The sequence below is a fragment of the Ruegeria sp. YKSE079 genome, from assembly GCF_059612845.1.
The window spans coordinates 114,799-172,469 of sequence record NZ_JBXWRJ010000006.1; the positions used below are offsets into that span (position 1 = coordinate 114,799).

A 57,671-nucleotide genomic window follows, 5' to 3' on the forward strand; every position below is an offset into this window, starting at 1 on the left:
CGCTTGACGGAAGCTGAATATGTATCGCTTCGTGCTGCCGCCGCCTCAATCCGCAAAAGGTTGGGCCATTGACCATTCGCAGCTGGAAATCCGGGGGGCGTTTCGAGGAGCTTGGATCGTATTCCCGTGTTAAGCGGATCGGGCCGTTTGTTTGGGTGGCCGGCACAACCGCAATTGAACCCACAGGGAAAATTCATGCGCCCGGAGAAGTTGGGGCGCAAACCCGGTACGTTCTTTTTCGAATTGAAGAAGCGTTGAAGCACGTCGGAGCCGAACTGCGGCATGTAGGACGGGTGCGCGCATATCTGACCGATATGGGAACAGCTGGCGAATTCGCGCGTGTGCACGGAGAGATATTCAGGGGAATCGATCCTGTCCTGACTGCCGTCGAAGCCGGACTGACACAGCCAGGTCTGACCGTTGAAATTGATGTGGATGCGGTCATTCACGACAAAAACGGAAATATCGTCGGATTCTGAAGATGACTTTCCAAGAAAGGATTTGATCGGAGTACAGTTCTGTGTACTGTATACAGAATACAAACTCGGCAAAAAGAGACACAGGGAGCTTTTCAGATGACAAAATCAGCGCTCATCGGCGGGACATGCATCGCGCTCATGGCCTCGGCAGCCATGGCCGAGATCAAGGTGGGGTATATCGGGTCGCTTTCTTCGGATACCGGCCTTTCTACGCTTCGCGGCGCAGAGATGGCGATTGAGGAACTGAATGCAAATGGCGGTCTCAACGGAGAGCAGATAACACTTGTCTCTGCGGATACGGGACAAGACCCGACCGAGGGGATCCGGGCCTATGAATATCTGGCTGAAACAGAAGAAGTTGATTTCATCATATCCGGGTCCATTGATGACGTATCGCTTGGATGGCTACCCAGGATGCAAGAATATCGCATCCCAACTCTGGATACCTGGACTTCGTATATTGGCATAATCGATATGGTGGTCGAAGACCCCGAAGGTATGGCGCCTTACTTCATGAACATCGCTTCGGACGAGGCGTTGGCGACGTTATACATCAACTTCGGCGCGGATGTTCTAAAAAAGAAGATGGGATGGAATTCGGTCGTTATTCTTGCTGAAGACACTGCATTTGGCGAAGCCATTACCGGCCTGGTGACCGAAGCACTTGCTCCTGTGGCCGGTATCGAAGTTGCTGACATCATCACATATGACGTTGCCACGGTCGATTTTGCACCGATTTTTAGCAGGGCGCAGGATACTGGCGCCGATTTCATCTATCAGGTCTCGTCCGTAAATGCTCAGGTGATTTCCTCGCAATATGTGAAACTACAGGTGCCAATGGCCATGACCGGCGTGAACGTCGCAGCACTTGGCATGGAGTATTGGGATGACACTGGTGGAGCAGGGGGCGGTATCTCGACCCTGTCACCTGTGCCGTCTGTCGGATTCAAACTGGACCCGGTTAGTCAGAAGTTCGTCGACGAATACCAGGCGAGATACGACAGCCGGCCGCTTTTACCGCACTTCAACGGATTCAATGCCTACCACGGGCTGAAACAGGCGATGGCCGCAGCCGAGGAAGCCGGTGGTTTCGGCGATGTCGACGCATGGGCCGCAGCAATGAAAAAACAGGACCTGGTGCTGGACATGGATGGCCAACTTTGGTTGCGCTACGGTTTTTGGGGTGACGACGAAGTTGAACCGGTCACGCAACGGACCTACCCGCACAATGCCCGCTTCGATCTTTCGGAACCGTTTGACGATGCATAGCCATCGATGGTGGTGGTGCAGTGGTACGAAGATGGAACAGCCGCTGTTGTCTATCCCGACAAATACGCAACTGGCGAGTTCACTCTTCCCAGCTGGGTGAAATAACTCCGAAGAACAAAATCGACGCGCTTTACTAGAGCGCGTCGGAAGCCAAAGGTTTCTCGATGCTGCAGATACTGATCCAGGGGCTTCTGCTCAGCGGCCTTTACGCGCTTATCGCAATGGGGTTCACACTGATTTTCAGCATCGGACGCGTTCTGAATCTCGCCTATGGCGCGTATCTGATGGTCGGTGGATACGTCTATTTCTGGATTTCTCAAACGTTGGGTATGCCAAAGACAGTCGGGGTTATACTGGCGGCTGTTCTAGGTATTCTAATGGGGGTGCTCAAGTTCAAGCTCATCGTCAAGACGCTCAAGGGCGATCACGTGGCCGTCGAAATCTCTACGCTCATTCTTGCCGTCGTTATTCAGGCTGGAATTGTTTTGGTCTTTGGCGACAGCAGCAAAATCCTGCTGCCTATAATCCCCGGCGTGACAATCATAGGTGGAGCGTCTGTCACTTACAATATTCTGACGGCAACGATTGTCAGTTGGGCAATTCTAAGCGGATTATACCTGTTTGTGCGCTTCAGTCATACTGGTCGCGCAATGCAGGCAGTGTCGATGGACGCCAAGGGTGCTGCCATATCCGGGATCGATCCAGACCGTATCAATTTGGTCACTTGGGGTATTTCGGGCGGGTTGGGAGCTGTCGGTGGAGTATTCTTCGCCAGCTATACACAGCTTTCGCCCTCGATGTGGGTAGCCCCGCTGATCATCTCGGTCGCCGTCGTCATTGTTGGCGGTATCGGTTCGATTTTCGGAACGCTGATAGTCGCCCACATAGTCGGGTTTCTGGAGGTTATAGTCGTGGCCACTCTCGCCCCTGAATTGAGGGGCGTTTTTACCATGCTTCTGATCATTGGAGTTCTGGTGATGCGGCCGCAAGGCCTCTTTGGGCGCGAGGAGATTTGAGATGGGATTGCGGTGGTACCATCTTGGACTTTGGGCGGCTCTGATAGCCGGGATGACTTTGCTGCCGCAAATTGTTGGCAACGGTACGCTCAGAACAATGATCTTTGCCAACTACCTGGCGATATTTGCTATTAGTTGGGATGTGCTGTCCGGGCGTACCGGCTATGTGAGTTTTGGCCACCCTTTCTTGATTGGAATAGGCGCATATACTACAGCAATCTTGACAAAACGGTTCGATGTGGCGGTCGAGATTTCGATTCCGATTGCCGTAGTGATGACTATGGCGGCAGGGTTGATCGTTCTTCTTCCGGCTTTGCGTATTAGGGGCAGCTACTTTGCGCTTGTCACGTTGGCCTTCATGGAGCTGTTGTATCAATTGGTACAAGTAATCCGCCCCGATCTTACAGGTGGTACACGAGGCATGTCGGGCATTCAAACCCTCACGCGAGGGGCCACCAACGGGTACTACCTGTCAACCACGCTCATGCTTTCCGTGGCTATCAGCATGTGGTTGTTGATGAAAACCCGGTTGGGTACGGCCTTGGCCGCAATCGGAATGAATGAGGAAAGCGTACGTGGCTCCGGCTTGAGCACAACACGCCTCAAGGCTCTCGCGTTTCTGACCAGTGCATTCGTAGCTGGGCTGGGAGGCGCCTTCTATGTGCACTATCTTGGCTCGCTGGCCCCGCGCGCGTTGTTCGATATCAATTTTCTTTTTACAATCATCGTCGCCGCCCTTCTGGGAGGAACGTCGACGATTGTCGGCCCCATGATCGGGGCTTTTTTCATGACTTTTCTGCTGGAGTATCTGCGACCAGTTCTGCCAGGGGCAGAGCGGTACTTTGTTTACGGTGCCATCGCGCTCTTACTCTATATGTATCAACCGAAAGGTCTCGTGGCGCTTTTTCAGCGCGCCGTTTCCGGGGTTCGGAAAAGGAGCATCTCGTGACAACAGCTCTGGAAGTCACTGACCTGGTCAAGACCTTCGGCGGCCTCAAGGCAACGAACAACCTGTCCTTTTCCGTACAGCAAGGGGAATCGTTGGGTCTCATCGGCCCGAACGGTGCAGGCAAAACCACGGTTTTCAGCCAAATTATGGGCGAGTTGCGCCAAAACAGCGGCACGATCAAGCTGTTCGGGCAGGAAATCTCCGCTCTTCCAACCTCGCGCCGGATCCGCGCGGGCGTCAGCCGCACATACCAGATCCCCCGGCCTTTTGGAGATATGAGCGTGTCCGAAAACATACGTGTTGGGCTGATGCCTGACAACATTTGGCACATGATATTCTCACCGCCGGACAAAGCTCGAGAACGCGAGATCGCCCTGAGCGTCGGCTTTAGCGAGGACGATTTGTCAAGAACGCCAGCAGAGCTGGCCATGGGAGATTTGCGCAAGCTGGAAATGGCTCGCACAACGGCAACGGCCCCGAAAGTCATGCTGTTGGACGAGGTGTTCGCTGGCCTTACTGTCGGTGAAATTGCACAAATATCAGATCTCATTCAGTCCATGCGCAAGGAGGGGATGACGTTTCTGATCGTAAGCCATGATTTGCCCGCGTTGGAGCCGTTGATTGACCGTGCCATTGCTATCGACCGAGGCAAAATGATCGCCGAAGGGCCATTTTCGGAAGTAATAAACGACAAGGCCGTACAAGCCTCATATCTCGGAGGAGCGTGATGTCGTTTCTGGAAATCTGCGCCCTGTCCGCGTTTTACGGCAAAGCACAGGCTCTGACGGATATCTCGATAACGGTCGAACCCGGGGAAATCGTCGCGGTGATCGGGCCGAATGGAGCAGGTAAATCTACACTGCTCGACAGTATTATGGGATTGGTTAGGACCGAAGGCGATATAAGGCTCAAAGGGGAACCATTGATCGGGCGGCCAACGTCGGACATTGTACGCCGGGGCGTCGGATATGCACCGGAGCGGTTCAATTTGTTCCCTTATATGTCCGTTCGTGACAACCTGATGGTAGGCGCATACACCGCCCGCGAAGATGTGGAGCGCAATCTCGAATTGGTGCACAAACTTTTTCCGCGCCTCGAAGAACGAGAGGGGCAGGAAACATCGACACAATCCGGGGGTGAACGTCAAATGGTTTCGTTTGGTCGCGCGTTGATGACCAGTCCCGAGCTTTTGCTGGTGGACGAGCCGACAATCGGCTTGGCGCCCAAAATCTGTCATGAGATTGCCGAGGTACTGCGCCGACTAAACCGTGAATTTGGGTTGACCGTGGTCATAACCGAGCAGAATGCTAATTTTGCCCTTTCCCTGGCCAGTCGCATCTACATCCTCGAATCTGGACGCATGCAGATTTCGGGCACGGCGGACGAGTTGCGAAACGACCCACGATTGCTCGAAGCTTATTTCGGTCATCATTGAAACCCGGAACCGGTTCAAATGATATCTGGCAATGGTATTCGGATCGCCATGCCTACGAAGAGGTGGATTGAGTTTTCCTGTATCATTCACCCGGCAACGGATGGGAACTGCTACCCAGGATCTGACCGCATTGACTTTCAAAGCCGAAACAAGACGGTTGCGGCGAGGGCGGTGGCGGACAGGAGCACCTAGAAACCAAAACGACTTTCAGTTAATCCGTGCTGCTTCGGAAAACTACTGAACGTGACGGTACGCAATCTCAGTTTTCTTTGAAAGCACGTGACATGCTATCGGTGATTGGTTTCACTATGTAAGAAGCGAATGTCCGTTGTTCGGTCTGGATCATGATTTCTGCAGGCATGCCTGGCGTCGGAACAAACCCACGAACGCGGCCCATCTCATCAGAAGTCAAAGAGATTCGAGCCAAATACACCTCTTGTGGTGCACCGCCTGTATCTTCGAACAGGGCATCTGCGGAAACATAATACACTTCTCCATTCAAAACCGGAGTGGTGCGCTGGTTCAAAGCCACCAGACGCACAGTAGCCCTTTGCCCGGTTACAACACTATCGATCTCGGTTCTCGGAATCTGAGCTTCGATAATCAATGGAGCATCCGCCGGCAGGATTTCAGCGATTGGTTCGCCAGTTTCGATAACGCCACCAGGCGTAAAATAGTGCAGGCGCACGACCGTTCCTGAAACTGGTGCCCGAACTACGGCTCGGGCAAGGACACTGCGCGCTTGCCGCGATTTTTCCCGAACGCTTTCCAAATCTGCTTCGATTGCGCCAAGCTCATCCAAAGCAGCTTGTCGATAAGCAGATCGCGTGCGCTGAATTTGCTCATCGTATTTCAACATCATCTGCCCGACTTCTGATGCTTCGGCCTGTAACCGTGCAAGCTGGCCATCGGCCTCGGCCTGAATTCGCCGGATAGCGTTCAGTTCGCCTTTCCGCACCAGCCCTTTTTCGAACAAGGCGTTTTTGGTTTCATATTCCTCCTCCAATATCTCGGATCGGTGGGACATGGAATCAAGCTGGGCTTGGTATCCCTTCTCTCGCACCCGGAGTGCTTCCATGTTCCGCTCAAGCAATGCGATATCATTCAGCAAAGTCTTGCGGGACACTTCAAATGTCAGTTCTTGGCTGTCCAAAATAGAAGCAACTTCGGCGTCGCTAGAGGCTGTCAATAAATCCGATGAGAATACGAGCTTTTCATGTTCCCGATATTCTGCAAGCAACCGGGTCGCCATTGCCTGAAGGCGGATCTGGCGGATGAACAATTCTCTTTCAGTGGATTCCGCCGACGTCTGGTCCAATGTCATTAGGACATCTCCGGCCTTGACCTCTTCTCCTTCAGCGACGCGAATTTGTTCGATGATACCGCCTTCGAGGTGCTGGACAATTTTGTTGCGGCCCGTCGCGACAAAACTGCCTTGGGCGATAACTGCAGCTGCCAAAGGAGCGCGGAAGGCCCAAACACCAAATCCGCCAAAGCACACCACCAACATTGCAAACCCGATCACAATGAAATGGGTGATCGAGCGGGGAACGTCGGAGTACCACAATGCGTTATTGGACGGAGTGCTGAGGTCAGACATATTTTGCCCTTTACTTGTCCGGAATTTCGCCAGTTCTGCCGGCCGAGCTCTGCAATTGCGCCAGTACGTGATCGCGCTGGCCGAATACGGCGACACGCCCATCGGTCAATAGCATGATTTTGTCCACCGCACCCAAAAGGGTCGGCTTTTGAGTGATGACGATCACTGTAATTCGGTTGATTTTGGCATGCTCTATTGCCTTGGCCAGCGCCTTGTCGCCCGCGACGTCAAGGTTTGAATTTGGCTCGTCCAATACCACCATGCGCGGCATGCCAAAGAAGGCCCTCGCTAATGCGATACGTTGCTTTTGCCCGCCGGACAAAGGTGATCCGTCTGCGGAAACGATGGTTTCATAACCCTGAGGGAGTGTTGCGATCATGTTGTGAACGTCCGCGAGAACAGCGGCATCATGGATTTGTTCGTCCGTCGCGTCGGTGCGCATACGACCGATGTTGTCTTTTATCGTTCCCGGGAACAGCTGAACGTCTTGCGGCAGATATCCGATGCTTTCGCCGAACTGGCGCGGGTCCCAGTTTCGGATGTCCATCAGGTCTAATCTAACACTGCCAGATGTTGGCAGAATCGACCCAACCAATGTTTTGCCCAATGTCGTTTTCCCAGCGCCTGAATTGCCAATTATCGCCAATGTCTCGCCTGGATTCAGCGAAAAGGTTATTCCGTTCAACACGACGTGTTTGGTCCCACCCGGGACATAGAGCAAACGTTCAACGTCCAGCTTACCCTCAGGGCGCGGCAGGCGCAGTTTCTCGTATTGCAGCGCCGAGTTTGCCAAGAGTGCGCGAACACGGTCGAAGGCGCCTCGAGTCAACAAGAATGAATTCCAACCTTCTATGGAGCCCTCGATCGGGGCGAAGGCGCGACCGGCGATAATTGATGCGGCTATCACCATGCCGCCGGTAATCTCGCCATTCAGGGCCAGAAAGGCGCCCCATCCCAGAATCGCGATCTGGGTCAGCAAGCGCACCGCTCGCGAGATTGCGGCGAAGATGACATTCCTGTCCTGCGCGCGAACTTGCCATGTAAGCGATGTCGCCGTATCCCGGCCCCAGATACGAACCGCCTCGGGGATCATGGCGAGCGCATTGATGATCTGGCTGTTTCGGGACATCGAATCGAGGTGCTGGTTGGCCATCGACTGCGCTCTGTTCGCCTCGGCAAAGGGCTTCGCGGTCAATTTCTGGTTGATGAATGCAATAGCCATCAACAGAAGAGCCGTGACGATGACAATCATCCCCAGATCGGGGTGAACAAGAAAGATCATAAGCAAGAAGAATGGCGCGAAAGGCACGTCAAGAAATGCTAAGAGCGTACCCGATACCAGAAAGCCGCGTACCTGCTGTAAATCGCCCAGGGTCTGATATTCACGGCCTGTACCGTGCAACGAAGCATGGGCCGCAGCACTTAGAGTTGGCGCGCCGAGTCGAGCTGCAACTTCTACTGCTGTCCGCATTAGCATGAAGCGGCGCACGGCATCAAAAGCTGCTTGAAAAATCACGGCACCGGCGACGATCACCGTCAACATGATCAACGTGTCAAGAGAGCGGCTGGTCAGAACCCGGTCACTGATTTGGAAAAGGTAGATTGGAATGGCCAGGATCAACAAGTTGGTCGCAAGGGTCAGAACCATGACAAATGCCAGGTTGCGCTGAATGGCGCGCAGCGATGTGCGAAGTATCTTTTGATAGTTATCTGGAGGGGTCCGCCGATGAAAAGGCCCCGGAGGAGAAGCCCCATTGCCACCATCCCCACCACGCGCGAGCAGCGGTTCGTTTGCCTTGGCCTCCAAAGTGGTGCCCAAGGAATCTGGTCGAGGTTTTGTCGGCTGGGTTGACCCCTGAGGATTACCTTTGCTCTCCTTTTCCTCTGGTGCGTTTGTTTCACGTGCCGAGGTACGCGCTCGGGGTCGCATTGTCTCGGCCAGCGGCACACGCATCTCGGGCGACAGCCTTAAAGTTTTTTCGCCGTTCCCACGCATTCGATCGGCGCCTCTGAGGGTGCCGTCGGGGTTGAAGAACAGATCATTGCGCCATGGTGGAAACTTTGTCGACATACTCAAACTGTCCCGAAAAACCAAAACTCATGAACTTGCTCACTAGGCGAGCATGCTGTGCATTCCGTCCGCGTTGCTTGCATCGTGATCCATGTCGCTCTGTTTGCCACGACCAAGGCCTCCAAGCTCCGGGGCCTTCACAAAGTCGTCGTCCATCAGGAACGCAACGGCTTCGTTCACCAGTTCCGAAATTTCTTCGGTGTTCGAAGTATCCGGTGCTTCGACAAAACTTGCCTGATGCAAAAGCAGATCGGAATAGGCGTCGTCACCCGACATCACGACGGAATCGACACCGTGCTTGGCGATATTTGCGGCATTAAGCATGGCGTTACTGCTGGCGACCAGTTCGATCGCGTCTGCAGATTTGCCTTTGACGACTAGATCGTCCTGGTCGGCAAGTTTGTTCACCTGCTTTACGATGTTGACCTGTTTCAGGCTGCCATCGATCTTCAACACACGCATCTGTTCCATACCTGCGAAATGCGGATCGCTGGTGAGCGCCTGTTCCAACGCAGCAGTGCTGCCAGCGTCATCCACGGGAAGCACTTCGGCAAGTGGTGTCGGTAATTCTTCGTATGTGTCCTTGCCGATTGTAGTGACCTTGGCCTGGTTCATCACGAGATTGTTGTCGGTATGTTCCTCACTAGCTGTGGTCGTGCCGTCAACCAGACCAACGCCAATTCCCAATGATATCAGATCGTCATCTATGAGAACTTGTGTTTGCGCAACAACATCGACAGATATGAGGTCCTCCCCAACCAAGATCAGGTCATAGTGCTGACCCAGTTGCAGAATATCATTGCTGTTGGTCAAAATGTTGTCGCCTAGAGCATAATAGGTCGAGAACCCTGCTATTTCGGTTTCAATACTGTCGATATCCGTTGTGACGATGTCTTGTTGAATGACATTGGTGATCGTCAGATCGCCCTTGATCTGGTCGATATGTACATTCTGCGGCGGTCCGCCCGACCCTTTTTCGTTGTCGAGCCATGCAGCCGTGTTGGGCTTGATTTCGATTTCTGCCGTATTGAAAATGGACGTGTTTGATTTAATGCCTTCAGTGTCAGTCATATCCAGATCTGACACCACCGCGACCTGGCTAATATAGATCAGATTGATCGCCAAACCGCCTACGGCGATATAAGGGGCATCCAACCAGGCGATATTCGCGTTTGCCTCATTTATTGAAAGATTTCCGCCCGTAACGATCGTGTGCCCTTCGAAGCTCCCTTCGCTATCAGATGAGGCCCATTCTCGCGGCAACGCGCTGATGTCGCTTTCTTCAGAACCCACATCCCGCGCCTTGTGATAGACGGGGAGCAACTCACTCCAGGAAGGAAGTTCTGCTGCCGCTTGGCCATTCACAATGATGCCGACCGCTTCCTGACCGGTCAACTGGAATACCTGCGCCCCTTCAACAGAGGTGGCCTCAGAAGATGCCATCGCTTTTGCAAAGACTTTGACCGTTTCCAGTGAAAGAAAATTGGAAAGCCCCAATGCCAACGAAGGTATCGCATGCAGTGCGTCAGCAAGATTCGAAAGTGCCTCGGCTTGTTCCAGTTTTGCTGGTATATCGCGAAGAACACCCTCGCCAAAGATGTCATTGTCGCTCAATTGAAGCTTTTGATCTGTATAAGTGAGTGCCGAGCCGGGGAAATTGTGTATGTCTTCAAGCGGCTGCTCTACGGGAAGATCTGGCGCATTCCGATCATCGCTGGAAAACAGCGGTATGTCGTTCTGCACAAACGCGGGCGGAGCGACACCCTCGACGATCAAGGGCGACGCAATAGAAACGGTTATCGGCAGTTCAACTGCTTCACCGGCGCCCAGTTTTTCTGCCACATAATCAGAAGCTACGTAGTTGCCAGGCGCCAATTCCAGATCAGATTTGACTACGATTTTCGTAGCATCTGGAATTTCTTCCAGATCCGCTTTTCGTCGAAGAGCCGTGAACTCTTCGTATTGATCTCTTAGTCGGGCCTTTTCTATCGTCAGGTCAAATAGACCGATAAAATGCGAAATGACTTCGGTAATATTGTCGAGCGCCATGGCAGGGTCCCTTTCGCTCGTATGATTAGGAAGACCGGGAAACCGGATTTCCGTAAACCGGGGCCGTCGAACGGCCCCGGCTATCTTCATTCAAGGATTCAGACGTCTGTATCGTCTGTTGCATAGGACGATGTCATCGCACCGCCAACCATGGTGGTGTCGACCGAGTTGCCCAATACATTTGCCCCCATGACAATCGATTGATTGAAGGCCGATGTATCGACCACGGCAGCCGCCGAAGCATAGGATTCACCAGTCACGATCCCGTCGCCACCATTGTTCGAGCCCCATTCGCCCGCGTTGCCGCCCATGCCTCCGTCACCGGAATATGCGCCGGACGCATCACCGCCATAAACGGCACCACCATAGGTATCACCACTGGCTGCGTCGGCCATCGAATATCCCGACGAACCGCCATTCGAGTTGCCTCCGGTACCGGTGCCTCCGGCGCCCGAGTATGCGGCACCATGAGCTGTGCCGGAGCCCGCGGAATTGGCATCATTGTCGCTGGTTGCGTCTCCACCATAACCAGCAATTGCCTTTGCAAGACTGTCCGCCGATCCGTCGGTATCGGATTTGGAGAACACATCTGCGGCGCCGCCATAGCCGCCTGTGTTGGCCGCGTCAGCCGATCCTGATCCGTCAGCTGCAGAGGCCGCATCAGACGTATTGCTGCCGCCGGCACCACCAGTACCATCCGCCGCGGATTTGCCAATCGATGAGCCGTCGGCAGCCCCATTGGATGTATTCGTGCCACCAGCGCCGCCGGTCGCGTCCGTATCCTGACTATTGTTGGCCTTGCCGCTCACATCGCCGGTATCTTGGTCGATGCTCGGCCCGTCTCCAGTAGTCTGATCGCCGACACCTTCGGCATTTGCCTTGCTTGTCGATGAGCCGCCAGTGCCGTCGCCGCCATTGGTATCACCACCAGTAGAGTCTCCATTGCCGGTCGAAGCTTTCTGGTTGCCACCGTTGTCATTGTTGGCTTTTTCGCCAGTGACTTCCTGATGGAGCGCGGCGATCGCCGCTTCGATCAAGCCGGAGAAGCCGCCATTACCACTGTCTCCGCCTTCGCCGTCTGCGGTGCTGCTAGCTGCGCCAAGTGCTCCGCCGATGGCTTTGTTGTCACCACCTTCGGCATCATTGGCCTCGGTGTTGCTGTCGCTCTTGTTGCTGTTCAGACCAACGCCGATTGCACCCGCATCGCCTCCATCGGCACCCTTGGCGGATGTATCGTTGTCAGCGTATCCACTGCTGTCAGCATCCGATGCCGACTTGTTGTCACCACCGTCTGCATCACCTTCGGCATTCGCTCCTGACAGGCCAAGACCAACGGCAATACCCAGCGAATCTGCGCTGCCGCCGTCGCCACCAGTCCCGGAGGATTCGGTATGCGACTTGGTTGCGTTGTCGCTTTTCGCGCTGCTGTCGGCGTCTCCGCCATCGCCGCCAACACTATCACCATCCGCATGCGCGCCTGAAAGGCCTACGCCTAGACTTGCGTTGTGTGCGTCGCCGGTATCGCCACCCTCGCCTCCGCCAGCCTTGGCGTTCGCGTCGCCGGTATCGCCGCCTTTGGCAATCGCGTCACTACCGTAGGTTTTACCTCCGGTTGCATCACCGCCGTAAGTGGTTCCGCCATCACCAGTATCGCCGCCGTCAGCATCCGCGCTTATGCCTTCTTCCGCATGAGCCTTGCCCCCGTGAGCGTTGCCGGATTGGTTGAATTCTCCAGTGTTGGAGACAGTCGGTGACTTCAGGGTGTCATTGTCATAGAGACTCGCTACCTGACTATTGATCGACGACATGTCATTGCCTTCGCCCTCGAGATCGATCTTGAGGTGCATGTCATCACCGGGATCATAGTTCACGTCTTTGCCGGCCGTTATTACATCGCCAACAGAAGCGTAGTCTCCGAGATCCAGGTCGACCTGATCGTCGTCGCGCGGAATCCACTCACCACCACCAAAGTCGATATTGATCGCATTCGAGTTGGAATTGTCGTTGCTGTCGTCACCTCCATTGGTGTTCTGCTGCTGTTGTTTCTGCGCTTGATCTTGACCTTGATCCTGCCCCTGCTTTTGGTTGTCTGCGTTATCGACCTTGTTGTCGACGTCGGTTTTTTGGGACTGCTCCTGATCCTGGGCGTCAGAAGTGTCAACAGATTGGTCTTGTTTTTGTTGTTGAGCGTTCACGTCCGCCTCTACAAATGCTTTATCCACTTGGATGTCTGTATCGAATGATGCATCGAGGTTTTCGACGACGACTTCATCGACTGTCGTGACTGTCGTGTTGTTTGAATTGGCTGCATTCCGTTTCATAGCAAGTAATCCATTTTCCTTGCGCCGGCCCGCCAGTCATGTAAAAGGCAGAAATGGGCGCGTTTAAAACAGATGAATCGAGCTTATCTCGATCCAGCAAAAACTTGTTTCTCCATAAATTTCTGCGTCACCTCCTTTGCGACCAGGCATCTTGCGCGCATATAAGAAAATTGGCGGGCAATACTTTTAGGGTAATTCTATAAATTAGACCCCCTATAGTTGCGGGAAAATTCGACTCTGGCCAGCCAATAATATGATTTACTTCTCCTAACGGCTTGATATTATTCATTTATATTCCACAGACATTCGTATTTGGGCTTTACTATTTTGGTGCGTGGACGAAATTTAAAAAAAATGGTCACAAAGATTATAAGGAATTTTGGCGAAACGATTATTCTTTACAGGGAAGTATTAATCTAAAGTTCTATCCGTCTCGCGATCTATCAACTCTCTGTTGATAATCATAGAAGTTTCCGCTAAACTTTGAGGAGAAATTTCGGATACATACATCTATTTGGTCAATTGATTGATTTTTGGGCAATATTTCTGGTTTTTGATCTGTGAATGATTTGGGGGGGGCGTGATGAGTCTGCTTGATTTCAATGGAACAGCCGGGTTATCTACTCGCTCGCCAACTGAAGTTGATGTATTGTTTTTGGGGAAGGAACTTTTCTTTTCGGGCCAAACTTTGATGAGTGTTCACGCCGAGTTTGGAGTGTTCGCATACAGATGCGAAACTCTCCGGCAAGCTCAGTCGGTATTTGAGAACAAAATGCCAACACTTCGCATGCTTGTTGTAGATCAACAGTTGGGCGAACATCTTCTGAACTATCCACAACCATATCTGGATGTGTCCGGGTCAGGATGTTTGGCTTTGGCTTACCGAAAAGAAGCCGCCGCCGAAGCGTTCTTTTTGCAATGGGACTGCCTAAAGCATGGTGAAATCGGGTTCTTGCCGATGAATGTAACACCCGATGTATGGCGGTCTGTATTAAGGTTACTACTGCATTACGAGCTTTTTATTCCTGCATTTCTGGCAAAGCTCGTCCAAAAAGATAAACCTCCCGTTCGGACATCAGGCACCTTTGGGCAATTTTGTGCAAATGATCAACAACCAGTTTGCGAAGGGTTGTACACTCGTTTGACGCGCAGAGAAAAAGAGGTTCTGCAACTAGTTTCTCATGGTCAAAGCAACAAGCAGGTGGCTTCTAACCTCGGAATAACAGAACACACCGTCAAACTTCACATGCATCATATTGTCAAAAAAATTGGTGTCAGTAACAGAACTGCTGCAGCCAACTTCTTTTTTGAGACGGTACCGGCTGAAAACCGACCAAAAGTCAGTGGTTGATAATCCCAAAATACGTTTTGATCGCCTAATCTTGCTAGTTGGGCGACTAAATTATATTTGGACAAACACCGAAAGCTTGCTGATCCATCTGATTGCGGGACTGTGCAAGACAGATAAAGAAGTAGCTGTTATTGTTTTTCTAACCCTGAATACCACTCGCGCACGTATCGATTTGGTTGAACGCCTTTCGAAAATGGATGGTAGTGACGAAAAAGCCCGAAGCTTGATACTCAAGCAAACGCAGCGCCTGACAAAACTCTCTGCAATCCGAAACAAATACAACCATTGCATATACTCTTTTGATCCTGACAGTGGAAATCCTCGAACAATACTGATGCGGATTGCAGATCGGAAAACAGATATCAAGCTTGGTCGCGCTGATATTGTAGATGATCTGGCGATCTTCCAGATTGAGGACGCTGTTGAAAAACTCACAAACGCAAACCAAGATTTGTGGCGGCTGATCAGGCAACTGAAGTATCCAATTTAGTTTTCCATAGGTCCTCGGCGTGGCGCAGTCGAGCGGCAAACGTCCTAGTTGCCTATCGCCTCCTAGGTGCCTATCGTCGGCAATAAATACGGAGCCTGGCTTGCTCTTACAGTGAACACTCAGGCGCCGGTGACGTCGTCGTCACTGGACCGGTTTCCTTACATCGCTTGTTACCACAGGCGTCTAGTGATTTCAGAAAACAAACCCAAGTTTTTAGTTGAGGAGCCTGACGCGCTAATATAGGTTCAGCCGAGCTTAGCATTAAGCTGTTGGAAAAAAGAGATAAAGCAAATGAAGTGCTTGCTGCACATTGGAATGCACAAGACCGGTTCGACAGCGATTCAATCGGCATTGGAAGGCTATGACGACGGGCACACATTTTATGCGCAGCTAGGATACCTGAACCACAGCATCCCAATCCGGACTGCCTTTTCTGACCATGATAACCTTACAAAATTTTCATACCAGTATGGCTTATCCCAAGAAAGCGCACCGACTCTTCGAGAACAAGTTCACATAGAATTGGAACAACAACTGGCTCGAAGCGACCGGCAGCGAATAATTATTTCGGGTGAAGACATTTCTCTGATGACATCGAAAGAGAAAGTTGACTTCTTGTCGTGGCTGACCCAACGATGCCAGTCTATCTCGGTGTTAATGTACGCGAGAGACCCTTTGTCTTTTGCGGCCAGTGCTTTTCAACAGACGGTGATGGGAGGCAATAGTGCAGAAGTCCCCTCAGCGGTTGATCCGCTGTACCGCGGAAGGGTGATGCCGTTCATAAATTTCCTTGGCCGTTCTAATGTTGAATTATACGACTACAACAGGAATGCACTGCGCGAGGGAGACGTCGTATTCGATTTATGCGAACGTTGGGGATTGGATTTCAAGCGAACAAAAACTCAATCGCCAAACTCATCATTGAGCGCCGACGCGTTGAAAATATTGCATGCGTTCAATCGATCAAATCCGATTTTTCGTGGTGATCCAGTCATGGACTCCGCCTATAAAAGATTGCAGGGTATCATTCGAAATGAGTTGAGGGAGGGAGAAGCCATAGACAAACGTGCTTTTGTATCTGTTGCGGTTTATAATGATTGCGATTGGTTGGCGAGAGAATTTGGAATTCAATTTAATAGATTACGCAACACTTGCCCCGAAGTTAACCTAACATCTTGGATGAATGAAATATCTCAATGTTCTCTAAATCGGCTTGAAAAAGTACTCGTCTCAAATGGTATAAGAATTGAAACAACGCGGAGACCCGAAATATTAGCGAACAGGTTGTACTATCTACTTCTAGGGATGGAATATGCCAAGAGCCTTCCGAAACCGCAGCAAGCCACGGTGCTGCGAAGAGTTCGCAACGTCGTCAGGAGATTGATTGGGCGCTGACCTGAGCCTCAAGTTTCCTTGGCGTTGTTGCGTAACTCGCGTTTGAGGAGTGAAGACCCTTACCCCGCCGACGTCAACCACGCGTTTGATTTCGGCGGTTCATGAGGGCGATGCGGATGCGGATTTCGTATCGACCCGGCGGAATCTGCTCAGGTTAAGCTACTAATTTGAGTGCCTCGTTTGGCGTCCACATGGCAAGGGCCTGGTGCGGGCGTTTGTGATTGTAGAACTGGATCCAGTCGCCGACAGAACGGGGCGCATGAGCCAGGCTTTCGAAGCGCTGGCGATGGACACATTGCTCTTTCAAGGATCGGATCAGCCGCTCCATCATGCCGTTCTGCTGAGGACAATGGGGCGTGATGAACTCCTGGCGCAGGCCGTAACTTTTGACCAGGGCCGTGTACTTCCGAGATGTGAAGACGAGGCCGTTGTCGCTGCGAAGCAGAAATGGCTCGTCGACTTTGCCCAATGTGCCGAAGCGCGCAATCAAGGCGTGTTCCAAAGCTGAAGCCGCCGTCGTCGCCTTGCCGGATCGCGACAGATGCCATCCCAAAAGTTCGCGGGTATGACAGCCCATCACCAGGGCTAGCGTGCACCAGCCATCCTTGCCTGCCCAGACACGCGCCAGATCGGTCGACCATCGTTCGTTTGGTTTCTCTGCGACGGACGGCAAGGCCTCAATCCGCGGCCGGGCGCCGGTCGGCCGTTTGCGCACTTGCCAGCCTTTGATCTGAAAGACCCGTTGCACCGTGTTCTTGTTGAAACCCAGAAGGTGCGCGACCGTGCGATAGCCAAACGACGGGTTCTCCTCGATCATGGACTTGATCGGCGCAATGAACCGATCGTCCAGCTTCGGCGCGGCCTTCATCGGCTTGTAGTAGACCGTGCGGCGCGGAACTCCGAACCAGGTGCAAAGCCTGGAGATCGGCACGGCGTCACCATCAGCGAGAAGGCCCTCATGAAGCGCCCGGAGCTCCAGCATGGCTTCGCCGTAAGCTTCCTGAAGGTCTTTGAGCTGCTTTCCATATTCCTGTCGAACGTCGAGCGGATTGGTCTTCAGGGCGTTCTCCATGCCCTTCTTGGCATCATCAACCCAACTCTCGATCTCTGATGGTGCCAGCTCGTAAGTCCGGCTCGCCTCGGCCACCGTCGTCTTGCCCTGAATGATCTCAACGACCAGCGCTGATTTGCGCCTAGCCGTCCATCGTTTCACTGCCTCTGTCATCGTATCGCTCATTGCTAGGTCCTTTCTTATAGCATGAGCAGGATTTCACTGGCTCGATACAGATGGCCGTAGCTCTGCGGCAGCCTCCCAAAGGCTGCCTCCGCCACACGGACCGTGGCAGCCAAAACTGCGCCCACAATTATCAGAAGCTCTTGCGTCAGCACGGCTTCCAAGTATCGATGAGCGGCAAAGGCAGCTGCTATGACAACTCCGCCTCCGAGACGTTCTTCAAGACGATCAAGGCGGAAATATTCTGGCGAAGATCGTTGCAAACGTGCAGAGACGTCGAACTGGCCATCTTCCAATACATCAACGGCTTCAACAATCCGCGACGGCAGCACGAAATCGGGACAGGTCCAGACTGAACACCCGGCCAGCGATCGAGACCTTGTCAGTTTGTAGTATCAACAGGTAGAACAATCATGGCCGCGATTGGTTGTTTCGAATTTTGCCGATACAACGCCACTGGTTTGTAGACTGTCGGAGCAATGGTCCCGTGATCCTAATCCGCTTGTTATTGGCGTTGGCGCTTGTATCGGTGAATGCTGTTGCGGCATTTGCGGAAAAAAGGGTTGCCTTGGTAATCGGTAACTCTGCTTATCAGGCGGTCAGCCCGTTGGACAATCCGATCAATGACGCATCAGATCTGGCAATTGCGCTAGAAGGGCTGGGATTTGAAGTATTTCTTGGTACGGATTTGCAACAAGCCGAAATGACGGCGATGGCTGACGCTTTTGCATCTGCTGCAGCGGATTCTGATGTCTCGTTGTTCTTCTACGCGGGTCATGGTTTTCAGGTCGAAGGGCAAAACTATTTGCTTCCTGTAGATGCCAAAATCTCATCGGCTCAAGATGTCGTCACACAGACTGTACCGATCAGCGAGTTCATCGCGCGTATGGAGAAATCGAAAGGTGTTCGACTGATTTTTTTGGATGCTTGCCGAGACAACCCGTTTGAAGACTCCGGTTTGAATGTGGGCGGTGACGGACTGGCGCGGGTCGGCAGTTCGGCTGATTTTCTTTTCGCGTATGCCACCCAACCAGACAATGTTGCCTACGACGGAACCGGAAGGAACAGCTTTTTTACGGAAGCTATGCTCAGCCATATTTATACTCCGGGACAGGATATTTCAGATATGATGATTTCGGTGCGCAGGGATGTTCTTGCAGCGACCGGAGGGCGGCAGATTCCTTGGGATAATTCCTCAATGACGCGGCAGTTCCGCTTTGACAACAGTCCGGCAACTGCTTCCGAAGAAACCCTGCTGTGGCAAGTGGCGGCAAGTGCGCAAGACCCAACGCTCATGCAGCTATATATGGATCGCTACCCCCAGGGATCTCACACTGGCGAGGTCGAGGCCTTTCTGGATCAGTTTGAAAAGATTGGAGCGCGAACCCGTGCCCTCGCGGTAGAGGATGAGGACGCTCAAGCCGAACGTTTGTGGAAGCTCGCACAACGCAGCCGGATGCGTCCTTTGCTGGAATTCTATATTGAGCAATATCCGGATGGTTCTCATTCAACCCAAGCCAAGCGATTGCTTCAGTCGATTCCACGACCCGAGGATTCAAGCCCTGGTGGAATCTGTGAAAGGCTGGCAACCCATCCTCGCGACCGAACGGCCAGTATCCCTGGTGTTCCGTTTGACCATCTGAAACAAAACGCCATGACGGCCATTCAGGCATGCAGCGCTGCGACCGTGCAATCACCAGATTTGCCCCACTACGTCGCTTTGCTGGCCCGAGCAACAATTGCGAGCGGTGATTTGGACAGGGCTGTGACTCTGTATAAGCAGGCTGCTGAGCGGGGTGACTTGCGCGCTATGGTATCGTTGGCGCAGCTCTATGAAAGCGGAACCGGAGTGTCTCGGAATACGGACCAGGCACTGGCGTTGTATGAACGCGCTGTCGAAGGCGGCAGTTTTGATGCGATGATCAATCTGGCTGTGATTCTGTTCCAAGGTCAAATTGTTGCCAAAGACGAACAGAGAGCGATATCCTTGCTCAAGCGCGCTGCTGATGGCGGTTCCCCCAAGGCAACTTTCAATTTGGGGGTATTGGCGCAGGATGGCATAGCTGGAATACCATCGCAGGCTCTTGGTTTTTTTCAGAAAGCGGCACGCGAGGGCGAATACCAGGGTTTCCTGGCCGCTGCTATTCTGTTGGACGAAGGCCGGGGTGTGCCACGGGATGCGACGCAAGCCGCTCGTACCTTGTTGCGTGGAGCCGCAGAAGATGACGGAACAATCATCAAACAACTGACCCAGGTATCCGACCAGTGGAAACGACAGACAATCATGGAAGTACAAAGACTGCTGCAGGAAGCGGGGCTGTACACCAGTGTGATCGACGGCCTGCCGGGACCGAACTTTACTTCGGCATTGCAGAGCTGGCGCAGTGGCGGTTTTAACCCGCTGGTCCTAGCGGAGAATTAAGCGGTTACGTGATTTTGAGACATGGGTTTGGTCAAATCCGACCGAGCTGCCAATTTGCGTGAATCCCACTCCAGGCGCTTAGCGCGGATGCGTCGTAAGCGTCCGTTGAACCCGACCTAACGCGTGCCGCTGGAGGGGGCTTAGTGTCCACCATCGATAGTGGACACTAAGGGGCACTCTATGAGCGGGCGGAAGAAGCGGTTTTGGGCGGATGAGGAGAAGCGCGAGATTTGTGCGCAGGCGGTTACGCCGGTGACTAGCAACTGTATGATCTACAATACCCAAAAGCGACGTAATCGGTTGAGCAGGTTTGCGCGCCTGAATCTTTGCCAAACGTACGCGAATATCCTCGTACTTGTCAAAAGCAGCCCGAGCCGAATTCATAGCTATGCCATCTCCGGGCAGCGATCCAGCCACGTGTACCCCCGTTCAATCAAGCGGCGCTGAACACGACCGGGATAGTCCGTGACGATGGAATCGATCTGCAGATCGATCATTTGATCAATGGCTTCTGGTTCGTTAACGGTCCAAACCGCGACGCAAAGATCAAGTTCACGCGCACGCGCCATGTCGGTGGCGGTAATATCCGAGTAGCGCGGGCACCAAAACTGGCCACCCGCCTGGTATACCAAATCGGGTAAACTCACCACCCCACTGCTCAGATCCGGGCCAACCGACTTGGAAGAGTCCTCACCAATCTCGTCTTTGTTTGTGGGTAGCTCAGAAAGGTAGGAAGTCGGGATATCAGGTGCTTGATTGCGACACTCACTCAATAGGTTCCAGTCAAAACTGTGCAAGATTGTTTTTTCTTCTAGATTCGCGGTGCGAATGTCGGCAACGACTGCGGCAACCAAATCCCTGCGCCACTCGAAATCATTCAGAATTTCAGGGTCCGACTTGATTTCCAGCATTAAATGAACATCGCGATGTTCAGGCTGGTTAACTAGATCAAACAGTTCGCTCAGGCGCGGTATACCTATGCCGTACAGAAATGCCTGATCTGGGAAGCGTTTACCATAGTCGCTTTGTCCATCCAATCCTCCTACATCGAACCTCGAAAGCTCTGTCATGGAAAGAGAGGAAATCTTACGCTCTTCTCCGCGCAGCCACTGTCCGTTCGGATCACGAACCATGGCATTGCTAAGTCGGTGATTGTGCGTGACGACAGGAACCCTGTCCCCGCTCATCGCAACATCGAACTCCAATAGCTTGACACCGCAGGAAAGTGCGAACTCAAATCCCGCCAAGGTGTTTTCCGGCAGAATTCCACGTGCCCCACGATGACCGATGATGCGGATGGTTCGGGTATCGCCCGAAAATGCCTTGATCTGAGGAAATCTCATCCGAGTCACATTCGTTTCTCGGTTGCAGGGTCAAACAGATGCACCAAATCCGGATCGATCGAAAACCGCCGAGTTTTCCCTTGATTGATGGTTGTATGTCCCGGAACGGACGCAATCAGTTCTTGATCTGAGTTTTGCAGGCGCCCGTGCAAAAGGGTGTTGGCTCCTAGTTGCTCCAGGAGATCAATTTCCAATGCGATAGGCCCACCTTCATTCGGGATCAGATGTTCAGGGCGCAGGCCAACGATTGTTTCGCCAGTGAACTGTGTGCCCAACGGAATCGCCGCGTTATTCGGTAAGATAGCCTGACCTTCATCAACCTTGACCTTTACGAAGTTCATGGCAGGACTTCCAATGAAGCCGGCGACAAATATCGATTCCGGTTTGTCATATAGTTCGATTGGTGTTCCGAACTGTTCCACATAACCGCCATTCAACACCATGAGCCGATCTCCCAAGGTCATGGCTTCGACCTGATCGTGAGTCACGTAGATCGAGGTAACACCTAGCCGTTGTTGCAGCTTTCGGATTTCCAAACGCATCTGTACTCGCAACTTGGCATCCAGATTGGAAAGCGGTTCGTCAAACAGGAAAACCTGCGGATCTCTGACGATCGCCCGACCCATGGCGACACGTTGGCGCTGTCCGCCGGACAACTGACGCGGCTTCCGGTCAAGGTACTGTCGGATCTCAAGAATGTCCGCAACGTCTTCGACCCGACGGGCAATTTCGTCTTTCGGCAGTTTGCGGATCTTAAGGCCGTAGGAGATGTTATCTCGCACGGACATATGCGGATACAGGGCATAGTTCTGGAAAACCATTGCAATGTCGCGTTGCGCGGGTTCCAGATCATTCACGCGTTGATCTCCGATGCGGATTTCGCCTGATGTCACGGTCTCCAGTCCGGCAATCATTCGCAAAAGGGTGGACTTACCACAGCCCGAAGGGCCGACGATGACGATAAATTCGCCATCAGCAATCTTTCCTTCGATGTGGTGCAACACTTCGGTCTGCCCATAGGATTTGACCAGGTCTTTTAGGTAGATTTCAGCCATTGTGGGCACCCTACTTATCTGTTTCCGTCAAGCCCTGAACAAAGAGCCTTTGCATCGCGATGACGACGATAATCGGTGGGATCATCGCCAACAGCGCGGTCATCATGATGATGTTCCAAAGCGGCGTTTGTTCGGCGGCTTCAAGCATCTGCTTTATCGACATCACGATTGTGGTCATCGATGTGTCGGTTGTAATCAGCAGCGGCCACAGATACTGGTTCCAGCCGAAAATGAAGAGAATTACGAACAAAGCCGCAATATTCGTCCGCGACATCGGCAGTAGAATGTCCCAAAAGAAACGCATCGGGCCTGCACCGTCGACGCGTGCACTTTCCAGCAATTCGTCGGGTACCGTCAGAAACACCTGCCGGAACATGAATGTAGCCGTTGCCGACGCGATCAACGGGATCGACAACCCCCAGTAACTGTTCAGCATTCCAAGATTGGCGACAACTTCGAAAGTAGGAAGAATCCGTACTTCGACCGGCAGCATCAAGGTGATGAAGATTAGCCAGAAACTCAGCATGCGGAACGGGAACTTGAAATACACGATGGCAAAGGCCGATAGTAGTGAGATTGCGATTTTGCCGATCGCTATCATCAGGGCCATTGCCAGGCTGTTAAGCAACATCAGCCATACAGGGGCTATTTCGGTTCCTCGCAGACCTGCCCCGAACAACGTTTGTTTGAGGTTTTCCCATAGGTAACTCCCCGGCAGTAGAGGTAGAGGGGCTTGGCTCATGCGCAATTCGCTGTGAGTTGCCGCAACAAAGGTGATCCATACAGGTAGCGCAATGGCGACGACGCCCAGGATCAGAACGATGTGGGTGACCAGATTTGTGATAGGCCGGTTCTCGATCATCAGTATTCCACCTTTCGCTCGACATAGCGGAACTGGATCACAGTCATGGCGATGACAAGAACCATCAGGATGACCGACTGCGCCGCCGACCCCCCAAGATCGAGGCCTACGAAACCATCATTGAATACCTTGTAGACAAGAATTGTGGTTGACGTTCCGGGGCCTCCTTGTGTGACTGCATGGATAATCCCGAAGGTTTCAAAAAAGGCATAGACCATGTTGATCACCAGCAAGAAAAAAGTCGTGGGTGAAATCAGTGGGAAAATAATTGTCCAGAAACGGCGCGATGGGCCAGCGCCGTCGATTGCTGCAGCTTCGATAACACTGTTCGGGATCGACTGCATCGCCGCAAGATAGAACAGAAAGTTATAGGCAACCTGTTTCCACGCGGCGGCTAGAATAACAAGAAACATGGCTTGTCCGCCGCTCAGGTAATGGTTCCATTCGATTCCGACGAATTCAAGGAGGTATGGTAAGATACCCAACGTGGGATTGAACATAAAAACCCAAAGCGCGCCCGCCAGAACCGGAGCAACGGCATAGGGCCAGATCAGCATCGTACGATAGAACAAGGCGCCGCGCAGCACCCGCTGCGCAAATCCTGCCAAGAACAACGCAAAGATCATCGAAAGCGCCGCGACGGCCAACGAGAAGTATGCGGTCCGCCAGAACGTCGCAATGTAACTTTTGTCTGACCAGAGCAGTTCATAATTTTCCAGCCAAACGAATTCAGTTCCGAGACCAAACGCGTCTTCGATGAGAAACGATTGATAGACTGCCTGGCTGGCGGGCCAAATGAAAAACACCAAGGTGATGACAAGCTGCGGCGCCACAAGGAGATAGGGCAGCGGCGACGTCGGGAAATGCACGCGCTTCAGCATGGCGGACTCCAGATGGCGTCAGACCCCGCAGGGCATTACCCTGCGGGATCAACAAGTTGTATAGTATCAGTTTGCCGTGCGTTCGAATTTGCGCAGCAGATCGTTGCCGCGTTCCACAGCCGCATCAAGCGCCTCGGCGGCGGATTTGTTGCCAGCCCAGACTTCCTCCATCTCTTCGTTGATCACGTCGCGGACCTGAACGAAGTTGCCAAAGCGCAAACCTCGGCTGTTCGGAGTTGGCGTGTTTAGGCTGAGCTGCTTGATTGCGGTATCTGTGCCAGGATTCGCATCATAGAAACCCTGTTCTTTGGACAAAACATAAGCGGCGGTGGTGATCGGAACATATCCGGTCTCCTGATGCCACCACGCCTGCACTTCGGGCGAGGACAGGTATGTCAGGAACTTGGCGACGCCGGGATATTCGGCTTCGTCCCGCCCACTCAGAACCCACAAGGTTGCGCCACCGATGATCGAGTTTTGCGGCGCGTCGGAAACCGACGTGTCCAGCGGCAACATTGTCTGACCAAATTCGAACTCAGCTTGTGATTTGATCGAGCCGTAATAGGCTGACGAGTTCATCCACATTCCGCATTCGCCATTTGTGAACATTGGCAAGCTGTCGCCGCGACGCCCGCCATACACGAACAAGTTGCCGTCGGACATGGAAGCGATGTCGTCCAGACGCGCCGCGACTTTTTCGTTGTTGAAGGTGAATTCGGTGTCAAACCCGGCAAAGCCGTTTTCCTTTGTGCCGATCGGCATATTGTGCCATGCCGAGAAGTTTTCGATCATAACCCAGGATTGCCATCCAAAGGAAAGCCCGCATTTCATGCCGTTGTCGACCAGCTTCCGAGCCGTCTCCTTGACTTCGTCCCAAGTGGCGGGAACCGAAGCACCGGCTGCATCCAGCGCATCCTTGTTGTACCAAAGGACAGGCGTGGAGCTGTTGAACGGCATTGAAAGCAGTTCGCCCTCAGGAGTTTGATAATAGGACACCACCGCCGACAGATAGTCGCCGCCATCAAACGGTTCACCGGTATCGTTCATCAGTTGTTCCACGGGATAAATGGCGCCCTTTGCGGCCATCATGGTGGCAGTGCCAACTTCGAACACCTGAACGATTGCCGGGTGCTCCTTGGCGCGGAAGGCCGCAATCGCAGCGGTCATGGTTTCAGTATAGTTTCCCTTATATACAGGGACGATCTTGTAATCACTTTGCGTCGCGTTGAAGTCCTCTGCAATCTTGTTGACCCGCTCTCCGTTTGTGCCGCCCATGGCGTGCCACCACTGAACTTCGGTCTGAGCCAGCGCGGTCGTTGCCATCGCCGCTGCTATGGAAGACGCTACAAAAATGGATTTGACAGACATTGTTACCTCCCGATGCGTATGTATGACACAGCATTTGAGCAACTAAACCAATAATGCAAGCAAAAGTTTTTTGACAAATAATATAACAAAATATTATCCACAAAGCATCGATACCTGGCACAGGTGGACGGATGAAATTCAAACTCAGGCAACTCGAAGCCTTTCAAGCAGTGGCGCAGACCGGATCGATGACCCGAGCTGCACAAGTGCTGGAAGTATCGCAACCTGCGGTAAGTCGACTACTGTCGGATTTTTCAAAAACCGTGGCTGTAGATCTGTTCGTTCGCGAAGGCGGGCAATTGGTCCCAACCAGTGAAGCGAGGTACCTGTTATCCGAGGTTGGGCGCATCTTTGACAGTTTGCGCCATTTGGAAGATCTCAACCGAGACCTGTCGGAGCGCACGGCTGGTCACTTGAGAATTGCGTGTCTGCCGGGGTTTGCCACCAGTCATCTGCCTGCTGTTCTTGCCGACTTCTTGAAGGAAAGACCCGGTGTAACGGTAACGCTGGAACCAGATCGGCCAGAGCGCATCCTTGAGTGGATTGTCGGAGAGCAATACGATTGCGGTATCACTGACGGATTTACTGGACACCCCACTGTTGAAAGCGAAGACATAAAAATTCGAACAGTTTGTGTCGTCCCTGAGAGGCATCCTCTAGCCGAAAGAGAAATCATCAACCCGATCGATCTGCAAGCCGAGAAAATCATCCACACTCGTCGGGACAGTAACTTTTTTGGCCATCTGTCGACGGCCTTTGCGGATTATGGAGTGCTGATCAATTCGTGGATTGAAGTTCGACAATTCACCACCGCCTGTATGTTTGTCAGTCAAGGGCAGGGGGTTTCTGTTGTATCGTCTCTGGACGCCGAACCATTTCGCGGAAAAGGATTGGAAATACGGGGGTTCGAACCCAACGTTCCACATCGGCTTTCGATCCTAAAGCCAATTGCGGGAAGCAGGTCATTGCTGGCTTTGGATTTTTTGGATGCTTTTGTAGAAAGCCTTTCACCGTTCCGGTGTGCTGACGAGTATGGTGCGCGAACCCGCACAAGCGGGCGCGCAGGAAAGCCAGCGGGGAAATAGTGTCAGTGGTGGCCCCAATGGCTTTGCGCCAAAAGCGCGGCTTCGGTGCGATTCCGGACATGCAGCTTTTGTAAGATTGCAGTCATATAGTGCTTAACAGTTTTTTCTTGCAGATCGAGGGCCAACCCGACTTCCTTATTGCTTTTTCCCTGCGAGACCAGCCGCAAGATGTCTTCTTCCCGTTTCGACAATGTACCAATGGGGTTGGCCCGTTCAACTGGTTGGCGCGGACGGTTCATCCGAGTCAGAACCTTGGCGGCCAGGGAGGGTGCAACATAGCTGCGGCCCGCTACCAAATCTGTCAAGACCCGGATCAACTCACGCGAGCCAACGCCTTTGAGCACATAGCCTGAAGCACCGGCAGAAAGTGCCGCCAGTATGGAGTCATCATCTTCGGAAACTGTGAGCATGGCAACCAACGCCTTGTGTTCACCCTTGGCTATTTGGGTCAGAGCCCATTGCCCCCCGTCCGGCATGGACAGATCAAGCAAGACCAGGTCGGGCTTCAGACTGGAAGTCAATTCTACGGCTTCCTTTCCGGTCGTCGCTTGCCCGACGACTTCGAAATCCTTACTTTCGTCCAAGGTGCGGGCAACGCCTTCGCGAAACAGCGGGTGATCATCGGCCAATACGACGCGGGTTTTGATCATCTGTGATCTCCTGTTTCAAACATCATGCAAATCTCGCCGCCGCCTTCCTGTCGGTTTGATGTGCGGAAAGTGCCGCCGAGGCTTTCAACGCGGTCGCGCAATCCGCTTAGGCCAAGGCCGAGACTGGGACCATCCGGTCCGAACCCTGTGCCGCGATCCCTCACGGCAAGTGACAACGACTGCTTGTCGCATTTCATTTGGACTTCCAAGCCGGTTCCGCCACCATGGCGCGAAGCATTATTCAGGCCTTCCTGGACAAAGCGATATATACAGATCCTTTCCGCTGGAGATGCATGGAAACTTTCACATTCACATAGAACAGAAACGTCGTGTTCCGAACGGTTCTCATGAGCGCTGACGGCTTTTGCGACAACGTCACAAAGCTGGATATCAGCGATGTTGGGCAATGACAGGCCCTGCGATATGAATCGTACTTCATCCATGGCCTGTTTTAAGGCCTCGTTGACGCCATCAAGTTCGGAACGAGCAGCATCATCGGTTTGCTTTTCGCGCAAATCGTCAAGGCGCAGAGCCGCGAAAGCCAGATATTGCGCCGGACCATCATGCAAATCGGCTCCGATCTGAAGTAGCGCGTGCTCTGTACTGGCCGCCGATCTGGCCGCCGCTTCCTGAACCCGTCGACGCAGATCGAGATTGCGTGCGGACAAAGCTCGTAAATCCCGGAACTGCGAATTCAATCCTGCGCGTTGGCGCTCTATCGTGCGGCTGCCGCGGCGCACGATCAGGTATAACGCAGCTCCGATAGCCGATATGACACCAACCACAGTGGCCCAAGCGGTTTGGCGCGCGGCGACAAGATCGTTACGTAGCTGCGGGTTAGCCTCATAAATCTCCGCCACAGCAATGACTTCGCCGGTCCATACTTCATGGATCGGGGAATAGACCTCCAACAAAGGTAGGCCAAGCGCACTTTCGTTTTCAGCCTCTTCGTCACCAACTTCCTCGAATTCACCGCTCACTTGGCCTTGCCAAGCTGCTTTCAAGGGCGGGGTGACTTCAAACACTCGGTTGATCAGACTGCGGTCGGATGCTTCGACAATGCGCCCGCCTTTTTTCCAGATTTTGTAGGATACGATGCGCTCACCAAGCGGTGTGTTATTGAAAATCTCATCCAGAGCGCGCTGAGCGTTTTCAGACAGCTCATCGCTGTCGGCAAGCTGTTGCGAGATCGGAGAGACAAAGCTCTCCATATAAAGCGCGGTTGCGTTTGCGGTATTGCGGACGACGCTTTCTTCGATCCGGCGAGTGACTATTGCTCCGACGATAAGGGCTGCGAAGACCAACACCACGCCTCCAGTAAGACCAAATTGAGTGGCCAAAGACATATTCTGCCATAGCGAGGCATATCGCCGAATGATTGTCATATACCCATAATCCTCAACACGTCCGACAAGAAAAGGGACTTTGGTCGGAATGTGCGACCGACTGTGGCCATCGATCAGGCGTCCGGTTTTGATCCAGGTTATTCTTGTGATTCCTGATCATAAGGCCCTGCGAGATCTTGAGGCCGGGTAACAATCGTCTCCGTTGTGATTGTTTTTTGTTATTTTCGTTCCAATAGCGCGGAGTCTCGGTCACTTCCATTGCTCTGTGAAAAATCCCGTACGAATGAGGTTGATATTGGATACAATATACTAAAAACATCATACAGTTTCCCCGTCAGCGAATGTGACCGGGAAGTTGCCTGAATTCTGATGTGCTGAAGCGATCAGAAATAATAACAAGGGAGTAAACAATGAAATCCAAGATTTTAGCGGCAACTACCGCAATAGGACTGATTGCGGGACCAGCTCTTGCGGGCGGAACGCTTGTCTATTGCTCAGAAGGTTCACCGGAAGGGTTCGACCCGGCGTTGTTCACGGCGGGCACCACGTTCGACGCCTCATCACACCCCATCTATAACCGCTTGATGGAGTTCGAAACCGGAACCACCAACGTAATTCCGGGACTGGCTGAAAGCGTCGAAGCCAGCGATGACGGTCTTGAATACACATTCACGCTGCGAAAGGGCGTCAAATTCCATTCGAATGACGAATTCACACCCACTCGCGACTTCAATGCCGATGACGTGATTTTCACGTTCGAACGTCAGCGGCTTGAAGACCATCCGTTCAACAAAGTGAACGGCGGGACATGGGAATACTTCAACGGTATGGGAATGCCGGATTTGGTGAAATCGGTCGAAAAACTCGACGATCACACTGTTAAGTTCACACTGAATACGCCCGAAGCACCGTTCGTGGCCAATATGGCAATGGACTTTGCCTCCATCCTGTCTGCGGAATATGCGCAGGCAATGATGGATGCGGGTACACCAGAAAAGATCAACACCAACCCGATCGGCACCGGCCCGTTCGAAATGGTGGCGTATCAGAAAGACGCTGTCATTCGCTATCAGGCAAACGCCGACTATTGGAACGGAAAAGCCGATATCGACCAATTGATCTTTGCCATTACTCCCGATGCTTCGGTGCGCTACCAAAAGCTGAAAGCGGGCGAATGCCACGTCATGCCTTATCCAAACCCGGCTGATATTCAGGCGATGAAGGATGACCCCGCCATCAATGTGATGGAGCAGGAAGGCTTGAACGTCGGATATCTGGCGTACAACACCACCATGGCACCCTTCGACAATCCCAAGGTCCGCAAGGCGCTGAACATGGCCATCGACAAAAATGCGATCATCGATGTCGTGTTCCAGGGTTCGGGCCAGGCAGCCAAGAACCCAATCCCCCCGACAATGTGGAGCTACAACGAAGCAATTGTCGATGATGCTTATGATCCAGAAGCTGCAAAGGCAGCTCTGGAAGCCGAAGGCGTTTCGGATCTGAGCATGAAAATCTGGGCAATGCCGGTGCAGCGTCCCTACAACCCAAATGCACGCCGCATGGCCGAACTTATCCAGGCAGACTTCGCCAAAGTCGGTGTGGATGTGGAAATTGTGTCCTACGAATGGGGCGAATACCTGTCGCGCTCGAAGGAGCTGAACCGTGACGGTGCTGTTTTGCTCGGTTGGACCGGTGACAATGGGGATCCGGACAATTTCCTGGCAGTATTGTTGGGCTGTGACGGTGTTGAAGCTTCGAACCGAGCGCAGTGGTGCCATGAGCCGTTCGACAACGTCATCAAGCAGGCCAAGCAGTCCACGGACGTAGCCGAGAGGACCAAGCTTTATGAAGAGGCCCAGGTCATCTTCAAAGAGCAAGCGCCGTGGGCCACTATTGCGCATTCGGTCGTGTTCATGCCGATGGTAAACAACGTGAAGGGCTACAAGGTTCATCCGCTTGGTGGACACATCTTCTATGGCGTGAGCGTCGAATAACCATCTGAACCTGAACCGGGGCTGCAAATGCGGCCCCGGTTCTTTTTGTCTGCGGAGACATAGCCAATGACTGATCGCCTTGCCGATTATCGTCAGGTTGCTCGCGATCTTTCGGTCGATGCGGTGGCCTTGGTGCCCGGGCCGAATTTCACGCGTGCACTTGGCCATAGTTTCATGAGCCATGAACGCCCATTCCTTGTCATCATCCCTGTACAAGGTAAACCTGCGGCCATTGTTCCTAATCTCGAACTGGACAGCTGGGATCTCGTGGGGTTCGAAGGCGACGTTTTTGATTGGAAAGATCATACGGGGTATTCTGATGCTTTTGCGGCTCTTGCAACGCAGCGACCAATCCAAAGGGTGGCCGTCGAAGGTCAAGTGATGCGCGTTTTCGTACATCATGCGTTGATGCAAGCCTATGAAGAACTGCAGATCATTGATGGGGAGCGTGAAATTTCAGGCTTGCGGATGATCAAGTCCGCCGAAGATATTGCTGCTCTCGAAACTGCAATCGCAATTTCGGAGCGGGCTTTGTTTCGTGTTCTGGAGAATGTGCAGATCGGGCAGACGGAGAAACAAGTTGAAGCCGCATTAATACACGCCCTATTCGCAGAGGGGGCGGATGATATGGCTTTTTCACCTATTGTAGCGGCAGGAGAAAATACGGCCCTCCCGCATGCGCACGCTCGAGAAGATTACAAGATCAAAGCAGGTGATGCTTTGTTGTTCGATTTCGGTGCGAGGAAACATGGTTTTGCCGCCGACATAACTCGGACCGTATTCGTGAAGGAAGCCTCAGATGAGGCGCGAGATGTCTATAACACCGTCCTTGCCGCAAACATGAAGGGTCTCGAAGTGACCTGCGCCGGTGTAACCGCACATCAGATTGACGATGCGGTTACAGGCGTTTTGGAGGCATCGCCTTATGCAGATCGCATTCGCACCAAAACCGGTCATGGGCTGGGGCGGGATGTTCACGAGGCACCCTATGTCATGCGCGGCAATCACACGGTTCTTCCCGCTGGAACTGTGTATACGAATGAGCCCGGCCTCTATGCAGTAGGCAAATTCGGTGTCAGGATCGAAGACGATGTTCTGGTAACCGCAGACGGCTATCGCAGCCTTACAACCTTTCCAAAAGACCTCATGGTCGTGGGACGCTGATGCTACGCTATCTATTTGCAAGATTGGGAACGTTCATTCCGACTTTCATCGGAGTGACGCTGATTTCCTTCATGTTCATCCGGATTCTGCCTGGTGATCCCATTATTGTCATGGCCGGAGAACGCGGCATGACCGAAGAACGCTATCAGGAGATGGTGGAAAAACTCGGTTTCGACAAACCGGTCTGGCAACAATACACCGATTATCTATTTGGCGTGATGCAAGGCGATCTGGGCGAAAGCTTCGTTACCAAGAAACCGGTTTGGGATGAGTTCTTTTCGCTGTTTCCGGCAACTCTGGAACTATCGATCTGTGCCATGATTTTTGCGGTCGCACTTGGTCTTCCCGCTGGAGTAATTGCCGCTGTGAACCGGGGTAAATTGTTCGACAGGCTGCTGATGTCATCGGCTTTGGTCGGCTACTCGATGCCGATCTTCTGGTGGGCACTGCTGTTGATTATCGTATTTTCGGGCAATCTGGGTTGGACGCCGGTTTCAGGCCGCATCGATTTGATATATTGGTTCGACAACGTAACTGGCCTGATGCTAGTTGACAGCTTGCTTTCGGGGCAGGAGGGCGCATTCAAGTCTGCCGTTCGTCACCTGATCTTGCCGACAATCGTTCTGGGGACAATTCCACTTGCGGTTATTGCGCGCCAGACCCGTTCGGCGATGCTTGAGGTGTTGGGCGAAGATTATATACGCACCGCCCGCGCAAAAGGTCTCAGCCCATCACGTATCAATGGTCTCCATGCGCTGCGCAACGCACTGATCCCGGTCATCACGGTGATCGGCCTTTCGGTCGGAACGCTATTGGCCGGCGCCATTTTGACCGAAACAATCTTTAGCTGGCCGGGTATCGGCAAGTGGATGGTCGACAGTATTTCACGCCGCGACTATCCCGTGGTGCAGGGCGGATTGTTGTTGATCGCAGTGATCGTAATGATCGTAAATCTAATCGTTGATGTGCTGTACGGTGTGATCAACCCCAAGATTAGGAAGCGGTAATGGCGATTCAGACAATTCAGTCACCGACTACCAGCCCGGAACGCCCAAATGCCGTGCGCGAGTTCTGGTACTATTTCCGCGAAAATCGCGGGGCAGTCATCGGTCTTTGGTTTTTTACCGCCTTTGTTTTGTGTGCGGCTCTGGCGCCATGGCTTGCGCCTTACGATCCGACGGAACAGTTTCGCGAACACATCTTGCAACCTCCCGTCTGGGCTGAAGGCGGAAGCTGGGAGTTTGTTCTGGGCACTGACCCGCTAGGGCGAGATATCCTCTCGCGCCTTATCGCCGGGTCGCGCTACTCGTTTTTTGTCGGCATCGTGGTTGTAACCATAGCAGCTTCGGGCGGAATCATTGTTGGTTTGCTCTCGGGCTTTGCGCCCAAATTCGTTGACACATTGATCATGCGGATCATGGATATCATCCTAGCCTTCCCGTCGCTGTTGCTGGCCCTGGTTCTGGTTGCAATCCTTGGTCCGTCGCTAACGAACGCCATGATTGCTATCGCGATCGTTTTGCTTCCGCATTATGTGCGCTTGACCCGCGCGCAAGCCATGTCAGAGCGGCAAAAAGACTATGTGACATCCGCGCAAGTAGCGGGCGCTGGTTTACCGCGTCTGATGTTCATAACCGTGCTGCCCAACTGCTTGGCTCCAATCATAGTACAGGCGGCGCTTTCGTTCTCGACTGCGATTCTAGACGCTGCGGCTCTGGGATTTCTTGGGATGGGTGCGCAGCCACCTACACCGGAATGGGGAACGATGCTGGCTGAGGCACGTGAATTCATTCTACGCGCATGGTGGGTCGTAACATTCCCCGGCCTTGCCATTCTCGTGACCGTACTCGCCATCAATCTTATGGGTGACGGCCTTCGCGACGCACTTGACCCGAAACTGAAGCGGAGCTGATGACATGAGCCTGTTGCGCATCCGCAATCTATCCGTCGATTTTGCCACTTCTTCGGGCCAGTTCCGGGCGGTGGACGGTGTTGACCTGACGCTCGACAAGGGAGAAATTCTGGCTATCGTCGGCGAAAGCGGTTCGGGCAAATCGGTTTCGATGCTTGCTCTGATGGGGCTTCTGCCCTGGACCGCAACGATCACCGCCGACGAAATGTCTTTTGAAGGTCTTGATTTGCGCGGGCTTTCTGCCCGAAACCGTCGCAAGATTATCGGTAAAGATCTGGCTATGATTTTTCAGGAGCCGATGTCATCACTCAACCCCTGCTTTACCGTGGGTTTCCAGATCAAAGAGGCATTGCGAATTCATTTGGGTCTGGACCGCAAGGCCTGCAAGCAACGCGCGATCGAGTTGTTCGACCAGGTTGGAATTCCGGCACCTGAAAGTCGGCTGAACGTGTTTCCGCATCAGATGTCGGGCGGCATGAACCAACGCGTGATGATCGCCATGGCGATCGCCTGTCGCCCCAAGCTGCTGATTGCAGACGAGCCGACAACTGCGCTTGATGTAACAATTCAAGCGCAAATACTTGACCTTCTGGTGTCGCTTCGGGAGGAGACAGGCATGGGGTTGGTTCTGATCACTCATGACATGGGTGTAGTTGCCGAAACGGCGGAGAGGGTGCAGGTTCAATATGCTGGGCAGAAGGTTGAGGAGCAGCCAGTCCGCGACCTGTTTCGCCACCCATATCACCCCTATACTGCGGCGCTTCTGGCAGCGCTTCCAGAGCGGGCAACTTCAAAGCTCTTGCCCTCGATCCCCGGCGTGGTGCCCGGTCAGTTTGACCGGCCAAAGGGATGTCTTTTTGCACCCCGCTGCCGCTATGCCGACGAAAAATGCAACACTGTACCGCCTAGCCCAGATCGAGCTGAATTCGGTCAAGCCCTGTGTCACTATGCTCTAACTGGCCAGAAGGAGACAGCCTGATGACCGCGCCAATCGTCAAAGCAGAAGGGCTTGCACGGTTCTATGAAGTCAAGGAGGGCTTTTTCGCGAAGGCCAAGATAGTCCGGGCACTGGCCGGAGTTGATTTCGAACTCGAGGCAGGTAAGACACTGGCTGTTGTGGGTGAATCCGGTTGCGGAAAGTCCACTCTGGCTCGACTTGTCACCATGATCGAGGAGCCTTCCTCGGGCCGCCTGGCTATCGACGGGAAGGAAGTGACCCCTGCCGTTTGGTCAGGGTTGCGCGAAACCGTTCAGATAGTGTTTCAGAACCCCTACGGTTCGCTCAACCCGCGCCAGAGAATCGGAACTATCCTGATGGAGCCGCTGGTTATCAATCGCCCCGACATTTCCGCTCGGGATCGAGAGGCGAAGGCACGGGAGATGATGGATCTGGTCGGGCTGCGCCCAGAACATTTCGACCGCTTTCCGCATATGTTTTCCGGTGGGCAGCGACAGCGCATCGCCATTGCTCGCGCATTGATGCTGGATCCACGCATTCTGGTACTGGATGAACCTGTCTCGGCTTTGGATGTATCTATTCAGAGCCAAATCCTAAACCTTCTGGTGGAATTGCAAGAACGACTTAATTTGGCTTATCTGTTCATCTCGCATGATCTGTCGGTGGTAAAACATTTCGCCGACGATGTGATCGTCATGTATTTGGGCCGTGCCGTGGAGAAAGCCAGCAAAGAGAATCTGTTTGCCGCACCCAGGCATCCTTATTCCAAGGCGCTTCTTTCAACCACCCCGCGTGCGGATCCGGAGGCAAAGAAAGACCGGATCAAGTTGGAGGGTGAATTGCCGTCCCCAATGAATGTTCCTCCCGGTTGTGCATTTGCACCGCGCTGTTGGAAGGCGACTGATGAGTGCCGCGCCCAAGCACCGCAGATGGAGGGCAATGCGCATCAAGTGGCCTGTTTCCATCCATTGTAAAAGCAATGGTCAGCTTTTGGTGAAGTTCCTGAGCTGCTGAACCAGAGAATGCTTGGCGCCGAGTATATGCGCGGCCGTCAACTCACCCGCCGCCTTCGAGTCGCCACGTTGACAGGCATCCAGGATTGCCTGATGTTCGCGCGCCGCTCTCGAAAACCCATCGCTAAGTACCATCTGCGCCCTGAGAAAACGATCGATTCTGTCCATCGAGTTACTGATAACGCTCAAGTGGTAGGGCAGGCCGCTCGGTTCATATAAAGTCGCGTGAAAGCGCCTGTTTAGGTCACCATATTCCATCGCATCTGTTGTCTGGTTTGAAAGGGTTAGAAAAGACTGTGCTTCTTCCAAGATATTTTCTGACATGTTTGGAACGGCTTTGCGAATGATTTCGGGTTCCAGCAATGCTCGAAAGTCGAAAATCTCGCCTGCCTCATCCAGCGACATTCCGGCCACGACCGCACCACGATAACGTTCGGTTTTGACCAGACCTTGTTGCTCCAGCATGGTCAACGCCTCGCGCACTGGTATACGGCTGGTGTTGAACAACTTGGCAATTTCATCCTGCCGCAACGGCTCGCCATCTTTCAAGGCGCCTTCAATGATCGCTTTGCGTATGGCATTGCACACGATTGTCGCCGTTGACGCAGTCTTGCCGATGTCAATCGCTGGAATCTTTACCATTGTTCGTTTCTTCAGGACCTACGGTTTGTCGCCCGATGCACGTTTCGGAAGCAGCTACAGGAAGCTGCTTCAAGATGCATATAATATTTTCGTAATACTTTCGGCAAATTTTGTGTGCCGGTGCCGCCTCAGAGACGCGGAATCTTAAGCTAACGTCCTTGCTAGACTCATGGTGCGATCTGTTTATGGTCGTTGGGAAACTCGACCGGCGCATTGCGAGGAGACAGGAAATGGATGCTAAACCCGCCACCATCAAACTCGACAAACCTGGTCGTGGTCGTATTTACGACTCGATTCTTGAAACGATCGGTAACACACCTTTGGTGCGACTCGGCCGTTTGGCCGAGGAAGCCGGCTGTCGAGCCGATGTGTTGGTCAAGTTGGAATGTTTCAATCCGATTTCCAGCGTCAAAGACCGCATCGCTGTTGCTATGCTTGAGGAGATGGAACAAGACGGCACCATAAGGCCCGGTAGTGTTATTGTTGAGCCAACTTCGGGTAACACCGGTATCGGGCTCGCCTTTGCTTGCGCCGCAAAAGGGTATCGTTGCATCCTGACAATGCCCGACAGTTTTTCGATCGAGCGTCGTAAGCTCATGAAGTTCTTCGGCGCGGAACTGGTGTTGACCCCTCGTGAAAAAGGGATCAACGGCGCTATAGAGAAGGCCAATGAGATCATTGCCGAAACCGAAGGCGCAGTCATGCCATGGCAATTCGGCAATCCAGCCAATCCAGCCATACATCGCCGCACAACCGCTGAAGAGATTTGGGCGGATACTGGTGGTAAAGTGGACGTGGTAGTCATGGGCGTCGGAACTGGCGGCACGTTGACTGGCGTCGGACAAGTCCTCAAAGAACGCAAACCTGAAATAAGGATCATGGCGGTCGAGCCCGAGCTCAGCCAGGTTTTGTCAGGAGGAACACACTCACCTCACATGATTCAGGGTATCGGAGCAGGATTCGTACCCGATATTCTCGACATGGCATTGATCGATGAAGTCCTTTTGGCCAGCAATGACGATGCAATGAATACCGCCCGACGTGCTGCCCGGCTTGAAGGAATTCCGGCAGGTATATCGTCGGGAGCTGCTCTAGCTTGCGCTCTGCGAGTTGCAACAAGGGATGACATGGTGGGTAAAACTTTGGTCACCGTGCTCCCAAGCGCGTCGGAGCGCTATATATCAACGGCCTTGTTTGAAGGTTTGGGAGACGACTAATCTCGAAAACTTTGACCGGCCTTGGCGGCCCCCCCTTTTCTATTCCACTCTGCGCCGAACTGAGTACCACGCACCCGCAAAGGTCATCGTAAGCGAGCTAAATGGGGTCAGCATGCATCTGCTTTGCGGATTGGGCCTGCTCTCAACCAGAATGTGGTAGTTTGCAGGGGCATTTCTCCGCGATTCAAACGATCATCCGAGGCCCTTCCATTTTCTTCACTTATTGTGGTGTCATTTTGGCGGTGTAATTGGTTGTTACCGGATCCAAACACTTGCGGAACTTCCGCTAAACTGTCCTGAGCCGACTGCGGCAATACCCTCCGCCCTCTCTTCGAGCAGGATAGGAACTTTAGGGTCCTTGACGGTCGAACGCCTACTCCAAGGTGATCATCATTATACCACATAGATGAGCGGCACGGTCGCTGGTTTCAGATTCTGGTTCGGGATACCGCATTGAATTTGCACGGTGAACTTCCCTATGAGTTACGTGACCAGGGTGTTTCGTATGGGTGCCGACAAATACTATTGGAGTTTGATTTAAAAATAGGTAAGCTGGTACCAAAATACAATTATAACAGGAGGTGCCATTCCAATGTCGCAGGATCTCAACATCGGGACATCAACCCGCAGGTCAATAAAAGTGGATCAAGCCCGAACCGTAGACTTCATGGGAGAAGACTGTCGAGTCTATGCGACACCCTCTCTGGTGCGCGATATCGAGGATATCTGTCGGGATCTGATCGTCGAGCATGTGCCTGCGGGGCAAGATTCCGTCGGTACCGTTGTCTCGATTGCTCATACCTCACCCACGTTGCTGGGTATGGAGGCGACGATCACCGTCACCGTCACCGAAATTGATGGGCGAAGAGTTGTCTTTGACATCAGCGCGGCGGACTCAATCGACAGCATATGTAAAGGCCGCCATGAACGCTTCATCGTAGACGTAAACATGACCCGGGAAAAGCTCCGCCGGAAAACTGCCGCTCTGACGGAGAGTTGAGGAATTCGAGCCATGAGTATTTCATCGAGATCGGTGACCGAAAGCGTTCCATCTTATTGCTATCAGTGTGTTGCCGGGCCAGACCTGATGAAAGTTGACGTCATGGACGGCGTACCAGTCCAAGTTCGGCCGAACGGAGAGGCGGCTTTGGTACACCCTGCCCAAGGCAAGGTCTGCGTAAAGGCCTTTGGATTGATCCAGAAGACCAACAACCCCAATCGAATTCGGACCCCGATGATCCGCACCAATCCTAGAAAGGGCAGGGATCAAGACCCAGGTTTTCTGCCGGCTACTTGGGAAGAGGCGCTGAAACTGATCTGCGGCAAGCTTAACGAAGCCCGGGAAAAGGGCCTCAAGGATGAAAGCGGTTTCCCCCGAGTGGCAGCCAGTTTTGGCGGAGGCGGAACCTCCACTGTCTACATGGGCACCTTCCCGGCATTTCTAAAGGCGTGGGGACCCATCGACATGAGCTTTGGCAGTGGACAAGGCGTCAAATGTTATCATTCTGAGCACTTATACGGTGAGTTCTGGCACAGGGCGTTCACAGTGTCCCCGGATACGCCGTTGGTCGAGATGATCATTTCTTTTGGTGCCAATGTCGAGGCCTCAGGCGGGGTCTGCGGCGTCCGCCGTCATGCGGATGCCCGGGACCGCGGCGTCAAACGAGTTCAGGTCGAACCGCATCTTTCAGTTACTGGCGCTTGCTCCGCAGAATGGGTGCCAATTCGCCCAAAAACGGATCCGGCCTTTATGTTCGCGCTACTGCACGTGTTACTACACGAGGTTGAGCGGCATCAGTTGGATGTACCTTTCCTGAAAGAACGCACCTCCTCACCCTATCTGGTGGCGCCAAACGGATTTTATCTCCGAGACCCAGAAACTCAAAAGCCCCTAATTTGGGATGTCAGATCGAAGCGCGCAGTTGTGTTTGATACTCAGGATACTGATCCGGCGTTGGACGGAGAATTTGTGATCTCCGGCCTGGAAATCGGACCGGATGACAAAAAGTGGTTGCATGACGATGTGACCTGCAAGACTGCCTTTTCCCTTCTCGCCGATCATATCAAACCCTACAGCCCAGAATGGGCAGCTGAAATTTGCGATGTGTCAGCTGCGACGATCCGCAAAACAGCGTTGGATTATCTTGCGCACGCCCATGTAGGTGAAACGATCGAGATCGATGGGCGAATGATGCCGTTCCGGCCTGTTGCGATCTCGTTAGGCAAAACCGTTAGCAACGGATGGGGCGGATATGAATGCGCCTGGGCCCGTACGTTGATGGCAGTTCTGATTGGTGGTCTGGAAGTGCCTGGCGGCACCTTGGGAACCACGGTTCGGTTGAACCGCCCGGCGGACAACAGATGGTCCAGCGTCGTTCCCGGTCCGGACGGGTTCATGAATTACCCGATGAATCCGACCCGCAAAGGTGAGTTCCTTGAAAACTCAGGATCACGCCATGCGCACAGTACGCTTATTCCGCTGGCCGCGAATTCTCCATGGTCACAGGCGCTCGGGCCGACGCATTTGGCATGGATGGCGCAAATGCAGGGATTCGAGCATCTACCGACGCCAACACTCCCGGATGTGTGGTTTGTTTATCGGACCAACCCGGTCATTTCCTTTTGGGACACCGCCGCTATCGGCGATGTGATCGCGAAATTCCCGTTTACCGTCTGTTTTGCTTACACAAATGACGAAACCAACCACATGGCCGATGTGTTATTGCCGGAATGCACCGACCTTGAAGGATTGCAGTTGATACGGATCGGGGGCTCGAAATACGTTGAGCAGTTTTGGGAGCATCAGGGCTTTGCGCTTCGCAGTCCGGCATCGAAACCAATGGGAGAGGCGCGGGATTTTACGTGGATTGCAACTCAACTGGCAAAAGGCACGGGACTGCTTGAAGAATACAACAGTGCCATCAACAAGGGCGCCGCCGGGGTTCGGTTGTTCGGTCAGAACTATGACTTTTCGCTAGATTCCACTGACGAACATTCTGTTGAGGACATTTGGGACAAGGCCTGTCGCGCTGCCAGTGCAGAGCTTACGGACGGGGCTGAAAGTCAAGGCTTGGACTACTATCGCAAGCATGGTTTCCGCACCGTACCTTTCGCCAAGGAGCGCTGGTACCTTTATCCTGCGATGGTGGAGAAGGGCCTGAGGTTCGAACTGCCCTATCAGGAGCGCTTGTTACGCATTGGACAAGAACTGAGCACCAGATTGCACGAAATGGGCATTACCTGGTGGGACCGGCAACTGAAAGAATACGAAGCGTTGCCTCATTTCCAAGACCTCCAGAACATATGGGAGCGGGCGATCGAGGCGCAATACAGTGTCAAAATCGGTGATTATCCGTTCTGGCTGCTTTCGACGCGGTCAATGCAGTATTCCTGGGGCGGAAATGTCGGCATCCAGATGATCCACGAGGTCGCATCCAATGTAGCGGGCCACGGCGGTGTGGTCATGAACCCGCAGGCAGCCGCAAGATTGGGACTGTCCGAGGGCGACCGGGTCGAAGTGTACTCGTCGGTGGGCAGTACGAATGGCGCGGTAATACTGCGCAATGGAATTCGTCCCGACACGCTGCTCATGATAGGTCAGTTCGATCATTGGAAAACGCCTTTTGCAAAAGATCTGAAAACACCCAGCATGAACGGCTTGGTTCCGATGTCGCTGGATCTGACAGATGCGACTGGTTCGGGTGCCGATCTTGTTCGGGTGGCAGTCAAAAAAGTGGAGAATGATGTCGCGAGGGCGGGAAGATGACAACCTGGACCATAGTCGCTGACCTCAATCGCTGTGTCGGCTGTCAGACCTGCACATCGGCTTGCAAGCACGAAAACGCAACCGCGCCGGGTGTACAATGGCGCAAGGTTCTGGATTTCGAAACCGGCGAATATCCGGAGGTCCACAGGGCATTTCTGCCAGTTGGGTGCATGCACTGCAAAAGCCCGTCTTGTCTGGACGCCTGTCCATCGACAGCAACGCGAAAGCGTGAAGATGGCATAGTTACGATTGACTATGATCTGTGTATCGGCTGTGCGTTTTGCGCGGTGGCCTGCCCGTATCAGGCCCGTTTCCGTGTTGACAAGCCGACCTCGGCTTATGGTGGAAAACCGATGCGACACGAAACCAAGCGCGAGGACCTGTCTCGGCTGGGTGTATCGCAGAAATGCACGTTTTGCGTCGACCGCATTGATGCTGGGCTCGCCGCTGGATTGGTTCCTGGTGTAGATATGGAAGCGACGCCCGCATGTGTGGCGTCCTGTATCTCTGGTGCATTGCAAATGGGCGATCTGGACGAGCCGGAAAGCAATGTCTCGATGCTTCTGCGCACCAATCGGCATTTCCGGATGCACGAATACCTCGGGAACGGCCCCAATATATACTACCTGTACGATGGCGACATCAGCGAGGTCTGCTTGCCGGATGACGTGTCGATGGTGGCAGAACCAGTAGGGCTGGCTTCGGTGTCTCCGAAGTTGCAGACATACTGGGACTGGCGCGCGGCCGTAAATTTCATATGCGGTGGAGCCGGAACCGGACTGTTTGCTGCAGCAATGGTTGCGGGGTTGTTTGGATCGCTGCTTTGGCCCGCAATCATTGCCGCAATGCTCATGGTTGCGATCGGTCTGCTGTCCATATGGTTCGAGATTGGTCGACCGTGGCGGTTCTTGAACGTGTTTCTTAATGCTCGGACAAGCTGGATGACCCGCGAGGCGATGGCAGCGGTGCCATTCTTTGGATTTGGTGGGCTGTCATGGCTCTTGGGTTCGCCGGCTCTTGGGGTATTGGCGGCCATAAGTGGGCTTTTCTTTCTCTATTGCCAGGCCCGCATCCTGCGCGCCGCGAAAGGAATTCCAGCTTGGCGTCACCCTGCCGTCGAACCACTGATCCTGGCGTCCGGGTTGGCTGAAGGTATCGGAGTTTTCACGGTTCTGCTACTTGCCTTCGAGACAACACCGGAAGTTCACAGCGGCGTTGCAATAGCGCTTCTGATGCTGGTCGGAACACGCTTTGCCGCTTGGCGCCGGTATCGGGCCAAACTTGGTAGAAGTGGAGCCCCGGTCGGAGCGTTCAAGGCCCTCGACGAGGTGGGGGCTGGGCTGTCTGCCCTTCCGCAGGCTCTGTTCGCGGGGCTGGCGCTTTCGTCTGTTGCTGTCCCTTTGGCGCAAGGACCGGTGCTCGCTTTGGCAGGTCTCGGCGCGGCCGCAACCGGTTGGGCCTTCAAATTTGCCCTCATTACTAGGGCGGCATTCACCCAAGGTTACGCGATCAACAAGATGCCGGCACGAGGTGCGGGCAAGAGCAGCCCCGGCATCCAACCGGGTTGGCAAAAAGCCTGATCCGGAAGGCCGGAGCAGGTCGTGGTTCAGGGAGGAACGTCAACATGTTGACACTAAACCAAAATGACCCGGGCTTCATGTTCGACCGACCGGCAGAGACATTGTCGCGCAGCAGAATTTCCGAAATGCAATTGGAACGCCTGCGTTGGACGCTGGAGCGCGCATTTACTACTGTGCCCCACTACCGCGAGACATTCGACAAGGCCGGCGTCACACCCGCAGATATCAAGAAGCTAAAAGACATCCGGAATTTTCCATTTACGGTGAAAACCGATCTGCGGAACAACTACCCGTTCAAATTGTTTTCCATGCCCTTGGAAAAGATGGCGCGCATTCATGCGTCCTCTGGTACCACGGGTCAGCCAACCGTAGTGGGATATTCCTCCGGAGACCTGAACCGTTGGTCGGACTTGATGGCGCGTTCAATGGCGGCGGCGGGCATTCGTCCGGGTGATCTGGTGCATAACGCATATGGTTATGGCCTTTTCACGGGCGGCTTGGGCGCTCACTATGGCGCTGAACGGTTGGGGTGTGTGGTCGTACCGGTGTCGGGTGGCGGTACGGAACGGCAAGTAACATTGCTCCGAGACTTTGGCGCGCGCGTCCTGTGTTCGACACCTTCCTATGCGCTGAATATTGCTGAAGTTGCCGAGAAAATGGGGGTCGATGTCGCCACCCTGCCTGTTCAACGCGGATTGTTTGGCGCTGAACCCTGGACCAACGAATTGCGCGCGGAACTGGATATGCGCCTGGGCATCAAGGCGGTCGATATCTACGGTCTGTCAGAGATCATGGGGCCGGGTGTCGCCTGTGAGTGCGATATTGAGCGCAATGGCCTTCACGGATGGGAGGATCACTTCCTGTTCGAGATTATCGACCCTGAAACAGAAGAGCCGTTGCCATTGGGAGAAACCGGTGAATTGGTGATCACGACCTTGACCAAGGAAGCGATGCCGATGATCCGTTACCGTACCCGTGACATCACCCGGCTAAGCGACGAACCCTGTGCTTGTGGGCGGACGCATGTACGAATTTTGCGGGTGGATGGCCGAAATGACGACATGATGATCATACGGGGCGTAAACGTCTATCCATCACAGGTGGAGGCTGTGCTTTTGGGCTTTGATGGTCTAGCGCCACATTATCAGATCAAGTTGTACAAGGATGGTCCGCTTGACGCGATGAAACTTGAAGTCGAAGTATCGCCCGCTTTTTCACAAGACCCACAATCAAGGGAACGGAAATCAGCGGAGGTCCGGCATCACATTAAATCGACCATCGGCGTAAGTTGCGACGTAACCGTGATGAAGCCGGGAGAAATTCCAAGATCGGAGGGCAAGGCTATACGAGTTCTGGATATGCGCTGAACACTATTCGATGGTTTCCGTTAACAACAAAACTGGAGCCACAAAAAATGTGATTCCGGTTTTCCGTCATTCTCGGAAGTCAGATCTCGAAAGCCTTCTCTAGCCGGGAAAGGTCGTGTTCCTTGTTTGAAGCGCTCGCAAAATAGGGCCTGCGCCTGCCCCGGTAAAGAATGCCGGTATTCATGCCGTCGTCAGTCATGATGCGCCGGGCTGCACGGGCCGGGTCGTCGGTTTCGGGGACGCTGGCAACATGGACCTGTTTTTTCCATTTCCGCTCATCCGGCCGGAAGGTCACGCAAGGGCTGAGGATTTCGACAAATGAGAATCCGGGATGGTTGATCGCCGCGACGATGGTTTGCGTGCAGGCCTTAATGTCGCCAGAAAACTCACGGGCGACGAAATTCGCGCCCGAGGCCAGCGCGATTACCAATGGATGGAAGGGTGACAGGCCGGTGCCCCCGGGAGACAACGCGCTGTCCCAGTCAGGTTCGGTCGTCGGCGATGGCTGCCCCTTGGTCATGCCGTAAACACGGTTGTCCATGACGACATAGGTCATATCCACGTTGCGACGGCACGCATGCAGGAAATGATTGCCGCCAATCGAGAATCCATCGCCGTCTCCACTCATCGCCATCACGGTCAGGTCGGGGCGCGCAACCTTGAGGCCCGCAGCAACCGCTAGCGAGCGGCCGTGAACCCCGTGAAAACCATAGCAGTTGGTATAGGCCGGAATCCGCGAAGAACAGCCGATCCCGGATATGACGGCGATTTCTTCTGGCGGTCGCCCGAGTTTAGCCAATGCCTTGGTGATGGACATCAGAACATGAAAATCGCCACAGCCGGGGCACCAGATCGGATTGATGTCTGATTTGTAGTCGCTCGCTTTGAAACAGGGCGCGTTCATTGTGCATTCCATTCCTGAATTCGGGTAACAATTTCGTCGGGGCCGATGGTATACGGCCCCTCGCGGTTTAGCTTCTTTACGTCGAACTTCAGATCAATATGCGCCCTTACGTGACGATAAAACTGACCCGAGAAACTCTGCTCCACAAACAGGACGCGTTTCGCCCCCTGCAGAGCCTTTTCCAGAGCATTGACCGGAAAGGGCGATATCTGCCGCAGAGCAACCAGCCGAACGGGAATCTCTTTTTCGGTTAATGCATCGACAGCTTCGCGCGCCGCGCCGGTCAGCGATCCCCAAGTCAGGACTACAGTAGTGGCGCTGCTGTCACCCTCGGTAACGCCCCAAAAGTCGCCATAGTCAAAACCTTCGATCTTGTTTCGGCGCTTCTCCATCTGTTGCTGCTGATCGAGTCTTGCCGAAGAAGGAGCGCCGCGTTCGGTATGCGTCAACCCATCAGCTGTGTACTGACCACCCGATTGACCCGGAATTGACATAGGGGAAACTCCGTCAGCGGTCACCGCGTAGCGTCTGAAGATACGCTCTGTCTCTGAGAATATCTTTCGACGGGTCAAAAAACTGACCTCTGCCGGTTTTTCGATCAGTACCCGTGACTGCCCGATGGATTGGTCCGACAACACTATAACTGGCGACTGCAGTGTTTCTGCAATATGGACCGCCCACTGCGAGGTAAAGAGGCAATCCGCGACGCTGAGCGGGGCAACGACCACATGATCCGCGTCACCGTGAAAGCCGTAGACGGCAATATTGAGATCTGATTGTTCCGACTTGGTGGCAATACCGGTCGAGGGTCCGACCCGCATGACATCGACGACGACGATCGGAGTTTCGGACGCTGCTGCCAGGCCCAGGCTTTCCATCATCAGTGAAAGTCCTGGTCCAGAAGTGGCGGTGATCGACGGAAGACCACCGAAAGAGGCCCCGATGATCATGTTGATAGACGCCAGTTCGTCTTCGGCCTGTACCAGAGTGCCTCCAATTGAAGCGAGAGCTGGGGCAAGATACTCCAAGACTTCGGTCGCTGGTGTGATCGGGTAAGCCGCAGCAAAGCGAATTCCGCCGCGAAGAGCACCGAGACCAACTGCTTCGTTTCCTGTGATCAGCCAGCGGTCAGTTGTATTATTCCTCGGTTTGGCCAGCGAAAGCTTCCGGCCGAACTGCTTCGCGCTCTCGATCCCCAATTGAATGCAGGCACCACCGTCTTCAATCGCAATCTCTCCCTTGCTGCCAAGCCTTGATGAAACGACTTTCAACACTTCATCCAATGGCAGGCCGATCAATTCCGAAACAAGACCGACCGAGACCATGTTCTCACGCCCGCCGGGTAGCGATTTTGCAAGCTCACCGATTGGGCACTGCAGGATAGTGCAATCTGTCTCGCGCACGGCCTTGGGTGGTTCTCCGGCCGCAGGATCACAGATCACCAATCCACCGGTCGCCACCGGCATGGCGCTGATGAAACGATCAGCATTTTTCCAATCGATGGCAACGAGGATATCGAACTGTTTTGACATGCAGGCGGCAGGTTCGGTCGAGAGCCGCACGAGTGCTGCCGCCTCACCGCCGCGAATTTGCGGTCCGACCGAACGGTTCAACAACCCATACCAGCCTGCCTTGCCGGCAGCTTCCAGCAAGATGGCTCCGGCAGTTATGGCGCCGGCACCTCCGCTGCCGACAATTGCAAAGGATATGTTTCTCGCATTTACAGAGGGCACATTCATTATCGGTCCTATCTGCGTTCCGGAGTGGCGATATTCTTGGTTGACCTAAAATCGGTAATAAGGTACCAATTTACAGTATTAAAGATCATAAGCGCTGTCAACAAATTGCGTGGATCGAGTACAGGAGGATCAGGATGCCAACTCGCTGGATGATGATTTCGCCGGGAGAACCGCTGGAGAAAGTCCAGTTCGATCTCGCAAAACCAGATGCTGGCGAAGTTTTGGTCGAAGTGTCGGGATGTGGGGTGTGTCACACCGATCTGGGTTATTTCTATGATGGGGTGCGCACCAATCACGATTTGCCTCTGGCCCTGGGGCACGAGATCAGCGGAACTGTTGTCGATGCCGGCGAGGGGGCGGAGCATTGGGTTGGCGAAACCGTAATCGTGCCAGCTGTCATTCCTTGCGGCGAGTGCGATTTGTGCCGCCGAGGCAAGGGCACTATCTGCAGGGCGCAAAAAATGCCTGGCAATGATATTCAGGGCGGGTTTGCTAGCCACATCGTCGTTCCCGCTCGGGGGTTGTGTCCGGTGGACCTCGACAGGTTGAGTGCCATAGGGCTGGGTCTGGCGGATGTTTCGGTAGTTGCTGATGCTTTGACGACACCATATCAGGCAGCGGTACAGGCCGGGGTATCCGAAGGCGACCTTGTGATTGTGAATGGCGTTGGCGGCGTCGGCGGCTATGCCGTCCAGGTGGCCAATGCACTCGGTGCCACAGTGGTCGCAATTGACGTCGTGACTGAAAAGCTGGAAGCAGTCAGCGAACACGGCGCTAAGTTGACCCTGAACGCCCGCGAATATGATGTGCGAAGTCTCAAGAAGACGATCCAGGAATTTGCAGCAAAAAATGCACTGAGGCCAACCGAGTGGATCATTATGGAATGCTCGGGGACAGCTGCAGGTCAAGCTGTGGCATTCAGCTTGCTGAATCATGGTGGGACAATGTGCGTGGTGGGTTTCACCATGGACAAACTCGAGGTGCGCCTATCGAACCTGATGGCGTTCCATGCTCGTCTTCTCGGCAACTGGGGGTGCCCACCAGAATTGTATCCAGGCGCGTTGGAACTCGTGATGAGCGGCAAGGTCAAGTTGATGCCGTTTGTTGAGCAGCGGTCGCTGAGCGAAATCAACGATGTATTCAAAGCCGTCCACGATGGGAAGGTCACCCGGCGTCAAATCCTCGTGCCCGAGATGTAAAGGAGATTAGTCATGAACTATGCCACGTTTGATTTTGTTTCGCACGATTTGGTTTCGGACGTCACGCGCGAGGGAATAACCGACAAAGTGATCTTTGAGAAGCGTCCTGCCAAACTGCCGGACGGCACGGTCGCTGACGGCCTCTACAACGCATGGATCATTCTGAACAACCCGGCCCAGTACAACTCGTACACGACCGATATGGTCAAGTCTGTGATCCTTGCGTTCCGGGCAGCATCCAACATGCGCGACGTGAATGCGGTCGTTTTCACCGCGGCGGGCGACAAGGCGTTCTGCACCGGAGGAAACACTAAGGAATACGCCGAATACTATGCCGGGCGGCCTGAAGAGTATCGGCAATACATGCGTTTGTTCAACGACATGGTGTCAGCCATTCTCGGCTGCGACAAGCCAGTAGTATGTCGCGTGAACGGGATGCGTATCGGCGGCGGGCAAGAAATTGGCATGGCATGTGATTTCTCGGTTGCCTCCGACCTTGCACGGTTCGGGCAGGCCGGGCCGAAACACGGTAGCGCCGCGATTGGTGGTTCGACTGACTTTCTGCCTCTGATGATCGGTTGCGAGATGGCGATGAATTCGGGCGTACTGTGCGAAAGCTTCTCTGCGCATGAGGCAATGAGGCTGGGAATCCTCTCCGATATTGCCCCGGCTTTGAGGGTTGATGGCAAGTTCGTGCCAAACCCCTTGGTGGAAACCAGGATGGTGACTGACGAATGGGGTCGTATTATGCATGGCAAGCCCAAAACAGGTGAAGCGCTGGCTGAAGGCAAGGCGTTGATGAGCAAAGGCGAGGTGGATCTGGGCGAGTTGGATAGAAAGGTTGACGAGCTTTGCGGGAAATTGCTGCTGACCTTCCCAGGCTGTACCACCAAGTCCGTCGAAGAGCTTCGCAAACCCAAGCTCAACGCCTGGAATATGAACAAGGAAAACGCGCGCGCTTGGCTTGGTCTGAACATGATGTCCGAAGCCAACTTAGGTTTTCGCGCATTCAATGAAGGCAATCGTGAAGTCGGGCGAGAAGTGGATTTCGTTCAACTGCGCAGAGAACTGGCCGATGGCGCCAAATTCACGCCCGACTATATCGACAGCATGATACCGGGGGTGCGCAAATGAGCGCTGTTGTTGCAGAAAACAGCGCGGTTGTCGGTGAGATGTTCGCCTTGGACGGTTCTCTTCTTCGGGTCCGTTTGAACCGCCCCAAGGCCAATATTGTCGATGCAAAAATGATCGCGGCACTGGATAGAGCCTTGGCGGCTCAACAGGACAATCGTGACTTGGTTGCTGTGCTTGTCGAGGCCGAAGGCCCACATTTCAGCTTCGGTGCGTCCGTGGAAGAGCACCTTCCCGAAAGCTGTGTACAAATGTTGAGATCATTGCACGCGCTGGTTCGGCGTATGCTGGAGTACCCGGTGCCGATCCTCGTTGCAGTTCGGGGGCAGTGCCTGGGGGGCGGGCTGGAGGTGGCGATGGCAGGGCATACGATCTTTGCCGCGCCGGACGCCACTCTCGGTCAACCTGAGATGATGCTTGGTGTGTTTGCCCCGGCAGCCTCTTGCCTGTTGCCGAGGCGCATTGGTCAGGCCAAGGCCGAAGATCTGCTGTATTCGGGTCGTTCGTTGAGTGGTGCGGCAGCTGGAGAAATGGGTTTGGTCGATGTGGTTACCCATGATCCTGAGGCAGCGGTGGTCGCCTATGTGAAAACGCATCTAACACCCAAGAGCACCAGCAGTCTACGCATGGCTGTCCGGGCCGCCCGTGCTGGATTTTGCCGCGATGTTCTTTCTCGGTTGGATGAGGTCGAAGCGCTTTACCTGGATGAATTGATGTCAACGCGTGATGCCGTCGAAGGGCTCGAAGCCTTTCTGGCAAAACGCACAGCAAGGTGGGAAAACAGATGACGGAAACAACCGTATCCGAAATCGTTGCGCGCTGTCAGGCGCTCTACGACGACCTGAATTTCACGGTCGCCCGCGAATGGAAGAATGCGGAAGCGGGCCGCAAGGTTATCGGCTACATGCCTATCTATGTCCCGCGTGAGTTGATTCATGCCGCCGGCATGCTGCCTCTTGGTATCATGGGGGGTGGTGACAATCTGGAAGTCATTCACGGTGATGCCTACTATCAGAGCTATATCTGCCGCATCCCACGCTCGACGATTGAGCTTGGTGTATCGGGGCGGCTGGATTTTGTTGATGGGATGTTGTTCCCATCGATCTGCGATGTGATCCGCAATCTCTCAGGCATGTGGAAGACGCTGTTTCCGCATGTCTATTCCAAATACTTCGACGTACCTCAGACCTATCAGGACGCGGTCGGAGGCGTGTTCTATACCAACGAGATGCGAGAGTTTTTGCATGATCTGGAAGACATGGCTGGCCGAAAGATCACTGATGATGACATTCGCTACTCGATAGAAGTTTACAATGAAAACAGACGGGCCATCGACGATCTTTATGCTTTGCGGGCTTCGCAGCCGTGGAAAGCCCCGGCATTCGAGGCCTATCTTGTGATCCGTGCAGGCTTGACCCTGCCGGTTGAAGAACACACACGATTGGTACTCGATTATATTGCCGCTGCCGATAAGGAAGAACGACCGCTCAAGGACAACAGCCGGGTAATCCTGACCGGTATGTTCTGTGAACAGCCGCCACTGAACCTCATCAAGTCCCTTGAAATGTCGGGCTGCTACATAGTGGACGACGATTTTGTGCTGGTCAGTCGCTGGCTGACAGGGGATGTCCCGACCAAGGGTGATCCGGTTCACAACCTGTCGCAGGCTTTCTTGCACCGCTCCATATCGACTGCTGCAAAATACGAGCCAAACCAGGCCGAGAAAGGACAATTCCTTGTTCGCGCAGTGCACAAGACGGGTGCGGAGGGCGTGATTTTTGCGTCCACGAGCTTCTGCGATCCGGCGCTGCTTGACCGGCCAATTCTTCAAAACGTGCTGAAAAACGCCGGTATCCCCTACATCGCTTTCAAGTATGCAGAGAATTCCGGCCAGATGCAGCCCATCCGCGAGCAGGCCGGAACATTTGTGGATTCAATCAAATTGTGGAGCGCAGCATGAAACCTCCCGTTGCCCAGACCCCGTCCCAGGACGTTCTCAAGGACGCCTCGATGATCAAGCAGAAGGAGATGATGGCCAAGCACTACGACAGGCTTACTAACGCTCCGCAAACCGGTGAAAAGGTTGCGTCGACATTCGTGCCGGGCAATTTGAACGAGCTGCTCATGTGCTTTGACTTGGTTAACAATCTGCCGGAGGTCAATGCGATCCAAAGTGGACTGCGCAAGCAAAGTGGCGGCTATATCATGGAGGCTGAACGGGCAGGGCATTCCGAGGATGTTTGTACCTATGTAAAGTCTGATATCGGCATGATGATGAAGGGAAATATCGGTCCAAACGGAAAGCAATTGCCAAACCCGGACGTCTTGCTGTTGTCCTACACCGGGTGTTTCACCTTCCTGAAATGGTTCGAACTGCTTCGCGAACAGTACAAGTGCCCGACCATATTCCTGCAAACCCCCTACATGGCGGACGGCAAGATTACGAAGAACATGATCGATTATATGGTCAAGCAGTTCAAAGAGGATGTGATACCAACTCTGGAACAGGTTTCAGGCGTCAGGTTCGACATCGATCGGCTGAGAGAGTATTTAGGGAAATCGGCCAAAGCCGAAGACGATCTTGTGCATGTTCTGCAAAGCGCAAAGAACAAGCCCTCGCCAATCGATGCCTATTTCGGCGGTATCTACTACATTGGCCCGATCTTCGGCGCGTTTCGTGGCACCGACGATGCCATCGAGTATTACCGCTTTCTGCGTCAGGAAGTAGATGCCCGTGTCGCGGCAGGCAAAGGGCCGGTAACACCGGATGGCGACATGGGAGAGGAAAAGTACCGCCTCGTTGTCGAAGGCCCACCCAATTACACTTCATTCCGACAATTTTGGAAAATGTTTTACGAAGAAGGTGCAACCGTTGTGGCATCGTCTTACACCAAGGTCGGTGGCACATATGATTTCGGTTTCCGCCACGATCCCAGCAACCCACTGGAGTCCCTCGCTGAATACTGCCTGGGCGTCTATACGAACCGCAGTCTGCCGATGCGCATCGACATGTTGGTGAACTATATCAACGAATACGAAGCAGACGGGTTGCTGATCAACTCGATCAAAAGCTGCAACAGCTTTTCGGCAGGTCAATTACTGATCATGCGTGAGGTCGAAAAGCGCACCGGGAAGCCGGCCGCCTTTATCGAAACTGACCTCGTCGACCCACGGTACTTCTCGGCTGCCAATGTGAAGAACCGCCTCGAAAGCTACTTCCAGATGGTTGAACAAAAACGCACCGGGAAAGGAGTGGCGGCATGAAAACCTTCGTGGGAATCGACCTGGGCTCCACCACAACCAAGGCGGTGCTGTTGGACGACCAAGAGCGCGTTTTGGGGCGTGGTATTACCAACTCTCGATCAAATTACGAAACGGCCTGCAAGGTAGCTACCGAAGAAGCCAAGATCGACGCGCGTTTTACTCTGTTCCGGCAGGAGTTCGGCGGGGCCGACAAGCTCGACGATGAGGTCGAGAGTTTCCTTTCGGCGCTGGAGCGTTCGTTCCGGCTCGAGCAGTTCATTGAGCAGCTCGGGGATCTGGAAGAAACATGCACGCGTCTGGTACGGGGAGAGCGTTTCGAAAAAACTGGCACAGAGGTGAAAGCGGCCTTGGCCGAGGTCTTCAAGCGCCTTCGCACGGAAGCACCGGCCATGTATGCACCGGATGCAGAACGCAAATCGGATTTCTTTCGCGACATTGCCGGTTCCCGTTATCTGGCCGTTGCCGAAGAGGTCGGGCGCGACGCGGGTATCCCTTATGATGTTCTGCTCAATATCTACGACAAATCAATTATTGCGGTGGAAAACCGCCCGCCTTCGGGAAACCTGAACCAGAAGTTCAAGAGCGCATTGGCGAGAGTAGCTAAGCAAGAGACAGGACTTTCAAGCGAGCTTGGCCAAAAGGCGGAGCACGCGCTGGGAATTCAATTGGAGGAAATTTATCTGGTAGGTACAGGCTACGGTCGCGTGACCTTGCCGTTTTCCAAGGAACACATCCGTTCCGAGATCCTTTGCCATGGGCTGGGCGCGCACATGATGTACCCCAAAACCCGTACTGTTCTGGATATTGGCGGGCAAGACACCAAGGGCATTCAAGTTGATGAAAGAGGGATTGTCGAAAACTTCCAGATGAACGATCGCTGTGCGGCGGGGTGTGGCCGGTACCTTGGATACATCGCGGACGAGATGAACATGGGACTGCACGAACTTGGCCCGTTGGCGATGAAATCCGGCAAGCCTGCCCGGATCAATTCAACCTGCACCGTCTTCGCCGGTGCGGAACTCCGTGACCGCTTGGCGCTGGGTGAGAAACGCGAGGATATTCTTGCCGGTCTTCACCGCGCCATCATCTTGCGTGCGGTCTCGATTTTGTCTCGATCGGGCGGCGTGTCCGATCAGATGACCTTCACTGGTGGCGTGGCCAAAAACGAGGCCGCCGTGCGCGAGCTGAAAAAGCTGATAGCGGAAAACTACGGTGACGTGACAATCAACATCAACCCGGACTCTATTTACACTGGTGCGCTTGGCGCCGCCGAATTTGCCAGGCGCGCTGCCGAGGGCCGCACGGAAGGGGTGGAAGCATGACACTGACTGCTGGAATTGACGTAGGAACGGGAGCCGTAAAGGCGGCAATCTTTCGGGTGGAAGATGGTAGGGAAGAATGGTTGTCGCGCTGCACGCTCAGGATCCGCCAGCGGGATCCCATTCAGCTTTCCCGCGAGGCATTCGTCCAAACACTCGAAGACGCAGGAGTTTTGGAAACCGATCTCGATTACATTGCAACTACTGGAGAGGGAGAGACAATTCCCTATCATACTGGTCACTTTTATTCCATGACCTCACATGCCCGCGGCGCACGGTTTCTGAACCCGAAGTCCATCGCGATCCTCGATTGTGGCGCTCTGCATGGTCGGGCCATGATTACCGACGCGGCGGGTAAGGTCACGAACTACAAGATGACAAGCCAATGCGCGTCAGGGTCCGGGCAGTTTCTGGAGAATATCGCCCGCTACCTTGGGATTGCCCAAGACGAGATCGGTAATCTGTCGATGCAGGCGGACGATCCCGAAGAAGTATCTTCGATCTGCGCAGTGCTGGCGGAAACCGATGTGATTAACATGGTGTCGCGTGGCATTACTGCGCCAAACATACTCAAGGGAATTCACCTGTCGATGGCCAGCCGTTTGGCGCGGTTGCTGAAGTCTATTGGTGTCAAGAGCGATTTGATCATGATGACTGGTGGTCTTGCGCAGGATGAAGGGCTTTGTCAGGCGATGCGCGAGCAGCTTGCAAAAATGAAGGGCGTCGACGCCGAGGTGGTGAACCATCCTGACTCAATCTATGCCGGCGCCATTGGAGCAGCGCTTTGGGGGGCTTTCCGGTATGAAAAGCTCTTAAATAGTGGCCAGATGCTTAGGGCATCCTGAGACTCAAACAGGAGGAGAATTACACATGGCACTGATGATTGTTGACCCTTGCACTGCCTGCGATGCTTGCGAGCCGGTTTGCCCCAACGAAGCAATTTCGGCTGCGGAACCCTATTACACCATCGATCCGATGAAATGCACCGAATGCGTCGGCGAAGAGGATGAACCGCAATGCAAGCTGGTCTGCCCGGAGGATTGCATTGTGCAAAACCCGGATTGGGAAGAATCTCGCGAGGAATTGCAGGCCAAGTACGAAGCTCTGCATTAGTCCGATTTTGGCAGATCAATATACGACACAGTACCGGAACGCAATTGCGTTCCGGTTTTGGTTCCACAGAACTGATATCCGTTCTGCGGACCGCTAGAGAGGTTTAGTGAGGGAGATCCGTTGCGAAGGTCTGAAACCGACGGAGCTGAAAAATCCGATGAGTGCAGACTCGTTCCAACCAACTTCGGTGCGAACCGTTTCTACCTGCAATGCTTTGAGGTTAGCTATTAGTTTGGCCATCAGAAACTGTCCGATACCCTGCCTTCGAAATCCTCCGTCAACACCGATCGTGTCCATTACAGCCTCGGCACTGGTGCGACCGAATTCGCCATAATCCACGCGCGCCATGATGAAACCGACCAGAAATCCATCTTGTTCCGCCACCAACGACACTCTGATACCGCTGTGATTGAGGTTTTCGTCTTGCTTTCGGGAGAAGTACTCGCTCCGTGAATAACCGGTGCTTTCTGCGTCAATGGAAATGATCTTGGGCAAATCGGATGCCGTCATGCTGCGAACCGGAACTAAGTCGCGGGACAATGCATTTTCAGAATCACCGTCGGGTGAACTGTAGTCGAGTTCCAACGGGTTTTCCGCCGGATCATCTGCCAATTTGTGCGGCATTTCCCTTGCGATGCGTGTCAAAACCAAACTCGGGGCCATTTTGAAACCGGAATGCGCAAAGAAGCTGAGCAAGGGCCATTGGTTCCAGTCCACTTGGCTGCTCAACTCGGTTACGCCTTTGCGACGAAGAATCCTTTCGACTTCGTCCAACAGTTTGTGTCCGACCCCCTGAAGTCCATGATCTCCGTCCACACCAATAGCATCCAACGAGGCACTCACGTCGCTTTTTCCGAATTCACCTTTGCCGAGTTTGGCAAAAGCAAATCCCGCAAGCTTGTTGCCAGCAAACACGCCAACAAAGGCATAGTCCCCTGGCTTTTCGGTTGCGGCCAGAAGCCGCTTTTCGAAATATCCGCGCCGCGGCGACCCTGATGCCGCCATGTCAATTGCAATGACCTTTTCCAGATCACCAGGAGAAAGGGGGCGCACACTAGGTTGCGCTGTTGCGCCTTGTATTTGCATGTATGCGCTCCTCATCGTTTCGCGGCATATGCGGTGGACAATTCCATGTCTGTTTCTTGATCCAGTAGGTCTTCCAATGCCGGCACCAATGCCATTTCTTCCTTTTGGATATGTGCGTACATGCGCTCTACCAACTCGGCCGCTAGGTTCCGGAATTTAGTCCAGGTTTCGTGGTCAAATCCGTTTTTCAATGCATCGCGAGCTTGTTCCGCAACAAATGTGCCCAATGGCGCAAGCACGCGGTGTTCTTCTCGCAGATGCTTGCCGATACCAACGTCTCCCATTTCTTCGAGGCGGGTGAACAGTTCGGATTCTTCAAACTCGAAATGTTGGTTCACCTCCTCTTCCAAGGCGCCCGTGGTTTGAGCCAAGGTATTTCGGACCATGGGATTGCCTGTGTCAGGAACCATTTTCCCCGCCTTGGCAATCAATCGATCCAGTGCTTCGATTACGGCGATTGTTGCCTGATGGTCCTCATGCAAGAGTTGTGCAGTGCGCCGTGAAAAGGTCATTTGGTTGTGCCTGTGGGCTGGGGATAAATTATATAATTTCGTACCAAATTACCGAATAAAATTCAACACGATTTTCCTAGGCTTCTGGAGAACCTTAATTCACTCAGGGTACTTTAATTGCCAAAGGTTTAGCGCCACATTGATGGTGAACAAAGCAAATGACGCTGCTCCGATTGTTCCGATGATTGCCCCTGTTTGAATCATCCACACCACGTCCAAAAGAATGCCAGAAGAACAGGACAACAGCGCCGCGATAATGCATGCGGCGTGAATTTTTAGGGGCTGATTTGCAGTCAGGTCTGAAAGCAGAGGCGGCATGCCGGATTTTCCGGCGATATGCATTGAGGCAAGAAATGGCATGATGCGTTGAAGCACACCGTTTAGAAAAGTCAGTAGCCACCCGACAAGAATGAAGAAGCCGGCCAGAGCAGGGGCGTTAGGGATATCGATCTCTGTGAAAGCAGCTTCGGACAGTAGTAGTCCCGCGACCAGAAAAAGCCAGGATGTGCGCATCAGTACAAAGGGCAATCCCAGTCTTTTCCGCATCCCGGTTCTGAGTGCCGTTCGCATCAGCCAGAGATAAATGCCGACGGCGGTGAAGGCCGGAGCAAAGGCCGTCAATGTCAGCACGGGGACGTTCAACATAAACGCAATAGAAAACCCCGAAAGGGCGAAAGCCGCAAGCGAGACCTGGGTCCAGCAGATTGGCATTGGCAAACTACGGGACATGACAAACATGGGGATCAGCACGAGACTGAAGCCCAGCACGAGAAGTCCCATGAAGCCAAAGCTCGCAAGTGCCATGTGAACAATTGCCACTTTGAAATGATCTTCAAGAAAACCTGCGTCATAATCCCAAATTAACAGAAGTCCAAGAACGACAACGATCGCCAGAGAAATCAGCGCCAACCAGCCATGCGCGGAAACAACAGGAACACCATGCGCGCGACTTAAGTTGTCAGTAGTCACAATGGCAAAGACAGAAAGACCAGCACATACAAGAATTGAACCAATTTTCATTGTAGCCTGATCGGCTGATGCCATTCCATACGTCAATAGGACAATACCTGGAAAGATCAGCCAAAAACTCAGGCGTGGCGGCCAGTCGCATGTCAAC

At 53.6% G+C, this 57,671-nt stretch carries 49 protein-coding genes and 1 pseudogene (2 of these 50 only partly in view); 32 read left to right on the forward strand and 18 right to left on the reverse strand.

Annotated elements, in window-relative coordinates; all coding sequences use genetic code 11:
- From AC2FMY_RS07395 to AC2FMY_RS07425, 7 genes are all read left to right on the forward strand, one after another.
- On the forward strand, positions 1–72 hold the 3' portion of the coding sequence (locus AC2FMY_RS07395; protein WP_496748267.1) for a malate dehydrogenase. It extends 1,110 nt beyond the left edge of the window; 72 of the gene's 1,182 nt are visible here — the last part of the coding sequence; its start codon lies off the left edge, out of view; the stop codon is at positions 70–72.
- The gene (locus tag AC2FMY_RS07400) at positions 69–479 is read left to right on the forward strand and encodes a Rid family hydrolase (protein WP_496748266.1); all 411 of its coding nucleotides are present in this window, start codon (positions 69–71) and stop codon (positions 477–479) included. The genes AC2FMY_RS07395 and AC2FMY_RS07400 overlap by 4 nt, the downstream gene beginning before the upstream one ends.
- Before the next feature lie 96 nt (positions 480–575).
- Positions 576–1,748, forward strand: coding sequence for an ABC transporter substrate-binding protein (locus tag AC2FMY_RS07405; protein WP_496807183.1), 1,173 nt, complete (start codon positions 576–578; stop codon positions 1,746–1,748).
- 164 nt (positions 1,749–1,912) lie between these two features.
- Positions 1,913–2,764 (forward strand): branched-chain amino acid ABC transporter permease, encoded by an 852-nt coding sequence (locus AC2FMY_RS07410; protein ID WP_496748264.1) that lies wholly within the window; start codon positions 1,913–1,915, stop codon positions 2,762–2,764.
- Between the two features lies 1 nt (position 2,765).
- Positions 2,766–3,713 carry a branched-chain amino acid ABC transporter permease gene (locus AC2FMY_RS07415; protein ID WP_496748263.1) on the forward strand — a complete coding sequence of 316 codons (948 nt, stop codon included), beginning with the start codon at positions 2,766–2,768 and terminating at the stop codon, positions 3,711–3,713.
- Positions 3,710–4,441 carry an ABC transporter ATP-binding protein gene (locus AC2FMY_RS07420; protein ID WP_496807184.1) on the forward strand — a complete coding sequence of 244 codons (732 nt, stop codon included), beginning with the start codon at positions 3,710–3,712 and terminating at the stop codon, positions 4,439–4,441. The genes AC2FMY_RS07415 and AC2FMY_RS07420 overlap by 4 nt, the downstream gene beginning before the upstream one ends.
- The gene (locus tag AC2FMY_RS07425) at positions 4,441–5,148 is read left to right on the forward strand and encodes an ABC transporter ATP-binding protein (RefSeq protein WP_496748261.1); all 708 of its coding nucleotides are present in this window, start codon (positions 4,441–4,443) and stop codon (positions 5,146–5,148) included. Before AC2FMY_RS07420 ends, AC2FMY_RS07425 begins: the two co-directional genes overlap by 1 nt.
- Before the next feature lie 259 nt (positions 5,149–5,407).
- On the opposite strand, the gene AC2FMY_RS07430 is transcribed toward AC2FMY_RS07425, so the two are convergent.
- The 4 genes from AC2FMY_RS07430 to AC2FMY_RS07445 form a co-directional block, all read right to left on the reverse strand.
- Entirely contained in the window at positions 5,408–6,748 is a 1,341-nt protein-coding gene (locus AC2FMY_RS07430; RefSeq protein WP_496748260.1) for an HlyD family type I secretion periplasmic adaptor subunit, read from the reverse strand.
- A gap of 10 nt (positions 6,749–6,758) precedes the next feature.
- Positions 6,759–8,819, reverse strand: coding sequence for a type I secretion system permease/ATPase (locus AC2FMY_RS07435; RefSeq protein WP_496807185.1), 2,061 nt, complete (start codon positions 8,817–8,819; stop codon positions 6,759–6,761).
- Between the two features lie 42 nt (positions 8,820–8,861).
- Positions 8,862–10,868, reverse strand: coding sequence for a type I secretion protein (locus AC2FMY_RS07440; protein WP_496807186.1), 2,007 nt, complete (start codon positions 10,866–10,868; stop codon positions 8,862–8,864).
- Between the two features lie 98 nt (positions 10,869–10,966).
- Positions 10,967–13,189, reverse strand: a complete 2,223-nt coding sequence (locus tag AC2FMY_RS07445; RefSeq protein WP_496747748.1) for a hypothetical protein — start codon at positions 13,187–13,189, stop codon at positions 10,967–10,969.
- A gap of 583 nt (positions 13,190–13,772) precedes the next feature.
- Between AC2FMY_RS07445 and AC2FMY_RS07450 the strand changes: the two genes are divergently transcribed.
- From AC2FMY_RS07450 to AC2FMY_RS07460, 3 genes are all read left to right on the forward strand, one after another.
- On the forward strand, positions 13,773–14,540 hold the full coding sequence (locus AC2FMY_RS07450) for a helix-turn-helix transcriptional regulator (RefSeq protein WP_496747750.1): 768 nt from the start codon (positions 13,773–13,775) through the stop codon (positions 14,538–14,540).
- A gap of 76 nt (positions 14,541–14,616) precedes the next feature.
- Positions 14,617–15,030 (forward strand): hypothetical protein, encoded by a 414-nt coding sequence (locus AC2FMY_RS07455; protein ID WP_496747752.1) that lies wholly within the window; start codon positions 14,617–14,619, stop codon positions 15,028–15,030.
- Between the two features lie 291 nt (positions 15,031–15,321).
- The gene (locus AC2FMY_RS07460) at positions 15,322–16,425 is read left to right on the forward strand and encodes a hypothetical protein (protein WP_496747755.1); all 1,104 of its coding nucleotides are present in this window, start codon (positions 15,322–15,324) and stop codon (positions 16,423–16,425) included.
- A 154-nt stretch (positions 16,426–16,579) separates the two neighbouring features.
- Here the strand turns inward: AC2FMY_RS07460 and AC2FMY_RS07465 are convergent, their stop codons facing one another.
- Positions 16,580–17,662 (reverse strand): IS3 family transposase, encoded by a 1,083-nt coding sequence (locus AC2FMY_RS07465; protein WP_496747758.1) that lies wholly within the window; start codon positions 17,660–17,662, stop codon positions 16,580–16,582.
- Between the two features lie 41 nt (positions 17,663–17,703).
- On the opposite strand from AC2FMY_RS07465, the pseudogene AC2FMY_RS07470 reads away from it, so the two are divergent.
- Positions 17,704–18,015: pseudogene (locus AC2FMY_RS07470) on the forward strand (IS3 family transposase); the annotation flags it as partial.
- Positions 18,016–18,146: 131 nt separating this feature from the next.
- Complete coding sequence (locus tag AC2FMY_RS07475; RefSeq protein WP_496747760.1) at positions 18,147–20,081, forward strand: caspase family protein; 1,935 nt, start codon at positions 18,147–18,149, stop codon at positions 20,079–20,081.
- Between the two features lie 386 nt (positions 20,082–20,467).
- Here AC2FMY_RS07475 and AC2FMY_RS07480 read toward each other — a convergent pair whose 3' ends face one another.
- The 5 genes from AC2FMY_RS07480 to ugpB form a co-directional block, all read right to left on the reverse strand.
- Positions 20,468–21,424 carry a glycerophosphodiester phosphodiesterase family protein gene (locus AC2FMY_RS07480; protein WP_480751937.1) on the reverse strand — a complete coding sequence of 319 codons (957 nt, stop codon included), beginning with the start codon at positions 21,422–21,424 and terminating at the stop codon, positions 20,468–20,470.
- 5 nt (positions 21,425–21,429) lie between these two features.
- Positions 21,430–22,479 (reverse strand): sn-glycerol-3-phosphate import ATP-binding protein UgpC, encoded by a 1,050-nt coding sequence (locus tag AC2FMY_RS07485; protein WP_496747767.1) that lies wholly within the window; start codon positions 22,477–22,479, stop codon positions 21,430–21,432.
- A 10-nt stretch (positions 22,480–22,489) separates the two neighbouring features.
- The gene (gene ugpE, locus AC2FMY_RS07490) at positions 22,490–23,341 is read right to left on the reverse strand and encodes a sn-glycerol-3-phosphate ABC transporter permease UgpE (RefSeq protein ID WP_496747769.1); all 852 of its coding nucleotides are present in this window, start codon (positions 23,339–23,341) and stop codon (positions 22,490–22,492) included.
- On the reverse strand, positions 23,341–24,222 hold the full coding sequence (ugpA, locus tag AC2FMY_RS07495; protein ID WP_496747772.1) for a sn-glycerol-3-phosphate ABC transporter permease UgpA: 882 nt from the start codon (positions 24,220–24,222) through the stop codon (positions 23,341–23,343). Before ugpA ends, ugpE begins: the two co-directional genes overlap by 1 nt.
- A 66-nt stretch (positions 24,223–24,288) precedes the next feature.
- Positions 24,289–25,590 carry a sn-glycerol-3-phosphate ABC transporter substrate-binding protein UgpB gene (gene ugpB, locus AC2FMY_RS07500; protein ID WP_496747774.1) on the reverse strand — a complete coding sequence of 434 codons (1,302 nt, stop codon included), beginning with the start codon at positions 25,588–25,590 and terminating at the stop codon, positions 24,289–24,291.
- 131 nt (positions 25,591–25,721) lie between these two features.
- Between ugpB and AC2FMY_RS07505 the strand changes: the two genes are divergently transcribed.
- Positions 25,722–26,675 carry a LysR substrate-binding domain-containing protein gene (locus tag AC2FMY_RS07505; protein ID WP_496747776.1) on the forward strand — a complete coding sequence of 318 codons (954 nt, stop codon included), beginning with the start codon at positions 25,722–25,724 and terminating at the stop codon, positions 26,673–26,675.
- A 2-nt stretch (positions 26,676–26,677) separates the two neighbouring features.
- Here AC2FMY_RS07505 and AC2FMY_RS07510 read toward each other — a convergent pair whose 3' ends face one another.
- The gene (locus AC2FMY_RS07510) at positions 26,678–27,325 is read right to left on the reverse strand and encodes a response regulator (RefSeq protein ID WP_496747778.1); all 648 of its coding nucleotides are present in this window, start codon (positions 27,323–27,325) and stop codon (positions 26,678–26,680) included.
- Positions 27,322–28,350, reverse strand: coding sequence for a sensor histidine kinase (locus AC2FMY_RS07515; protein ID WP_496747781.1), 1,029 nt, complete (start codon positions 28,348–28,350; stop codon positions 27,322–27,324). Before AC2FMY_RS07515 ends, AC2FMY_RS07510 begins: the two co-directional genes overlap by 4 nt.
- Before the next feature lie 731 nt (positions 28,351–29,081).
- Between AC2FMY_RS07515 and AC2FMY_RS07520 the strand changes: the two genes are divergently transcribed.
- The 6 genes from AC2FMY_RS07520 (at position 29,082) to AC2FMY_RS07545 (ending at position 35,676) form a co-directional block, all read left to right on the forward strand.
- Positions 29,082–30,668: an ABC transporter substrate-binding protein gene (locus AC2FMY_RS07520; protein WP_496747783.1), complete on the forward strand. Its 1,587-nt coding sequence runs from the start codon at positions 29,082–29,084 to the stop codon at positions 30,666–30,668.
- A 66-nt stretch (positions 30,669–30,734) separates the two neighbouring features.
- Positions 30,735–31,832 (forward strand): M24 family metallopeptidase, encoded by a 1,098-nt coding sequence (locus AC2FMY_RS07525; RefSeq protein ID WP_496747784.1) that lies wholly within the window; start codon positions 30,735–30,737, stop codon positions 31,830–31,832.
- Positions 31,832–32,839: an ABC transporter permease subunit gene (locus AC2FMY_RS07530; RefSeq protein WP_496807187.1), complete on the forward strand. Its 1,008-nt coding sequence runs from the start codon at positions 31,832–31,834 to the stop codon at positions 32,837–32,839. Before AC2FMY_RS07525 ends, AC2FMY_RS07530 begins: the two co-directional genes overlap by 1 nt.
- Positions 32,839–33,744 carry an ABC transporter permease subunit gene (locus AC2FMY_RS07535; RefSeq protein ID WP_480751951.1) on the forward strand — a complete coding sequence of 302 codons (906 nt, stop codon included), beginning with the start codon at positions 32,839–32,841 and terminating at the stop codon, positions 33,742–33,744. The genes AC2FMY_RS07530 and AC2FMY_RS07535 overlap by 1 nt, the downstream gene beginning before the upstream one ends.
- A 4-nt stretch (positions 33,745–33,748) precedes the next feature.
- Complete coding sequence (locus AC2FMY_RS07540; RefSeq protein ID WP_480751953.1) at positions 33,749–34,723, forward strand: ABC transporter ATP-binding protein; 975 nt, start codon at positions 33,749–33,751, stop codon at positions 34,721–34,723.
- Positions 34,723–35,676 (forward strand): dipeptide ABC transporter ATP-binding protein, encoded by a 954-nt coding sequence (locus tag AC2FMY_RS07545; RefSeq protein WP_480751955.1) that lies wholly within the window; start codon positions 34,723–34,725, stop codon positions 35,674–35,676. Before AC2FMY_RS07540 ends, AC2FMY_RS07545 begins: the two co-directional genes overlap by 1 nt.
- Positions 35,677–35,685: 9 nt before the next feature.
- On the opposite strand, the gene AC2FMY_RS07550 is transcribed toward AC2FMY_RS07545, so the two are convergent.
- Entirely contained in the window at positions 35,686–36,357 is a 672-nt protein-coding gene (locus AC2FMY_RS07550) for a GntR family transcriptional regulator (protein ID WP_496747657.1), read from the reverse strand.
- Between the two features lie 230 nt (positions 36,358–36,587).
- On the opposite strand from AC2FMY_RS07550, the gene cysK reads away from it, so the two are divergent.
- The 5 genes from cysK to AC2FMY_RS07575 all read left to right on the forward strand — a co-directional run bounded on the left by cysK (position 36,588) and on the right by AC2FMY_RS07575 (position 44,287).
- Positions 36,588–37,574, forward strand: a complete 987-nt coding sequence (gene cysK, locus AC2FMY_RS07555; protein ID WP_496747655.1) for a cysteine synthase A — start codon at positions 36,588–36,590, stop codon at positions 37,572–37,574.
- A gap of 592 nt (positions 37,575–38,166) precedes the next feature.
- Positions 38,167–38,574, forward strand: coding sequence for a thioesterase family protein (locus AC2FMY_RS07560; protein WP_496747652.1), 408 nt, complete (start codon positions 38,167–38,169; stop codon positions 38,572–38,574).
- A 12-nt stretch (positions 38,575–38,586) separates the two neighbouring features.
- Complete coding sequence (locus AC2FMY_RS07565; protein ID WP_496807188.1) at positions 38,587–41,340, forward strand: molybdopterin-dependent oxidoreductase; 2,754 nt, start codon at positions 38,587–38,589, stop codon at positions 41,338–41,340.
- A complete protein-coding gene (locus AC2FMY_RS07570; RefSeq protein ID WP_496747647.1) occupies positions 41,337–42,920 on the forward strand; it encodes a DmsC/YnfH family molybdoenzyme membrane anchor subunit in 1,584 nt (527 codons plus the stop codon). Before AC2FMY_RS07565 ends, AC2FMY_RS07570 begins: the two co-directional genes overlap by 4 nt.
- Before the next feature lie 44 nt (positions 42,921–42,964).
- The gene (locus AC2FMY_RS07575; protein WP_496747644.1) at positions 42,965–44,287 is read left to right on the forward strand and encodes a phenylacetate--CoA ligase family protein; all 1,323 of its coding nucleotides are present in this window, start codon (positions 42,965–42,967) and stop codon (positions 44,285–44,287) included.
- A 79-nt stretch (positions 44,288–44,366) separates the two neighbouring features.
- On the opposite strand, the gene AC2FMY_RS07580 is transcribed toward AC2FMY_RS07575, so the two are convergent.
- Together AC2FMY_RS07580 and AC2FMY_RS07585 are read right to left on the reverse strand one after the other, a co-directional pair.
- Entirely contained in the window at positions 44,367–45,191 is an 825-nt protein-coding gene (locus AC2FMY_RS07580) for a 2-oxoacid:ferredoxin oxidoreductase subunit beta (RefSeq protein WP_496747642.1), read from the reverse strand.
- Positions 45,188–46,930, reverse strand: coding sequence for a 2-oxoacid:acceptor oxidoreductase subunit alpha (locus AC2FMY_RS07585; RefSeq protein ID WP_496747640.1), 1,743 nt, complete (start codon positions 46,928–46,930; stop codon positions 45,188–45,190). The genes AC2FMY_RS07580 and AC2FMY_RS07585 overlap by 4 nt, the downstream gene beginning before the upstream one ends.
- A 134-nt stretch (positions 46,931–47,064) precedes the next feature.
- On the opposite strand from AC2FMY_RS07585, the gene had reads away from it, so the two are divergent.
- From had to AC2FMY_RS07625, 8 genes are read left to right on the forward strand one after another with little or no spacing between them, the layout of a single operon-like run.
- Positions 47,065–48,129, forward strand: a complete 1,065-nt coding sequence (gene had / locus AC2FMY_RS07590; protein ID WP_496747638.1) for a 6-hydroxycyclohex-1-ene-1-carbonyl-CoA dehydrogenase — start codon at positions 47,065–47,067, stop codon at positions 48,127–48,129.
- 12 nt (positions 48,130–48,141) lie between these two features.
- The gene (oah, locus tag AC2FMY_RS07595) at positions 48,142–49,263 is read left to right on the forward strand and encodes a 6-oxocyclohex-1-ene-1-carbonyl-CoA hydratase (RefSeq protein ID WP_480751968.1); all 1,122 of its coding nucleotides are present in this window, start codon (positions 48,142–48,144) and stop codon (positions 49,261–49,263) included.
- Entirely contained in the window at positions 49,260–50,048 is a 789-nt protein-coding gene (locus tag AC2FMY_RS07600; RefSeq protein WP_496747636.1) for a cyclohexa-1,5-dienecarbonyl-CoA hydratase, read from the forward strand. Before oah ends, AC2FMY_RS07600 begins: the two co-directional genes overlap by 4 nt.
- Positions 50,045–51,220 (forward strand): benzoyl-CoA reductase subunit C, encoded by a 1,176-nt coding sequence (bcrC, locus tag AC2FMY_RS07605; RefSeq protein ID WP_496807189.1) that lies wholly within the window; start codon positions 50,045–50,047, stop codon positions 51,218–51,220. The genes AC2FMY_RS07600 and bcrC overlap by 4 nt, the downstream gene beginning before the upstream one ends.
- Complete coding sequence (gene bcrB, locus AC2FMY_RS07610) at positions 51,217–52,524, forward strand: benzoyl-CoA reductase subunit B (RefSeq protein WP_496747632.1); 1,308 nt, start codon at positions 51,217–51,219, stop codon at positions 52,522–52,524. Before bcrC ends, bcrB begins: the two co-directional genes overlap by 4 nt.
- A complete protein-coding gene (gene bcrA, locus AC2FMY_RS07615) occupies positions 52,521–53,846 on the forward strand; it encodes a benzoyl-CoA reductase subunit A (protein ID WP_496747630.1) in 1,326 nt (441 codons plus the stop codon). The genes bcrB and bcrA overlap by 4 nt, the downstream gene beginning before the upstream one ends.
- Positions 53,843–54,688: a benzoyl-CoA reductase subunit D gene (gene bcrD, locus AC2FMY_RS07620; protein ID WP_480751975.1), complete on the forward strand. Its 846-nt coding sequence runs from the start codon at positions 53,843–53,845 to the stop codon at positions 54,686–54,688. The genes bcrA and bcrD overlap by 4 nt, the downstream gene beginning before the upstream one ends.
- A 25-nt stretch (positions 54,689–54,713) precedes the next feature.
- Positions 54,714–54,956: a YfhL family 4Fe-4S dicluster ferredoxin gene (locus AC2FMY_RS07625; protein WP_480751976.1), complete on the forward strand. Its 243-nt coding sequence runs from the start codon at positions 54,714–54,716 to the stop codon at positions 54,954–54,956.
- Between the two features lie 93 nt (positions 54,957–55,049).
- Here the strand turns inward: AC2FMY_RS07625 and AC2FMY_RS07630 are convergent, their stop codons facing one another.
- From AC2FMY_RS07630 to AC2FMY_RS07640, 3 genes are all read right to left on the reverse strand, one after another.
- Entirely contained in the window at positions 55,050–56,042 is a 993-nt protein-coding gene (locus AC2FMY_RS07630; RefSeq protein ID WP_496747627.1) for a GNAT family N-acetyltransferase, read from the reverse strand.
- 11 nt (positions 56,043–56,053) lie between these two features.
- Entirely contained in the window at positions 56,054–56,554 is a 501-nt protein-coding gene (locus AC2FMY_RS07635) for a hemerythrin domain-containing protein (protein ID WP_496807190.1), read from the reverse strand.
- Positions 56,555–56,653: 99 nt separating this feature from the next.
- Positions 56,654–57,671, reverse strand: partial view of a hypothetical protein gene (locus AC2FMY_RS07640; RefSeq protein ID WP_496747508.1) — the 3' portion only. The gene runs 260 nt beyond the window's last position; only the last 1,018 of its 1,278 coding nucleotides appear in the window; its start codon lies off the right edge, out of view — the gene reads right to left on this strand; it ends in the stop codon at positions 56,654–56,656.

Excerpts from the sequence above, each read along its gene's own strand:
- AC2FMY_RS07405 (WP_496807183.1), top strand. The coding sequence starts at position 576 with ATGACAAAATCAGCGCTCATCGGCGGGACATGCATCGCGCTCATGGCC.
- AC2FMY_RS07410 (WP_496748264.1), top strand. The coding sequence starts at position 1,913 with ATGCTGCAGATACTGATCCAGGGGCTTCTGCTCAGCGGCCTTTACGCG.
- AC2FMY_RS07415 (WP_496748263.1), top strand. The coding sequence starts at position 2,766 with ATGGGATTGCGGTGGTACCATCTTGGACTTTGGGCGGCTCTGATAGCC.
- AC2FMY_RS07425 (WP_496748261.1), top strand. The coding sequence starts at position 4,441 with ATGTCGTTTCTGGAAATCTGCGCCCTGTCCGCGTTTTACGGCAAAGCA.
- AC2FMY_RS07430 (WP_496748260.1), bottom strand. The coding sequence starts at position 6,748 with ATGTCTGACCTCAGCACTCCGTCCAATAACGCATTGTGGTACTCCGAC.
- AC2FMY_RS07435 (WP_496807185.1), bottom strand. The coding sequence starts at position 8,819 with ATGTCGACAAAGTTTCCACCATGGCGCAATGATCTGTTCTTCAACCCC.
- AC2FMY_RS07440 (WP_496807186.1), bottom strand. The coding sequence starts at position 10,868 with ATGGCGCTCGACAATATTACCGAAGTCATTTCGCATTTTATCGGTCTA.
- AC2FMY_RS07445 (WP_496747748.1), bottom strand. The coding sequence starts at position 13,189 with ATGAAACGGAATGCAGCCAATTCAAACAACACGACAGTCACGACAGTC.
- AC2FMY_RS07450 (WP_496747750.1), top strand. The coding sequence starts at position 13,773 with ATGAGTCTGCTTGATTTCAATGGAACAGCCGGGTTATCTACTCGCTCG.
- AC2FMY_RS07460 (WP_496747755.1), top strand. The coding sequence starts at position 15,322 with ATGAAGTGCTTGCTGCACATTGGAATGCACAAGACCGGTTCGACAGCG.
- AC2FMY_RS07465 (WP_496747758.1), bottom strand. The coding sequence starts at position 17,662 with ATGAGCGATACGATGACAGAGGCAGTGAAACGATGGACGGCTAGGCGC.
- AC2FMY_RS07480 (WP_480751937.1), bottom strand. The coding sequence starts at position 21,424 with ATGAGATTTCCTCAGATCAAGGCATTTTCGGGCGATACCCGAACCATC.
- AC2FMY_RS07485 (WP_496747767.1), bottom strand. The coding sequence starts at position 22,479 with ATGGCTGAAATCTACCTAAAAGACCTGGTCAAATCCTATGGGCAGACC.
- ugpE (WP_496747769.1), bottom strand. The coding sequence starts at position 23,341 with ATGATCGAGAACCGGCCTATCACAAATCTGGTCACCCACATCGTTCTG.
- ugpA (WP_496747772.1), bottom strand. The coding sequence starts at position 24,222 with ATGCTGAAGCGCGTGCATTTCCCGACGTCGCCGCTGCCCTATCTCCTT.
- ugpB (WP_496747774.1), bottom strand. The coding sequence starts at position 25,590 with ATGTCTGTCAAATCCATTTTTGTAGCGTCTTCCATAGCAGCGGCGATG.
- AC2FMY_RS07505 (WP_496747776.1), top strand. The coding sequence starts at position 25,722 with ATGAAATTCAAACTCAGGCAACTCGAAGCCTTTCAAGCAGTGGCGCAG.
- AC2FMY_RS07510 (WP_496747778.1), bottom strand. The coding sequence starts at position 27,325 with ATGATCAAAACCCGCGTCGTATTGGCCGATGATCACCCGCTGTTTCGC.
- AC2FMY_RS07520 (WP_496747783.1), top strand. The coding sequence starts at position 29,082 with ATGAAATCCAAGATTTTAGCGGCAACTACCGCAATAGGACTGATTGCG.
- AC2FMY_RS07525 (WP_496747784.1), top strand. The coding sequence starts at position 30,735 with ATGACTGATCGCCTTGCCGATTATCGTCAGGTTGCTCGCGATCTTTCG.
- AC2FMY_RS07530 (WP_496807187.1), top strand. The coding sequence starts at position 31,832 with ATGCTACGCTATCTATTTGCAAGATTGGGAACGTTCATTCCGACTTTC.
- AC2FMY_RS07535 (WP_480751951.1), top strand. The coding sequence starts at position 32,839 with ATGGCGATTCAGACAATTCAGTCACCGACTACCAGCCCGGAACGCCCA.
- AC2FMY_RS07540 (WP_480751953.1), top strand. The coding sequence starts at position 33,749 with ATGAGCCTGTTGCGCATCCGCAATCTATCCGTCGATTTTGCCACTTCT.
- AC2FMY_RS07545 (WP_480751955.1), top strand. The coding sequence starts at position 34,723 with ATGACCGCGCCAATCGTCAAAGCAGAAGGGCTTGCACGGTTCTATGAA.
- AC2FMY_RS07550 (WP_496747657.1), bottom strand. The coding sequence starts at position 36,357 with ATGGTAAAGATTCCAGCGATTGACATCGGCAAGACTGCGTCAACGGCG.
- cysK (WP_496747655.1), top strand. The coding sequence starts at position 36,588 with ATGGATGCTAAACCCGCCACCATCAAACTCGACAAACCTGGTCGTGGT.
- AC2FMY_RS07560 (WP_496747652.1), top strand. The coding sequence starts at position 38,167 with ATGTCGCAGGATCTCAACATCGGGACATCAACCCGCAGGTCAATAAAA.
- AC2FMY_RS07565 (WP_496807188.1), top strand. The coding sequence starts at position 38,587 with ATGAGTATTTCATCGAGATCGGTGACCGAAAGCGTTCCATCTTATTGC.
- AC2FMY_RS07570 (WP_496747647.1), top strand. The coding sequence starts at position 41,337 with ATGACAACCTGGACCATAGTCGCTGACCTCAATCGCTGTGTCGGCTGT.
- AC2FMY_RS07575 (WP_496747644.1), top strand. The coding sequence starts at position 42,965 with ATGTTGACACTAAACCAAAATGACCCGGGCTTCATGTTCGACCGACCG.
- AC2FMY_RS07580 (WP_496747642.1), bottom strand. The coding sequence starts at position 45,191 with ATGAACGCGCCCTGTTTCAAAGCGAGCGACTACAAATCAGACATCAAT.
- AC2FMY_RS07585 (WP_496747640.1), bottom strand. The coding sequence starts at position 46,930 with ATGAATGTGCCCTCTGTAAATGCGAGAAACATATCCTTTGCAATTGTC.
- had (WP_496747638.1), top strand. The coding sequence starts at position 47,065 with ATGCCAACTCGCTGGATGATGATTTCGCCGGGAGAACCGCTGGAGAAA.
- oah (WP_480751968.1), top strand. The coding sequence starts at position 48,142 with ATGAACTATGCCACGTTTGATTTTGTTTCGCACGATTTGGTTTCGGAC.
- AC2FMY_RS07600 (WP_496747636.1), top strand. The coding sequence starts at position 49,260 with ATGAGCGCTGTTGTTGCAGAAAACAGCGCGGTTGTCGGTGAGATGTTC.
- bcrC (WP_496807189.1), top strand. The coding sequence starts at position 50,045 with ATGACGGAAACAACCGTATCCGAAATCGTTGCGCGCTGTCAGGCGCTC.
- bcrB (WP_496747632.1), top strand. The coding sequence starts at position 51,217 with ATGAAACCTCCCGTTGCCCAGACCCCGTCCCAGGACGTTCTCAAGGAC.
- bcrA (WP_496747630.1), top strand. The coding sequence starts at position 52,521 with ATGAAAACCTTCGTGGGAATCGACCTGGGCTCCACCACAACCAAGGCG.
- bcrD (WP_480751975.1), top strand. The coding sequence starts at position 53,843 with ATGACACTGACTGCTGGAATTGACGTAGGAACGGGAGCCGTAAAGGCG.
- AC2FMY_RS07625 (WP_480751976.1), top strand. The coding sequence starts at position 54,714 with ATGGCACTGATGATTGTTGACCCTTGCACTGCCTGCGATGCTTGCGAG.
- AC2FMY_RS07630 (WP_496747627.1), bottom strand. The coding sequence starts at position 56,042 with ATGCAAATACAAGGCGCAACAGCGCAACCTAGTGTGCGCCCCCTTTCT.
- AC2FMY_RS07635 (WP_496807190.1), bottom strand. The coding sequence starts at position 56,554 with ATGACCTTTTCACGGCGCACTGCACAACTCTTGCATGAGGACCATCAG.